General features: G+C 58.5%; 55 protein-coding genes, 1 other RNA gene, 1 pseudogene and 1 riboswitch (1 of these 58 cut by a window edge). Of the genes and pseudogenes, 32 read left to right on the top strand and 25 right to left on the bottom strand.

What is annotated here, in order from left to right:
* The 5 genes in view from queA to secF are tightly spaced (at most 60 nt apart) and all read left to right on the top strand, a layout consistent with a single transcriptional unit that may run on beyond the window.
* A protein-coding gene (queA, locus tag DT594_RS09165) for a tRNA preQ1(34) S-adenosylmethionine ribosyltransferase-isomerase QueA (protein ID WP_149332391.1) crosses the window boundary here: on the top strand, positions 1–168 show its 3' portion. 882 nt of this gene lie to the left of the window's left edge; only the last 168 of its 1,050 coding nucleotides appear in the window; the start codon falls outside the window, past its left edge; the stop codon is at positions 166–168.
* A gap of 5 nt (positions 169–173) precedes the next feature.
* Positions 174–1,292 (top strand): tRNA guanosine(34) transglycosylase Tgt, encoded by a 1,119-nt coding sequence (gene tgt / locus DT594_RS09160; RefSeq protein WP_096345288.1) that lies wholly within the window; start codon positions 174–176, stop codon positions 1,290–1,292.
* Between the two features lie 60 nt (positions 1,293–1,352).
* Positions 1,353–1,685, top strand: coding sequence for a preprotein translocase subunit YajC (gene yajC / locus DT594_RS09155; protein ID WP_096345224.1), 333 nt, complete (start codon positions 1,353–1,355; stop codon positions 1,683–1,685).
* Between the two features lie 60 nt (positions 1,686–1,745).
* Positions 1,746–3,614: a protein translocase subunit SecD gene (gene secD / locus DT594_RS09150; RefSeq protein WP_149332390.1), complete on the top strand. Its 1,869-nt coding sequence runs from the start codon at positions 1,746–1,748 to the stop codon at positions 3,612–3,614.
* A 10-nt stretch (positions 3,615–3,624) separates the two neighbouring features.
* Entirely contained in the window at positions 3,625–4,539 is a 915-nt protein-coding gene (gene secF, locus DT594_RS09145; protein WP_149332389.1) for a protein translocase subunit SecF, read from the top strand.
* A gap of 222 nt (positions 4,540–4,761) precedes the next feature.
* On the opposite strand, the gene DT594_RS09140 is transcribed toward secF, so the two are convergent.
* Positions 4,762–5,577 (bottom strand): inositol monophosphatase family protein, encoded by an 816-nt coding sequence (locus DT594_RS09140; RefSeq protein WP_149332388.1) that lies wholly within the window; start codon positions 5,575–5,577, stop codon positions 4,762–4,764.
* A 147-nt stretch (positions 5,578–5,724) separates the two neighbouring features.
* Here DT594_RS09140 and DT594_RS09135 point away from each other — a divergent pair, with 147 nt between their 5' ends.
* From DT594_RS09135 to der, 12 genes are all read left to right on the top strand, one after another.
* Complete coding sequence (locus DT594_RS09135) at positions 5,725–6,504, top strand: RNA methyltransferase (RefSeq protein WP_096345221.1); 780 nt, start codon at positions 5,725–5,727, stop codon at positions 6,502–6,504.
* 2 nt (positions 6,505–6,506) lie between these two features.
* Positions 6,507–7,334 (top strand): serine O-acetyltransferase, encoded by an 828-nt coding sequence (gene cysE, locus DT594_RS09130; protein WP_149332387.1) that lies wholly within the window; start codon positions 6,507–6,509, stop codon positions 7,332–7,334.
* Between the two features lie 10 nt (positions 7,335–7,344).
* On the top strand, positions 7,345–8,499 hold the full coding sequence (locus DT594_RS09125; protein WP_149332386.1) for an IscS subfamily cysteine desulfurase: 1,155 nt from the start codon (positions 7,345–7,347) through the stop codon (positions 8,497–8,499).
* A gap of 136 nt (positions 8,500–8,635) precedes the next feature.
* Positions 8,636–9,064: a nucleoside-diphosphate kinase gene (ndk, locus tag DT594_RS09120; RefSeq protein WP_096345218.1), complete on the top strand. Its 429-nt coding sequence runs from the start codon at positions 8,636–8,638 to the stop codon at positions 9,062–9,064.
* A 36-nt stretch (positions 9,065–9,100) separates the two neighbouring features.
* Entirely contained in the window at positions 9,101–10,252 is a 1,152-nt protein-coding gene (gene rlmN, locus DT594_RS09115; protein WP_149332385.1) for a dual-specificity RNA methyltransferase RlmN, read from the top strand.
* Between the two features lie 24 nt (positions 10,253–10,276).
* The gene (gene pilW, locus DT594_RS09110; RefSeq protein WP_149332384.1) at positions 10,277–11,032 is read left to right on the top strand and encodes a type IV pilus biogenesis/stability protein PilW; all 756 of its coding nucleotides are present in this window, start codon (positions 10,277–10,279) and stop codon (positions 11,030–11,032) included.
* A 2-nt stretch (positions 11,033–11,034) separates the two neighbouring features.
* Positions 11,035–12,009, top strand: a complete 975-nt coding sequence (locus tag DT594_RS09105) for a RodZ domain-containing protein (RefSeq protein WP_149332383.1) — start codon at positions 11,035–11,037, stop codon at positions 12,007–12,009.
* A gap of 7 nt (positions 12,010–12,016) precedes the next feature.
* Positions 12,017–13,135: a flavodoxin-dependent (E)-4-hydroxy-3-methylbut-2-enyl-diphosphate synthase gene (ispG, locus tag DT594_RS09100; protein WP_178091507.1), complete on the top strand. Its 1,119-nt coding sequence runs from the start codon at positions 12,017–12,019 to the stop codon at positions 13,133–13,135.
* Between the two features lie 15 nt (positions 13,136–13,150).
* On the top strand, positions 13,151–14,428 hold the full coding sequence (hisS, locus tag DT594_RS09095) for a histidine--tRNA ligase (protein ID WP_281290892.1): 1,278 nt from the start codon (positions 13,151–13,153) through the stop codon (positions 14,426–14,428).
* 38 nt (positions 14,429–14,466) lie between these two features.
* On the top strand, positions 14,467–15,108 hold the full coding sequence (locus DT594_RS09090) for a YfgM family protein (protein WP_096345213.1): 642 nt from the start codon (positions 14,467–14,469) through the stop codon (positions 15,106–15,108).
* Between the two features lie 5 nt (positions 15,109–15,113).
* A complete protein-coding gene (gene bamB, locus DT594_RS09085; RefSeq protein ID WP_149332658.1) occupies positions 15,114–16,253 on the top strand; it encodes an outer membrane protein assembly factor BamB in 1,140 nt (379 codons plus the stop codon).
* Positions 16,254–16,346: 93 nt separating this feature from the next.
* Entirely contained in the window at positions 16,347–17,798 is a 1,452-nt protein-coding gene (gene der, locus DT594_RS09080) for a ribosome biogenesis GTPase Der (RefSeq protein WP_149332381.1), read from the top strand.
* 67 nt (positions 17,799–17,865) lie between these two features.
* On the opposite strand, the gene DT594_RS09075 is transcribed toward der, so the two are convergent.
* The 4 genes from DT594_RS09075 to xseA form a co-directional block, all read right to left on the bottom strand.
* Positions 17,866–18,972: an alkene reductase gene (locus tag DT594_RS09075; protein ID WP_149332380.1), complete on the bottom strand. Its 1,107-nt coding sequence runs from the start codon at positions 18,970–18,972 to the stop codon at positions 17,866–17,868.
* A gap of 178 nt (positions 18,973–19,150) precedes the next feature.
* Positions 19,151–20,821, bottom strand: a complete 1,671-nt coding sequence (leuA, locus tag DT594_RS09070) for a 2-isopropylmalate synthase (RefSeq protein ID WP_149332379.1) — start codon at positions 20,819–20,821, stop codon at positions 19,151–19,153.
* A 410-nt stretch (positions 20,822–21,231) separates the two neighbouring features.
* On the bottom strand, positions 21,232–22,059 hold the full coding sequence (locus DT594_RS09065) for a M23 family metallopeptidase (RefSeq protein WP_149332378.1): 828 nt from the start codon (positions 22,057–22,059) through the stop codon (positions 21,232–21,234).
* A gap of 7 nt (positions 22,060–22,066) precedes the next feature.
* Positions 22,067–23,449: an exodeoxyribonuclease VII large subunit gene (xseA, locus tag DT594_RS09060; protein ID WP_149332377.1), complete on the bottom strand. Its 1,383-nt coding sequence runs from the start codon at positions 23,447–23,449 to the stop codon at positions 22,067–22,069.
* A gap of 125 nt (positions 23,450–23,574) precedes the next feature.
* Here xseA and guaB point away from each other — a divergent pair, with 125 nt between their 5' ends.
* Both guaB and guaA read left to right on the top strand, forming a co-directional pair.
* The gene (gene guaB, locus DT594_RS09055; RefSeq protein WP_149332376.1) at positions 23,575–25,044 is read left to right on the top strand and encodes an IMP dehydrogenase; all 1,470 of its coding nucleotides are present in this window, start codon (positions 23,575–23,577) and stop codon (positions 25,042–25,044) included.
* A 114-nt stretch (positions 25,045–25,158) separates the two neighbouring features.
* A complete protein-coding gene (guaA, locus tag DT594_RS09050; RefSeq protein WP_149332375.1) occupies positions 25,159–26,739 on the top strand; it encodes a glutamine-hydrolyzing GMP synthase in 1,581 nt (526 codons plus the stop codon).
* 303 nt (positions 26,740–27,042) lie between these two features.
* On the opposite strand, the gene DT594_RS09045 is transcribed toward guaA, so the two are convergent.
* The 3 genes and pseudogenes from DT594_RS09045 to DT594_RS18960 all read right to left on the bottom strand — a co-directional run.
* Positions 27,043–27,780 (bottom strand): SDR family NAD(P)-dependent oxidoreductase, encoded by a 738-nt coding sequence (locus DT594_RS09045; protein ID WP_149332374.1) that lies wholly within the window; start codon positions 27,778–27,780, stop codon positions 27,043–27,045.
* Between the two features lie 94 nt (positions 27,781–27,874).
* The gene (locus DT594_RS09040) at positions 27,875–28,828 is read right to left on the bottom strand and encodes a zinc-binding dehydrogenase (RefSeq protein WP_218574496.1); all 954 of its coding nucleotides are present in this window, start codon (positions 28,826–28,828) and stop codon (positions 27,875–27,877) included.
* 72 nt (positions 28,829–28,900) lie between these two features.
* Positions 28,901–28,990 (bottom strand): annotated as a pseudogene (locus tag DT594_RS18960) (NADP oxidoreductase); the annotation flags it as partial.
* Between the two features lie 254 nt (positions 28,991–29,244).
* Here DT594_RS18960 and DT594_RS09035 point away from each other — a divergent pair.
* Together DT594_RS09035 and DT594_RS09030 are read left to right on the top strand one after the other, a co-directional pair.
* Positions 29,245–30,174, top strand: a complete 930-nt coding sequence (locus DT594_RS09035) for a LysR family transcriptional regulator (RefSeq protein WP_149332373.1) — start codon at positions 29,245–29,247, stop codon at positions 30,172–30,174.
* Between the two features lie 176 nt (positions 30,175–30,350).
* A complete protein-coding gene (locus DT594_RS09030; RefSeq protein WP_178091506.1) occupies positions 30,351–30,653 on the top strand; it encodes an SDR family oxidoreductase in 303 nt (100 codons plus the stop codon).
* Positions 30,654–30,725: 72 nt separating this feature from the next.
* Here DT594_RS09030 and DT594_RS09025 read toward each other — a convergent pair whose 3' ends face one another.
* Genes DT594_RS09025 through DT594_RS09005 form a run of 5 tightly spaced genes read right to left on the bottom strand, consistent with a single transcriptional unit; the run spans position 30,726 to position 34,819 of the window.
* Complete coding sequence (locus DT594_RS09025; RefSeq protein ID WP_149332372.1) at positions 30,726–31,352, bottom strand: ABC-type transport auxiliary lipoprotein family protein; 627 nt, start codon at positions 31,350–31,352, stop codon at positions 30,726–30,728.
* Positions 31,349–32,287 carry an MlaD family protein gene (locus DT594_RS09020; RefSeq protein ID WP_149332371.1) on the bottom strand — a complete coding sequence of 313 codons (939 nt, stop codon included), beginning with the start codon at positions 32,285–32,287 and terminating at the stop codon, positions 31,349–31,351. The genes DT594_RS09025 and DT594_RS09020 overlap by 4 nt, the downstream gene beginning before the upstream one ends.
* Complete coding sequence (locus DT594_RS09015; protein ID WP_149332370.1) at positions 32,287–33,093, bottom strand: ABC transporter ATP-binding protein; 807 nt, start codon at positions 33,091–33,093, stop codon at positions 32,287–32,289. The genes DT594_RS09020 and DT594_RS09015 overlap by 1 nt, the downstream gene beginning before the upstream one ends.
* Positions 33,090–34,229: an MlaE family ABC transporter permease gene (locus DT594_RS09010; protein ID WP_149332369.1), complete on the bottom strand. Its 1,140-nt coding sequence runs from the start codon at positions 34,227–34,229 to the stop codon at positions 33,090–33,092. Before DT594_RS09010 ends, DT594_RS09015 begins: the two co-directional genes overlap by 4 nt.
* 53 nt (positions 34,230–34,282) lie before the next feature.
* Positions 34,283–34,819, bottom strand: a complete 537-nt coding sequence (locus DT594_RS09005) for a Z-ring associated ZapG family protein (protein WP_149332368.1) — start codon at positions 34,817–34,819, stop codon at positions 34,283–34,285.
* Positions 34,820–34,948: 129 nt separating this feature from the next.
* Between DT594_RS09005 and DT594_RS09000 the strand changes: the two genes are divergently transcribed.
* Positions 34,949–35,575, top strand: a complete 627-nt coding sequence (locus tag DT594_RS09000) for an alpha/beta hydrolase (protein ID WP_149332367.1) — start codon at positions 34,949–34,951, stop codon at positions 35,573–35,575.
* A gap of 66 nt (positions 35,576–35,641) precedes the next feature.
* Entirely contained in the window at positions 35,642–36,733 is a 1,092-nt protein-coding gene (gene zapE, locus DT594_RS08995) for a cell division protein ZapE (protein ID WP_149332366.1), read from the top strand.
* 38 nt (positions 36,734–36,771) lie between these two features.
* Here zapE and DT594_RS08990 read toward each other — a convergent pair whose 3' ends face one another.
* Positions 36,772–37,782, bottom strand: coding sequence for a GlxA family transcriptional regulator (locus DT594_RS08990; RefSeq protein WP_149332656.1), 1,011 nt, complete (start codon positions 37,780–37,782; stop codon positions 36,772–36,774).
* 158 nt (positions 37,783–37,940) lie between these two features.
* A complete protein-coding gene (locus DT594_RS08985; protein WP_096345199.1) occupies positions 37,941–38,981 on the bottom strand; it encodes an NADP(H)-dependent aldo-keto reductase in 1,041 nt (346 codons plus the stop codon).
* Positions 38,982–39,266: 285 nt separating this feature from the next.
* Here DT594_RS08985 and rplM point away from each other — a divergent pair, with 285 nt between their 5' ends.
* The 7 genes from rplM (at position 39,267) to DT594_RS08950 (ending at position 44,203) form a co-directional block, all read left to right on the top strand.
* Complete coding sequence (gene rplM / locus DT594_RS08980) at positions 39,267–39,695, top strand: 50S ribosomal protein L13 (protein WP_149332365.1); 429 nt, start codon at positions 39,267–39,269, stop codon at positions 39,693–39,695.
* A 10-nt stretch (positions 39,696–39,705) separates the two neighbouring features.
* On the top strand, positions 39,706–40,098 hold the full coding sequence (rpsI, locus tag DT594_RS08975) for a 30S ribosomal protein S9 (RefSeq protein WP_149332364.1): 393 nt from the start codon (positions 39,706–39,708) through the stop codon (positions 40,096–40,098).
* A gap of 265 nt (positions 40,099–40,363) precedes the next feature.
* On the top strand, positions 40,364–40,957 hold the full coding sequence (petA, locus tag DT594_RS08970; RefSeq protein ID WP_149332363.1) for a ubiquinol-cytochrome c reductase iron-sulfur subunit: 594 nt from the start codon (positions 40,364–40,366) through the stop codon (positions 40,955–40,957).
* A complete protein-coding gene (locus DT594_RS08965; RefSeq protein ID WP_149332362.1) occupies positions 40,957–42,180 on the top strand; it encodes a cytochrome b in 1,224 nt (407 codons plus the stop codon). The genes petA and DT594_RS08965 overlap by 1 nt, the downstream gene beginning before the upstream one ends.
* Positions 42,180–42,965 (top strand): cytochrome c1, encoded by a 786-nt coding sequence (locus DT594_RS08960; protein ID WP_149332361.1) that lies wholly within the window; start codon positions 42,180–42,182, stop codon positions 42,963–42,965. The genes DT594_RS08965 and DT594_RS08960 overlap by 1 nt, the downstream gene beginning before the upstream one ends.
* Before the next feature lie 162 nt (positions 42,966–43,127).
* Positions 43,128–43,757 (top strand): glutathione S-transferase N-terminal domain-containing protein, encoded by a 630-nt coding sequence (locus tag DT594_RS08955; protein WP_096345193.1) that lies wholly within the window; start codon positions 43,128–43,130, stop codon positions 43,755–43,757.
* A gap of 35 nt (positions 43,758–43,792) precedes the next feature.
* On the top strand, positions 43,793–44,203 hold the full coding sequence (locus DT594_RS08950) for a ClpXP protease specificity-enhancing factor (RefSeq protein ID WP_149332655.1): 411 nt from the start codon (positions 43,793–43,795) through the stop codon (positions 44,201–44,203).
* A gap of 101 nt (positions 44,204–44,304) precedes the next feature.
* Here the strand turns inward: DT594_RS08950 and DT594_RS08945 are convergent, their stop codons facing one another.
* Genes DT594_RS08945 through DT594_RS18950 form a run of 5 tightly spaced genes read right to left on the bottom strand, consistent with a single transcriptional unit; the run spans position 44,305 to position 47,814 of the window.
* Positions 44,305–44,874: a BON domain-containing protein gene (locus DT594_RS08945; protein WP_149332360.1), complete on the bottom strand. Its 570-nt coding sequence runs from the start codon at positions 44,872–44,874 to the stop codon at positions 44,305–44,307.
* Positions 44,871–45,464, bottom strand: a complete 594-nt coding sequence (locus DT594_RS08940; RefSeq protein WP_149332359.1) for a phosphoheptose isomerase — start codon at positions 45,462–45,464, stop codon at positions 44,871–44,873. The genes DT594_RS08945 and DT594_RS08940 overlap by 4 nt, the downstream gene beginning before the upstream one ends.
* A 15-nt stretch (positions 45,465–45,479) precedes the next feature.
* Positions 45,480–45,854 (bottom strand): YraN family protein, encoded by a 375-nt coding sequence (locus DT594_RS08935; protein WP_096345190.1) that lies wholly within the window; start codon positions 45,852–45,854, stop codon positions 45,480–45,482.
* A complete protein-coding gene (locus DT594_RS08930) occupies positions 45,851–47,671 on the bottom strand; it encodes a penicillin-binding protein activator (RefSeq protein WP_149332358.1) in 1,821 nt (606 codons plus the stop codon). Before DT594_RS08930 ends, DT594_RS08935 begins: the two co-directional genes overlap by 4 nt.
* Complete coding sequence (locus DT594_RS18950) at positions 47,635–47,814, bottom strand: hypothetical protein (RefSeq protein WP_178091472.1); 180 nt, start codon at positions 47,812–47,814, stop codon at positions 47,635–47,637. The genes DT594_RS08930 and DT594_RS18950 overlap by 37 nt, the downstream gene beginning before the upstream one ends.
* Between DT594_RS18950 and rsmI the strand changes: the two genes are divergently transcribed.
* Entirely contained in the window at positions 47,759–48,649 is an 891-nt protein-coding gene (rsmI, locus tag DT594_RS08925) for a 16S rRNA (cytidine(1402)-2'-O)-methyltransferase (RefSeq protein ID WP_425460529.1), read from the top strand. The genes DT594_RS18950 and rsmI overlap by 56 nt on opposite strands.
* A gap of 55 nt (positions 48,650–48,704) precedes the next feature.
* Here the strand turns inward: rsmI and uca are convergent, their stop codons facing one another.
* The 5 genes from uca to DT594_RS08900 form a co-directional block, all read right to left on the bottom strand.
* Positions 48,705–52,307 carry an urea carboxylase gene (gene uca, locus DT594_RS08920; protein ID WP_149332356.1) on the bottom strand — a complete coding sequence of 1,201 codons (3,603 nt, stop codon included), beginning with the start codon at positions 52,305–52,307 and terminating at the stop codon, positions 48,705–48,707.
* A 91-nt stretch (positions 52,308–52,398) separates the two neighbouring features.
* A complete protein-coding gene (locus tag DT594_RS08915) occupies positions 52,399–53,037 on the bottom strand; it encodes an urea amidolyase associated protein UAAP2 (RefSeq protein ID WP_149332355.1) in 639 nt (212 codons plus the stop codon).
* A gap of 10 nt (positions 53,038–53,047) precedes the next feature.
* Positions 53,048–53,776: an urea amidolyase associated protein UAAP1 gene (locus tag DT594_RS08910; RefSeq protein WP_149332354.1), complete on the bottom strand. Its 729-nt coding sequence runs from the start codon at positions 53,774–53,776 to the stop codon at positions 53,048–53,050.
* Positions 53,773–54,582: an ABC transporter ATP-binding protein gene (locus DT594_RS08905; RefSeq protein ID WP_149332353.1), complete on the bottom strand. Its 810-nt coding sequence runs from the start codon at positions 54,580–54,582 to the stop codon at positions 53,773–53,775. The genes DT594_RS08910 and DT594_RS08905 overlap by 4 nt, the downstream gene beginning before the upstream one ends.
* Before the next feature lies 1 nt (position 54,583).
* Entirely contained in the window at positions 54,584–55,402 is an 819-nt protein-coding gene (locus tag DT594_RS08900) for an ABC transporter permease (protein WP_149332352.1), read from the bottom strand.
* A gap of 114 nt (positions 55,403–55,516) precedes the next feature.
* A riboswitch (guanidine-I (ykkC/yxkD leader) is annotated at positions 55,517–55,617 on the bottom strand.
* Between the two features lie 277 nt (positions 55,618–55,894).
* On the opposite strand from DT594_RS08900, the gene rnpB reads away from it, so the two are divergent.
* Positions 55,895–56,249, top strand: an RNA gene (rnpB, locus tag DT594_RS08895) — RNase P RNA component class A.
* Positions 56,250–56,460: the final 211 nt, after the last annotated feature.

Genomic DNA, 56,460 nt, shown 5'->3' with positions numbered 1-56,460 from the left:
CTCCCGGAGTCCACGTTATTGATGCTGGTCTCTGCCTTTGCCGGTTATGCCGAAACCATGGCTGCCTACCGCGCCGCGGTCGACAATGAATACCGCTTTTTCAGTTACGGTGATGCGATGTTCATCACCCGCAATCCGGCTGCGGCCGGCCCCGAGGATGCAGCATGAGTCACATGAGTTTCGAACTGCTGGCCACTGACGGCAAGGCCCGTCGCGGTCGGCTGACCTTTCCGCGCGGCGTGGTGGAAACCCCGGCCTTTATGCCAGTGGGCACCTACGGCACGGTAAAGGGCATGTTGCCGCGGGATGTAGAAGCCATCGGCGCGCAGATCGTGCTGGGCAACACTTTTCACCTGTGGCTGCGGCCCGGCACGGAAGTGATCAAGGCTCACGGCGACCTGCATGACTTCATGCAATGGCAAGGGCCGATACTCACTGACTCCGGTGGTTTCCAGGTGTTCAGTCTGGGCGCGATGCGCAAGATCAAGGAGGAGGGCGTGTATTTCTCCTCGCCGGTGGATGGCGCCAAGGTATTCATGGGCCCGGAAGAATCGATGCAGGTGCAGCGGGATCTGGGCTCGGACATCGTGATGATCTTCGATGAATGTACGCCTTACCCGGCCGACGAAGATACCGCGCGCAAGTCTATGGAGCTGTCCCTGCGGTGGGCCAAGCGCTCCAAGGACGCGCATGGCGATAATCCCTCGGCGCTGTTCGGTATCGTGCAGGGCGGTATGCATGAAAACCTGCGACTGCGCTCGCTTGAAGGGCTGAATGAAATCGGCTTCGACGGGTTGGCGATTGGTGGGCTGTCGGTGGGCGAGCCGAAAGAAGAAATGATCAAGGTGCTGGATTATTTGCCCGGGCACATGCCCGCGGATAAGCCGCGCTACCTGATGGGCGTGGGCAAACCGCAGGATCTGGTGGAAGGGGTTCGTCGCGGTGTCGATATGTTCGATTGTGTTATGCCCACGCGCAATGCCCGCAACGGTTACCTGTTCGTCGATAGTGGCGTGATCAAGATCCGTAACGCCGTCCATCGGCATGACACCAGCACGCTGGATCCGACCTGTGATTGTTACACCTGTCTGAATTTTTCCCGGGCTTACCTGCATCATCTGGATAAATGCGACGAGATGCTCGGCAGTATGCTCAATACCATCCATAACCTTCGCTACTATCAGCGGGTTATGGCTGGTTTGCGCGGTGCCATTCAAACAGGTACATTGAGCGCCTTTGTGGATGACTTCTACGCCCGCATCGGCCTCCCTGTACCTGAACTGGAGGTTTGACGTGCGCTCGGAAAGCCCCATTTACCCGTCTTCGCCGTTTCTCATCATTAGGAGTATTACATGAGCTTTTTCATCCCTGCTGCCATGGCCCAGACTGCCGAAGGTGCTGCACCCATGGGTGGTGGTTTTGAGTGGATTTTCCTGGTCGGTTTCCTGGTTATCTTCTATCTGATGATCTGGCGTCCCCAGGCCAAACGCGCCAAAGAGCACAAAAACCTGCTCGGCGGCCTGACAGTTGGTGATGAAGTTGTGACCGGTGGCGGGATTCTCGGCAAGGTCAAGAAAGTCACTGACGAGTTCATCGTGCTGGAAGTGGGCGACGGTCAGGAACTGAAGTTCCAGAAAGGTTCCGTTGTGGCAGCATTGCCCAAGGGTACTTTGAAAGCCATTTGATCCTTACTTCTCACTTTATCCGGGCGCCTTCAGGCGCCCGGGTTGTTATCGGTCTTTGATATGCTCAACCGCTATCCCCTCTGGAAATACCTGCTGATTGTGGCCGTGCTGGTGCTGGGCCTGATCTATGCGATGCCTAATTTGTATCCGGATGATCCGGCCATCCAGATCTCCGGCGCCAGCTCTACTCAAACCATCGGTCAGCAGGATCTGGACCGTATCGAAGCGGCGCTAGCTGAGGCAGACATTGCCACCAAAGGCACGGATCTTGGCGACCAGGGTCGCTCCGGTCTGGTTCGGCTGATTAATCGTTCGGATCAGCTCGGCGCTCAGGACGTGGTTCGGGACGCACTGGGTCAGGAGTTTGTCGTCGCGCAGAACCTGGCGCCGACCACTCCTGAGTGGTTGATGAATATCGGTGCCGGTCCAATGAAGCTGGGTCTGGATCTTTCCGGTGGTGTGCACTTCCTGCTGGAAGTGGACATGGACAAAGCCGTCGAGGCGCGGGTCAATGTGTATGAAAGCGAACTGCGCAACTTACTGCGCGGCGAGCGGGTGCGCTATCGCAGCATGCCGAATCAGCGCAATGTACTGCAGTTCGGTTTTACCGATGCGGAACAGCTGGATGACGCTCAACGCTTGATTTCCGCTGAATATAATCAGTTCCAGATGAGCACCACCACGCGTGATGAACTGGAAGTGCTGCGTTTGACCCTGACCGATGCCGAGCTCGCAGAGATTCGCGAATACGCCATCAGCCAGAACCTGACGACAGTGCGTAACCGGGTAAACGAGTTGGGTGTGGCCGAGCCGCTGGTACAGCGTCAAGGCGCCAACCGGATTGTAGTTGAGCTGCCGGGCGTGCAAGACACCGCCGAGGCCAAGCGGATCCTGGGCAAGACGGCGAACCTTGAGTTCCGCCTGGCGGCCGAGCCGAATGCGCCCCGCGCGACAGTGGAATCATTCGAGTTCCGAGGCGGCGCGCGCCCACCTGCGGATGTCGAGCGCAGCATTATCCTCACTGGCGATCAGGTGACTGACGCCCAGTCGAATTTCGATGAAAACGGTCGCCCTCAGGTCAATATCGGTCTGGACGGGCACGGTGGTGACCTTATGACTCGGGCCACCCGCGATAACATCGGACGTGGCATGGCAGTGATCTTTATCGAGCAGCGTCAGATTGCCCGCGAGGTTATGCAGGAAGTTGATGGCGAAATGCAGAGGGTGGAAGTTCCGGCCTTCGTCGAAGAGAAAGCCATCATCAGCCTGGCGACCATTCAAAGCACGCTGGGTAACCAGTTCCGGATTACCGGCCTGGATTCGCCGGGTGAAGCTTCAGAATTGGCCTTGCTGCTGCGTGCCGGTGGTTTGGCCGCGCCAATGTATTTCGTTGAAGAGCGGACCATTGGGCCAAGCCTGGGCGCAGAGAACATCGCCAAGGGCATCACCGCTACTCAGGTAGGTTTCCTCCTGGTGCTGGTGTTCATGGTCGTGCTGTACAAGGGTTTCGGCGTCTATGCCGGCATCGCCCTGAGTTTCAACCTGGTATTGCTGCTGGCGCTGATGTCTCTGCTCGGCGCAACCCTGACCCTGCCGGGTATTGCCGGTATCGTCTTGACCCTGGGTATGGCGGTGGATGCCAACGTGCTGATCTTCTCCCGGATCAAGGAGGAAATGGCCTCTGGCGCCTCCGCACAACGGGCGATACACGAAGGCTATGACAAGGCGTTTTCGGCCATTGTGGACGGCAACCTGACCACGCTGCTGGTGGGTGTGATCCTGTTTGCCATGGGCACCGGCCCAATCAAAGGTTTTGCCGTGACCCTTTCACTGGGCATCATCACATCCATGTTCAGCGCGATCATGGTCACCCGCGCAATGGTCAACCTGACCACCGGCGGACGTGACATCAAGAAGCTGTGGCTGTGAGGAGCGCATCATGATTACCGATAAAACTATTAACTTCATGGCGCTGCGCAAGTTCTTCTTTGCCGTCGCTGTTGTACTGATGATTGGCTCAATCGCCAGTCTTGCCATCAAGCAGCTGAATCTGGGTCTGGATTTCACTGGCGGGGCGCTGGTCGAATTGAACTACACCAGCCCGGCCGATCTGGAAGCTATTCGCGCCACCCTTCGTGAAGAGGGCTGGGATGACGCCATCGTGCAGAACTTTGGTGCTTCGACTGATGTGCTGATTCGTCTGGCCAGTGATGATCCGGATCTGGGTAGTCAGATTGCACGGCTGATACAGAACGAAGACGGTAGCGACGTCAGCATCAAAAGGGTCGAGTTTATCGGCCCACAGGTAGGCGAAGAGCTGCGCGACAAGGGGGGGCTGGGCATGTTGCTGGCTATGGCCGGTATTCTGCTCTACGTTTCCCTGCGCTTTCAGATGAAGTTTGCGGTCGGCGCCATTGTTGCGCTGGTGCATGACGTGATCTTCACACTGGGCTTTTTCTCTATCCTGGGGCTGTCCTTCGATCTCACGGTGCTGGCCGCGTTGTTAGCGGTGATCGGTTATTCGTTGAACGACACCATCGTGGTATTCGACCGGGTGCGAGAGAATCTGCGGATGATGCGCAAGGCTGACCTGGAAGAGATCATCAACGTATCTACCACGCAGACACTGGCACGGACTCTGGCCACCTCCGCCTCTACACTGCTGGTACTGTTGGCGCTGTATTTCTTCGGCGGCGAGAACATTCAGGGCTTCGCGCTGGCGCTGATTGTTGGTGTCGGGGTGGGTACTTATTCTTCGATCTACGTCTCCAACGGTCTGTTGATGACCATGAACCTGACCCGCGAAGATCTGATTCCGCCGCAGATCGAAGAGGCGGTGGACGATCGGCCCTAGGGGTTAGCTACCGCTTCAAGCTTCAAGCCTCAAGCGGCAAGAGCGTTCAAAACCAATAGCCCGTACTGACTCCAGTGCGGGCTTTTTTGTGAGCAATAAAAAGGCCCGCATTGGCAAGCATGCGGGCCTGATCATAACTGCTTGTAGCTTGTAGCTTGTAGCTTGTAGCTTGTAGTTTGTAGCTTGTAGCTTGTAGCTTGTAGCTTGTAGCTCTGAAGCGCGTTAGCGCTTCATGACCGGTGTCAGGTGCGGCTGGATCGCGGTCAGTACGGCTTTGAAGCACTTGGGGTTGCCAGCGACCAGATGGCCCTTGTCGAGGAAGTGGTGGCCGCCGGTGAAGTCGCTGACCAGCCCGCCTGCTTCCTGAATCAACAGGCTACCTGCGGCCATATCCCATTCGGCCAGGCCGAATTCCCAGAATGCGTCGTAACGGCCAGCCGCCACGTAGGCCAGATCCAGACTGGCTGCACCACAACGGCGGATGCCCGCAGTCTGGCCGACCAGGCTCTTGAACATGCCCATGTAGTTGTCCAGCGACTCCACCTGGTCAGCCCGGAACGGAAACCCGGTACCCAGCAGCGCGCCATCCAGCGTTTTGCGCGAGCTGACGCGCAGGCGCTTGCCGTTCAGTGCGGCGCCGCGACCACGGCTGGCGGTAAATTCTTCCTGACGGACCGGGTCGAGCACCACGGCGTGCTCGATTTTGCCTTTAATGCGGCAGGCAATGCTGACGGCGTAGTGCGGCACGCCGCGCAGAAAGTTGGTGGTGCCATCCAGCGGGTCGATAATCCAGACAATGTCTGCACCTTCGCCCTGGCCAGGTTGAAAGCCTGATTCCTCGGCGTGGATGCCGTGATCAGGGAAGGCCTTGCGCAGCTGCGCAATGATGGTTTGCTCTGCAGCACGATCCACTTCGCTGACATAATCGTTGGCTTCCTTTTCGTTGACGGTCAGAACGTCAAGCCGCTCCACGGAGCGATAGATCAGTTCTCCAGCGGCGCGGGCGGCGCGCAGGGCGATGTTCAACATGGGCTGCATACGGGTGTCTCTGCTTGGGGGATTGTGAAAAGCCGGAAATTGTAGCAGATAAGCCGGCGAACATGAATGCATCATGGTCTTTGCTTCTTGGCTTTTGTAAGATGTTGGGTTCCTCGCCTCAGGGCAGCGCTGTTTTGGGAGTCTTCTGTGCTCGACAATGTACGTGTGGTTCTGGTCAATACCAGTCATCCCGGTAATATCGGTGGCGCAGCGCGGGCCATGAAAAATATGGGTGTCAGCCAGTTGGTACTGGTTGATCCGCGACGTTTCCCTGACCAGCAGGCCAGTGCCCGGGCTGCCGGCGCTGATGATATTTTGCAGAATGCTCGAGTGGTCGCCACGCTGGAAGAGGCGTTGGCTGACTGCGTGCTGGTATTGGGTACCAGCGCGCGAGACCGGCGCATACCCTGGCCGGTGGTCGATCCACGCGAAGCCGCCGACAAGGTGCTCGACCAGCTCGCTGAGTTGCCTGATTGCCAGGTGGCCCTGGTATTTGGTCGCGAAGACGCCGGCCTGACCAGCGAGGAGTTGCAGCGCTGCCAGTTTCACGTGCATATCCCGTCCAATCCGGATTTCAGTTCACTGAACCTTGGCGCGGCGGTGCAGGTGCTCAGCTATGAGCTGCGCATGCAGAGCTTGCAACGCCAGGGTCAGCCAACCAGCAAGCAAAAGGTCGAAACGGCCAATAGCCAGAACGAAATGCCTGTCACCGGCGATGAGATGGAACAGTATTTTGTACATTTGCAGCAGGTGCTGGTTGAAATCGACTTCCTTGACCCTCAACAACCAAGACACCTGATGCCGCGGTTGCGTCGCCTTTACGGGCGCATGGGCATCAACCGTATGGAAATGAATATCCTGCGCGGTATCCTGACCCAAACCCAGAAAGCCATCGGTATGAAATCAGCCGGTGAGCGGAGACGTTAAGCATGATCAAGCGCATGAAGGAAGATATCGCCAGCGTATTTCACCGGGACCCGGCTGCGCGCTCGACGCTGGAAGTGCTGTTCTGCTATCCGGGGCTGCACGCGATCTGGCTGCATCGTCTGGCACACTGGTTATGGCAGCGCAATGCCCGGCTGGTAGCGCGTATGGTGTCGAATTTCGCGCGCTGGGCTACGGGTATCGAAATTCACCCGGGAGCACGTCTGGGGCGGCGATTCTTTATCGATCACGGCATGGGCGTGGTCATCGGCGAAACGGCTGAGATAGGCGATGATGTGACGTTGTATCAGGGCGTGACCCTGGGTGGCACCAGTTGGGATAAGGGTAAGCGCCATCCGACTCTGGAAGATGGCGTCGTGGTGGGTGCTGGGGCCAAGGTGCTTGGGCCTTTTATCGTAGGCGCCGGGGCCAAGATTGGCTCCAACGCGGTGGTCACCAAGGCGGTGCCGCCTGGTGCTACTGCGGTGGGTATCCCGGGGCGCATTATTCTCAAGGAGGCCGATCGCTCTGCGGATGATCAATGTGCCAAGCGTCAGGCGATGGCCGAGAAGCTTGGCTTTGATGCATACGGTGTGACCCGGGATATGCCGGACCCGGTCGCCCGCGCGATTGGCCAGATGCTCGATCATCTGCATGCGGTGGATGGCCGGCTTGAGGGTATGTGCAGCGCGTTGAGTGAATTGGGCAGCGATTATTGCGCCAAGGATTTGCCAGCGCTGGATGCGGACGATTTCGAATTGCTCAAGACCGATGTGGCGGCCACCAAAACCCCGGCCGAATCCACGGACGCCGATCAGGGCGCCGGACGCTGAGGTATTTGCCATGATGCAGCCGATATATCTGGATTACGCCGCCACTACACCGGTCGACCCCAAGGTCGCGGAGAAGATGGTCGCCTGTCTGACGCTGGACGGTAATTTTGCCAACCCGGCGTCACGTTCCCACGTATACGGTTGGCGGGCAGAGGAAGCGGTTGAGAATGCCCGCCGCCAGGTAGCTGATCTGGTCGGCGCCGATCCGCGCGAGATCATCTGGACCTCCGGCGCGACCGAGTCGGACAACCTGGCGATCAAGGGTGTTGCCCATGCGCGGGCTGCCCGTGGCCGGCACATCATTACCTCGCAAATTGAACACAAAGCGGTACTCGATAGCTGCCATCAGCTGGAGCGCGAAGGCTTCGAGGTGACCTATCTGAAACCCGGTGCTGACGGTCTGATCACGCCTGAGCAACTGCGCGCTGCGCTGCGTGAAGACACCGTGCTGGTGTCGCTGATGCACGTCAACAATGAAGTTGGCACCATCAACGATATTGCTGCGCTGGGCGCGGTGGCACATGCCGGCGGCGCTCTGATGCATGTAGACGCAGCGCAATCGACCGGCAAGTTGCCGATCGACCTGCGCAACCTGCCGGTGGATCTGATGTCGTTCTGTGCGCACAAGACCTACGGCCCCAAGGGTATCGGGGCACTCTTTGTGCGTCGCGACCCGCAGCTCAAGCTAGAAGCGCTGATTCACGGCGGTGGGCATGAGCGCGGCATGCGTTCGGGTACGCTGGCGACGCACCAGATTGTCGGTATGGGTGAATCCTTTGCGCTGGCCGCGCAATTGATGGAGGCAGACAATCAGCGCATTGCGCAGTTGCGTGATCGGCTTCTGGCGGGGCTGGCGGAGCTGCCGGATGTCAGTCTCAACGGTAGCGCCGAGCAACGTGTCCCGCACAATCTTAATCTGGCGTTCGCCGGGGTGGATGGCGAGCTGCTACTGTTGGCGCTCAAGGATCTGGCGTTGTCTTCCGGTTCCGCCTGCAATTCTGCTTCGGTAGAGCCTTCCTTCGTATTGCGCGCGATGGGCGTCCCGGATCCGTTGGCGCACAGTTCGCTGAGGTTGTCGTTGGGTCGCTTCAGCACCCAGGACGACATTGATCAGGCAGCGACCATGCTGTGCCAGGTGGTTACCCGTCTGCGTCAGGCGGCCTGAACCCGGGCGCGGATGCCCTGGACCAGGCTTTTCCGTAGCCTGTTATGTATTTGCAACTAACCTGCGTATAATCCGCAGGTTAACAATTCCTTTTTAAACCCTGAATCCACCCCCTGATTTTTCTGGAGAGTTTTTTATGGCTGTAGAACGTACTCTGTCCATCATCAAGCCTGACGCCGTTGCCAAGAACGTTGTCGGCCAAATTATCGGCCGTTTCGAGAAAGCTGGTCTGAGCGTCATCGCTGCGAAAATGGTTCAGCTGTCCCAGTCCGACGCTGAAGGCTTCTACGCCGAGCACAGCGCACGTCCTTTCTTCAAGGATCTGGTCAGCTTCATGACTTCCGGTCCGGTTGTTGTGCAGGTGCTGGAAGGCGAAGGCGCTGTATTGAAAAACCGTGAGCTGATGGGCGCTACCAACCCCAAGGAAGCTGAAGCCGGTACTATCCGCGCCGATTTCGCTGAATCCATCGACGCCAACGCAGTACACGGTTCAGACTCCACCACTTCCGCTGCCCGCGAAGTGGCCTACTTCTTTGCTGAAACCGAGCTGTGCCCCCGCGCCTGATCTGTTTCTCGCCACCAACCAAGTGATGTGACCGCCATGACCAATGCAACCGGCAAGATCAATCTGCTGGGACTGACACAGCCGAAAATGGAAGCCTTCTTCGAAAGCCTTGGAGAAAAGCGCTTCCGTGCCGGACAGGTCATGAAATGGATCCATCACTTTGGTGTCGACCGCTTTGAAGATATGACCAATGTCGGCAAGGTGTTGCGCGAAAAGCTCGACGCCTGTGCCGAGATTCGGCCGCCGGAAGTGGTCAGTGAAGATATTTCCAAGGATGGCACCCGCAAGTGGGTGATACGTGTTGCCTCTGGCAGTTGTGTAGAAACGGTTTATATTCCGCAGAATGGCCGCGGTACGCTGTGCGTATCCTCTCAGGCTGGCTGCGCGCTGGATTGCAGTTTCTGCTCTACCGGCAAACAAGGTTTCAATAGCGATCTGACCGTAGCCGAAATCATTGGCCAGGTCTGGGTCGCCAACAAGTCTTTTGGCACTATCCCAGCCAAGTCCGACCGTGCCATTACCAACGTGGTAATGATGGGTATGGGTGAGCCGCTGTTGAATTTCGATAACGTCGTGGATTCCATGCTGTTGATGATGGACGACCTGGGCTATGGGATCTCCAAGCGCAAGGTCACGCTGTCGACCTCTGGCGTGGTGCCGATGATCGAAAAGCTCGGCGAAATCACCGACGTGGCTTTGGCCCTGTCGCTGCATGCGCCGAATAACGAGCTGCGCAATCAGTTGGTGCCGATCAACAAGAAGTACCCGCTGGAAGTCCTGCTGCCTGCCTGCAATCGCTATATCGCGCGTTTGGGTGACAAGCGGGTGTTGACGATCGAGTACACCATGCTCAAGGACGTCAATGATCAGCCTGAGCAGGCCAACGAGATGATCGAGCTACTGCGCAATACGCCGTGCAAGATCAACCTGATTCCGTTTAACCCCTTTCCGCATTCGGGCTACGAGCGGCCCAGTAACAACAGTATCCGCCGCTTCCAGGACATGCTGCACAAGGCGGGCTATCAGGTGACCGTGCGCACCACTCGCGGGGAAGACATCGATGCCGCTTGCGGCCAGTTGGTCGGCCAGGTCATGGACCGCACTCGCCGCAGCGAGCGTTATATCGCCCTACGAGAGCTGAGCGCTGACGAACCTGTCACAGTGCAGCCATCTGTTTCAGAACGATAAGTATCCAAACGGGGATCGATTGTGATGAGAAGAACCAATCTGGCAGTGACACTTTTGCTCGGCCTGGTGCTGAGTGGCTGTGTTACTACATCGGACCAGCCGCAGCGCGCTAAGGATCCGGACGCCGCCAGAGACGCTTATATCCAGTTGGGTTTGGGTTACCTGCAGCAAGGTGAAACCGAGAGCGCCAAGGCGCCGTTAAGCGAAGCATTAAAGATTGATCCGGGTTCTGCGTCGGCCAACATTGCCCTGGCAATGGTATTTCAGCGCGAAGGCGAATATGAATCGGCCGACAAGCACTTTCGAGCTGCGCAAGCCAGCGATCCGAACAACCCGCGGATTCTGAACAACTATGGTGTGTTTTTGCTCAATCAGGAACGCTACCCGGAAGCGCTGGAGGCATTCCAGAAAGCGGCGCAGGATAACTTCTACGGCGAACGCTCACGGGTGTTTGAAAACTTGGGCCTTACCTATGCTCGTATGGGGCAGGTAGAGGAGGCCAAGAGCAGCTTTGAGCGCGCGCTCCGGCTGAACAGTCGTCAGCCGCTGGCCTTGCTGGAAATGGCCAAGATCGAATTTACCGCGCAGAACTATGTGCCGGCCTGGGAGTATTATCGGAACTTTACCGAATATTCCGGGCAGGATGCCGAAAGCCTGTGGCTGGGCGTGCGCTTGGCTCGGCGCTTTGAAGATCACAATCGTGCAGCCAGTTATGCCCTGCAATTACGTCGACTTTACCCGGCCAGTGCGCAAGCGCAGGCTCTCGAGGCTTCAGAATAGTTATGACTATAGAAGAGCGTGACACCTTGGTGGAACTGCTCCCCGAGCAGAGCAAACAGAATCCCGGCGCCACACTGCGTGACCAGCGTGAGAAACAAGGTCTGAGCACTGCGGCGGCGGCGGCCACTCTGCGTTTGCCGGAAAAGATCCTGCTGCATCTGGAGGCAGGTCGGTTTGATCAGTTGCCGGGCGATACCTTTGCCCGCGGCTACGTGCGCAGCTATGCGAGCATGCTGGGCCTGGACCCCAATCGTCTGGTGCTTGAGTACGACAGCTACGTGGGTGTAGTGGTGCGTGAGCGGAGCGTCAGTGGTATCGACAAGCTGACCCCGCCGGGCAAAACCGGGCACATGCTGGTCACCTGGTCATCGGTGATTATCGCGTTGATCATTCTCGCCTCGGTGCTGGTGTGGTGGTATGACAGCCGGCCGGTGCAGACTCCAGCAGAAGAAGTGACCGGCGCCGAGCCGTTGATTGACGAGGTAGAAGTTGATGCGCTGGCTCTGCCGGTCAGCATGGAAGAAGACATGCAATTGCAGGCTGAAGCGACTGCGAATAATGACCAAGCACCACTAGATGCGCCGTTGGAAGATGAACTGAGTGGCGCTGAAACGCCGGCCGAGCAGGTGCCTCAGGGCACCGAGGGCGAACAGCCCGTGGCGCCGGCTTCCGAGCCGGCTGTTACGGAGGCCAGCGAGCCAGTCGCGGCATCCGCGGCTGATACTGAAACAGCCACAGGCGCTTTGCAGATGCGCTTTACCGGTAACTGCTGGTTGCAGGTAACGGCGGTGGGTGGTCAGGTGTTGCACAGCAGCCTGATGCAGGCGGGGCAGGCGTTGAATATCGATCATGATGGTCCGGTAGATGTGGTCATCGGCGCCGTGGAAACGGTCGCGCAAATTGTTTTCCGGGGTGAACCGGTGAATATGCAGTCCTACAGCCAGTCGGGCGTGGTCCGGCTGCGTCTGGGCCAGTAAGGGGTAAATCAGCATGCATCAGGAATCTCCCATCAAGCGGCGTATTTCCCGGCAGATTCGCGTCGGCTCGGTGCTGGTAGGCGGCGATGCGCCGATCTCCGTGCAGAGCATGACCAATACCGAAACCTGCGACGTGGCTGCCACTGTCGGACAGATCAACCAGCTGCAGGCGGTAGGCGCGGACATCGTACGGGTGTCGGTACCCAGCATGGAGGCTGCCGAGGCTTTCGGCGAGATCCGCAAGCTCGTGACCCTGCCGCTGGTGGCGGACATCCATTTTGACTACAAGATTGCCCTGCGGGTGGCTGATCTGGGGGTTGATTGCCTGCGCATCAACCCCGGCAATATTGGCCGTGAAGACCGTGTGCGCGCGGTAGTGGATGCCGCGCGGCATAATGGCATCCCGATCCGTATTGGTGTGAACGCCGGGTCGCTGGAAAAAGATCTGCAGAAAAAATACGGAGAGCCCACCCCCCAGGCGCTGGTAGATTCGGCGCTACGGCATGTGGATTATCTGGATAAACTGGACTTCCAGGACTTCAAGGTCAGCGTCAAAGCCTCCGACGTGTTCATGGCCGTAGGGGCTTACCGGCTGCTGGCGGCGCAGATCGAGCAGCCGCTGCATCTGGGTATTACCGAAGCCGGTGCGCTGCGTTCGGGTACGGTCAAGTCCGCAGTTGGTCTGGGCATGTTGCTGGCTGAAGGCATTGGCGACACCATTCGCATTTCACTGGCGGCAGACCCGGTGGAAGAGATCAAGGTGGGTTTCGATCTGCTCAAGTCGCTGCACTTGCGTTCGCGGGGCATCAATTTCATTGCTTGCCCCAGTTGCTCACGGCAGAACTTCGACGTGATCAAGACCATGAACGAACTCGAGGCGCGCCTGGAAGATGTGGTCGTGCCCCTGGATGTAGCGGTCATCGGCTGTGTGGTCAACGGCCCCGGCGAAGCCAAAGAGGCCGATATCGGCCTGACCGGCGGTTCGCCAAATAATTTGCTCTATGTCGGTGGCGTCCCGGACCAGAAAGTGGACAATGCCCACTTGGTCGATACGCTGGAAAAAATGATTCGTGACAAGATTGCTGCCAAGCAGGCGCTGGAAGCCAATACCATCGCCCGTGGTTGATAAAGGAAAGACGCTTTGAAGAACTTGCAAGCCGTGCGCGGCATGAATGACATACTGCCCGCCGACACCGCCCTTTGGCAGTATTTCGAGCGCAGCGTAGCGCAGTTACTGGGCAGCTACGGTTATCAGCAAATCCGCTTGCCGATTGTCGAGTCGACTGAGCTGTTCAAACGCACCATCGGTGAAGTGACGGATATCGTCGAAAAAGAGATGTACACCTTTGACGACCGCAACGGCGACTCCCTGACACTGCGGCCTGAAGGCACCGCTGGCTGTGTGCGAGCGATGCTCGAGCACGGTCTGCTGGGCGGTGGCGTGAGCCACAAGGTCTGGTACAACGGCCCGATGTTCCGTCACGAGCGGCCGCAGAAAGGGCGTTATCGCCAGTTCAACCAGATCGGCGTTGAAACCTTCAATCTGAGTGGGCCGGATATAGACGCCGAGTTGATTTTACTCAGTTGGCGGCTGTGGAAACTGCTGGGCCTGCAAGATGTTGTCAGTCTTCAGCTCAACAGCCTGGGTAGTAGTGCCGACCGTGCTCGCTATCGGGAGGCGCTGGTCAGCTATCTGCGCGAGCGCTATGACCAGTTGGACGAGGATAGCCAGCGCCGGTTGGAAACCAACCCGCTGCGCGTGCTCGACAGCAAGAATCAGACTACCCAGGCGCTGTTGAGCGACGCGCCAAAGCTGGCCGACTATCTGAATGATGAGGCCCGCGAGCATTTTGCGGGCCTGTGCGCGTTGCTGGATGCGGCCGGCTTACCCTATGAGATCAATCCGCGGCTGGTGCGCGGGCTGGACTACTACGGCCTGACAGTGTTCGAATGGGTGACTGATCAGTTGGGGTCGCAGGGCACGGTATGTGCTGGCGGGCGTTATGACGGTCTGGTTGAGCAATTGGGCGGCAAGCCGGCCCCGGCAGTCGGGTTCGCGATGGGCATCGAGCGCTTGCTGTTGTTGATCCAGACGCTGGATAAAGTGCCCGCTGAACTGGCCAGACAGGTTGATGTCTATCTCGTGACCCTGGGCGCCGGGGCTGACAAGGCCGGCTTCCGCTTGGCGGAACAACTGCGTGATGCGTTACCCGGCATGCGGCTGGTGGTGCACTGCGGTGGTGGTAGCTTCAAGAGCCAGTTCAAGAAAGCCGATAAGTCAGGCGCGTTGTTCGCGTTGATCCTCGGCGAAGATGAAATTGCCGCTCAGCGGGTGGGTATAAAGCCGTTGCGCGTGGAAGGTGAGCAGGAAAATATAGCCTGGCAAGATGTGCCGGCACGTCTAAAACAATTGTTGTAAGCGGTCCAGTACCGTTTTGCGCAGGTAAGGAGACAAGGGTGAGTTACCAGACAGAAGAAGAACAGGTAGAGAAGATCAAGGAGCTCTGGAACCGCCACGGTATCCCGCTGCTTACCGGTGTGGTTATCGCTCTGGCCGGGGTATTCGGCTGGCAGGGTTGGACCAATTATCAAGATACCAAGGCTGCCAATGCCTCGGCCTTGTATCAGAACATGCTGGAAACGGTTATGGCGGGCGAAGGCGAAGAGGCGCGAGCCCGCAGTGCCGAACTGGCCGAGCAGATTCGCAGCGAGTATGCCGGTACCCGCTACGCCCAGTTTGCCGGGCTGATGCAGGCCAAGATGGCAGTGGAAGCTGGCGACATGAGCGGTGCCGAGGAGGTTCTGCGCGAGGTGGCCGATGAAGCCGGCGACGAGACGCTGCAGGAAGTGGCCCGTCAGCGCCTGGCCCGTGTGTTGGCCGACCAGGAGCGAGCTGAAGAAGGTTTGGAGCTTTTTTCCGGTGAAGTGAACGGTGCCTTGCTGGCTGGGCGTGAAGAAGTTCGCGGTGATCTGTTGTTGGGCCTGGGACGTGTTGATGAAGCGCGTGCGGCTTATACAGCAGCCATGGAGGCGATCGAAGATCCACGTGATCGTCCGCAATTACAGTTGAAGCTCGATGATCTGGCGGAGGAAGCCTAGTGAACCTGAAGTTCCGATATCTTGCCATAGGCCTTGCCGCAGCACTGGCAGTTGGCTGCAGTAGCTCCGGCAAGAAAGAGTTGCCCCCCGCTGAGTTGGAAGACTTTACCGCCGAGCAGGAGCTGGAACGCAGCTGGGAGCGTAATATTGGCGTGGGCCAGGGCAAGCTCTTTACCCACCTCAGCCCGGTTATCGACGGGTTGACGCTGTATGCCGCAGACGCCAAAGGCCGTGTGGTCTCGATGGACCGCGACACCGGTGAAGTGAACTGGCAGGTCAAGCTGGACGAACGGCTCTCGGGCGCAGTCGGCGCGGGTGGTGGCCGGGTCATGCTCGGGACTCTGGATGGCGAAGTGATCGTGCTCGCCGAAGCCGATGGTGAAGAACTCTGGCGCGCCCAGGTGTCCAGTGAAGTACTGGCGCCGCCGCAAACCAATGGCGACGTGGTGGTTGTACAAACCCAGGACGACAAGCTGACTGCGCTGGACATCAGTTCCGGCGAGCAACGCTGGATCTACGAATCCAGCTTGCCGGTACTGACCGTGCGCGGGCATAGCACCCCTGTTGTCAATTTGCGCCGGGTGTATGCCGGCTTGGCCAGTGGCCGTGTGGTCGCTCTGGCTGCCGATACCGGCTTGCCCCTCTGGGAAGAGCTTGTGGCGCAGCCTCAGGGCCGCTCCGAACTTGAGCGCATGGTGGATATCGATGGCGACTTGCTGCTTCAGGATGATGTGCTCTATGTCGTGAGCTTCCAGGGCGTCATGGCTGCGCTGAATGCCGAAACCGGCAGTCAGTTATGGCAGTACCCGGCATCCAGTCATGCCGGCATTGCCGAAGGTTTTGGCAGCCTGTATGTGACCCATGCCGATGGCAAGATTGAAGCCGTCGACCGCAACCGCGCTGAGCCCTTGTGGACCAACGAAGATTTGCTGCGGCGTAATCTGACGGCGCCAGTCGCTTTCAGCAGCTTCGTCGCGGTGGCTGACTTCGAAGGCTATGTGCACCTGCTCGCACAAACCGATGGCAGGCTGGTCGCACGCAAGCGAGTAGACAGCAAGGGTGTCCGGGCGGCACCGATTGTTATTGGCGATACGCTCTATGTATACGGCAACAGCGGCGATCTGGTAGCCCTGAAGCTGGAATAAAGTAAAAACGCTATACTGTTTCGGCCGCTGCCCGACTTATCTGGCGCAGCGGCCTTTTTGTTTATTGCGCGGTGATCCGTGCGCGGAGTGATCATGGTTCCTGTTATTGCCCTGGTGGGTCGGCCGAACGTCGGCAAATCCACTCTTTTCAATCGTCTGACCAAAAGTCGTGACGCGATTGTGGCCGACGTGGCCGGCCTGACCCGTGACCGGCAATACGGTGAGGCGAGATGGCAGGGCAAGCCCTATATTCTGGTCGACACCGGCGGTATCACCGGTGAAGAAAGCGGCATCGACATGGAAATGGCCGGACAGTCATTACAGGCGATCGAAGAAGCCGATGCGGTGCTGTTTCTGGTCGATTCGCAAGCGGGCAGAACCGGCGGCGATGAACTGATTGCCGAGCATCTGCGCAAGCGCAACAAGCATACCTATCTGATCGCCAACAAGATTGACGGCTCGGATCCGGATTCGATACTCGGTGAGTTCTCCGCGCTGGGTTTGGGAGCGCCTATTGGTATTGCTGCTTCTCACGGCCGCAACATCAATCCGATGCTTGAGCAGGTCATGGGTGAGCACGGTATTGCCGCGCTGATGGCCGAGCGGGCAGTCGAGGGCGAGGATACCCAGGGTCGCCGCATCGTTGAAGCCATCGGCACCAAGATTGCGGTCATCGGTCGTCCCAATGTGGGCAAGTCGACGCTGGTCAATCGCATGCTGGGTGAAGACCGCGTCATCGTCTTCGATCAGGCCGGTACCACGCGTGACAGTATCTATATTCCCTACGAGCGTCATGAGAAGCCCTACACCTTGATCGATACCGCCGGTGTTCGGCGTCGGGGCAAGGTGTTCGAGGCGGTTGAAAAGTTTTCGGTGGTCAAGACCCTGCAAGCAATCCAGGATGCCAACGTGGTGATCTTCGTGGTCGATGCCCGCGACGGGATTGTCGATCAGGATCTGCACCTGCTGGGCTTCGCGCTGGAAGCTGGACGGGCGCTGGTGATCGCGGTTAACAAGTGGGACGGGATGGACGAGCGCGAGAAGGACTACGTCAAGATCGAGCTCAAGCGTCGCCTGTTCTTTGCTGATTTCGCCGATCTGCATTTTATTTCTGCATTGCATGGCAGCGGTGTTGGGCTGCTTTACAAGTCGGTCGACAAGGCGTTCGCCAGCGCCATGACCAAGGTGCCGACCAACCGCATGACGCAGATTCTCGAAGATGCCGTCAGCGAGCACCAGCCACCTATGGTCAACGGCCGTCGGATCAAGATGCGCTATGCGCACCTGGGTGGTTCAAACCCGCCGATCATCATCGTGCACGGCAATCAGCTGGAAAAGGTTCCTGGCTCCTATACGCGGTACCTGGAAAATACCTTCCGCAAGGTGCTGAAGTTGTCAGGCACGCCGATCCGGGTCGAGTACAAGTCAGGTGAGAATCCCTATGAGGATCGCAAGAACACGCTGACCGATCGACAGGTCAACAAGAAGCGTCGGTTGATGAGCCACCACAAGACCGCCGAGAAGAAGCGCCGCGACAAGCGCTGATTATGAGGTGTTACGCCGCAAAAAAAGGCTGTCGTGTCATTCACGGCAGCCTTTTTCTTTAGCGGTATCAGCCGTTCAAGGTCGGATAGTCGGTATAGCCGATTTCAGCTCCGCCGTAGAGGGTGGCTGGGTTGATATTGTTCCACTCGGCCCCGGCTTGGATACGTGCCACCAGATCCGGGTTGGCAATGTAGGGCCGGCCGAAGGCGACCACATCAGCCAGACCGGAATCAATCGCTTCGGCTCCACTGCTGGCATCCATTCCGCCGCAAAGAATCAATTGTCCGGTGTATTGCTCACGCAGGGCCTGAAGCAGCTCGTCGAATCCCTCGTAAGTGCCGCCAACCCAGTCAGGCTTGTTGACGTGCAGATATGCCAACTGACGGCTGTTCAGCTCCTTGATCAGGTGGCTGAAAGTCTCTAGCGGGTTCGCGTCATCCACACCGTTGAATGTACCCATCGGCGAGATGCGGATGCCCACCCGGCCGCTGTCGCCTACTGTGCTTACAGCAGCGTCAACTACTTCCAGTACCAGTCGCACGCGATTCTCGACGCTGCCGCCATAGTTATCTGTGCGCTGATTGCTGTCTGAACAGAGAAACTGGTCCAGAAGATAGCCATTGGCAGCATGCACTTCGACGCCGTCAAATCCCGCTTCCATGGCGTTGCGAGTGCCTTGGGCATAAGCCTCGACGATGCCAGGCAGCTCTTCTGTTGGCAGTGCGCGGGGCATTGACGTGGGTGCTTTATGGTGGCTGCCATCGGCTTCCTGCACATAGCACTCGGCTTTGGCCTGGATCGCCGAGGGCGCTACCGGGGCCGCGCCGTTTGGCTGCAGCAAGGTATGGGAGATGCGTCCCACGTGCCATAGCTGCATGAAAATGCGCCCACCCGCCTTGTGCACCGCATCGGTGGTCAGCTTCCAGCCGGCGATCTGCTCGGCACTGTGTACGCCCGGTGTCCAGGCATAGCCCTGGCCTTCGGCGCAGATCTGCGTGGCTTCGCTGATAATCAGGCCGGCGTTGGCGCGTTGAGCGTAGTAGGTGGCGTTCAGTTGGTGCGGAATGTTACCTGGCTGCTGCGCGCGCTGGCGGGTGAGCGGGGCCATGATGACGCGGTTGGGAAGATCCAGAGTGCCCAGGCGTATGGGCTTCAACAATGTGTTGTCAGACATCGACAAATTCCTTAAATGGACGGGCCAGTTTTAAAAAAATCCTGGATTCTGCGCCATTATGGGTGCGACGTGCATTTTCGCAACTCGGTTATGTATCGGATTGTCGCGGGAGCAGGGGCATGGCAGTAGGGACTAGCGCAGGAAGGACGGAGTGTCTTTCCTGCGCTTATGCGGTGGATCAAGCGGCTTGTTGGTCGGCTTGACGTAGAGCTCGGTTCAAGGCGCTGAACAGCGCGCGGAAGCTGGCGGTGGTCAGGTTCTCGTCAATGCCGATGCCGTGCAAGGGTCGGCCATTGTCCAGGCGGATTTCGATATAAGCCGCAGCCTTGGCATTGCTACCTGAGCCGATGGCGTGTTCGTGGTAATCCATGATCTCCACCTTGACCGGCAAACCGGCGACCAAGGCTTCCAGCGGACCTTTGCCAAGACCGCGCCAATGCTGAGTTTCGCCCTCATTCAGCACCTCAACATCCACCGCACTGGTGCCATTCTCTTCCTGCAGCCGATGACGAATCAGCGTATAGGGATCGCTGGCTTGCAGATATTCACGCTCAAGCAGATCGTGGATCTGTTTTGCGCTCATCTCCAGACCCAGCCGGTCGGTTTCGCCCTGAACTACCTGGCTGAACTCGATCTGCATGCGCCGCGGCAGGCTGATGCCGTATTCCTGCTCCAACAGGTAGGCGATGCCGCCCTTGCCAGACTGACTATTGACCCGAATCACCGCCTCGTAGCTGCGGCCGATATCCGCGGGGTCAATCGGCAGGTAAGGCACCTCCCAGAGGGTGTCGCTTTTCTGCTGGGTGAAGCCCTTGCGAATCGCGTCCTGGTGAGAGCCGGAGAAGGCGGTGTGGACCAGATCCCCGACATAGGGGTGACGTGGGTGTACCGGCAGCTGGTTACACTCTTCGACCACCTTGCGCACGGCATCGATATCGGAAAAGTCCAGTTGCGGGTTGATGCCCTGGGTGTACAGATTCAAGGCCAGAGTCACCAGGTCCACGTTACCGGTGCGTTCGCCGTTTCCGAACAGGCAACCTTCGACCCGATCCGCTCCGGCGAGCAGTCCCAGCTCGGTGGCTGCTACGCCGGTGCCGCGATCGTTATGCGTGTGCAAGCTGATCAATACATTGTCGCGACGGCTGATGTGGCGGCCGAACCATTCGATCTGATCGGCGTAATGATTAGGGGTAGCTACTTCTACCGTGGCTGGCAGGTTGAGAATGACCTTGTTGTCTGGCGTTGGTTGCCACACATCCAGTACCGCGTCGCAGACTTCGACGGCAAAATCCAGTTCGGTAGAGGTGAAAATCTCTGGCGAGTACTGGAAGGTCCACTGCGTTTCTGGCTGCTGGGCGGCATGTTCCTTGATCAGCTTGGCGGCATTCACGGCAATATCCACCACGCCTTTCTTGTCCTGGTTGAAGACGATGCGCCGGAAGCTCGGGGCGGTAGCGTTATAAACGTGGACGATGGCTTTCTTGGCGCCGCGTACCGATTCAAAAGTACGGGCGATCAGGTCGGCGCGGGCCTGGGTCAGCACCTGAATGGTGACATCGTCAGGGATGTGGCCTTTTTCGATCAGCGTGCGAACAAAGTCGAAGTCGGTTTGCGATGCCGATGGGAAGGCAACTTCGATCTGTTTGACGCCGATTTTGACCAGAGTCTGGAAAAAGCGCAGTTTGCGTGCGGGATCCATGGGTTCGATCAGCGACTGGTTGCCATCGCGCAGGTCGGAGCTGCACCACACCGGAACCTCGGTAAGGGTCTTTGATGGCCAGGTGCGGTCGGGGATGTCGACCGGCTGAAAGGCTCTGTATTTGCTGGATGGGTCTTTGAGCATGCTCATGCTGAATATCCTGTACTGATCGGCGCCTTGTGAGCGCGTCGGTGCTATAAATAGGGTGTTGTTGCAGCAAAGTTAGTTGTTTGGGTTTTTTATTGCAAGGCTAATTAGAAATTCGCTATTTAGTCGCGAATTATTGAGTTCTTTGGCATGTATGTCGACCGAATTGGGCCGATTTGAGGGTTTTTTGCGCGGATTGCTGTTAGCCGATTGGCGGTGTTATTGCCGCACTCAGCCTGGCAGGGTTCCGAAAGACGCCGTAAATCCATCCCTGGAGGCTTGGAGATAACGTCTCTGTTATCAACACTTTCTCCACCCTGACAGGCTGCATGCTATTTCGGGCTTTGGGGTGAGGCTGGGTTGGCTGTCCCAAACCCTAACCGGACTTAGCCTAGCCGGCCTTAGATAAAACCTTAATGCATGTATGCGCCGATAAAGATGGCCGGGTCGACCCTGGCGTTGTTCAGGCTGACGTTCCAGTGCAGGTGGGGGCCGGTGGCGCGACCGGTGGCGCCGACCTTGCCCAACACTTCGCCCCGGTCCAGTTCATCACCTACCTTCACGCCGATCGATGACAGGTGGCAGAACATGCTGATCAGCCCCTGGCCATGATCGACGAACACGGTTTTACCGTTGAAGAAGTAATCTCCCGTCAGTATCACTTTGCCTTCGGCGGGCGATTTGATCGGAGTGCCGCTGGGCGCGGCGAAATCCAGACCCGAGTGCGGGTTGCGCTCCTCGCCGTTAAAAATCCGCCGCAGGCCAAAGGCGCTGGACAGACGGCCGTCAACCGGGCGGTCGAGCATCAGGTTGCTCGGCTGTCTGGGGCTGAAAGTTTTATAGGCGGCGATTTGCTCGTCCAGTTCGCGCTGAATCCGCTTGAGGTGTGCGGGGTCAGGTGTGACGTGCTGCTGATTCTTCAGGGTGATGCGCTGGGCCGGGTACTCGCGGCTGCCGACCTGGAAGTCGAGCTTCTGGCCATTGTCCAACTCCAGCTGTTCGGTCCCTGGCTTTACCGTTAGCGGGATGCCGGTTATCGCGATCCAGCGCTGGCCATCCTCGCGAATGACCAGTACCGACTGGTCCTGGTAACGCACGCGGGGTGCGCTGTCCTGTTCTGGTAGCTTGACCACAGCTACGCCGCCGGGCACGGGTTTGTTCAACAAGCGAGTAATAAAGCCTTCAGCATGCGCGGGCAGGCTCAGGCAGGCCATTATCAGCAAGGCAAGAAAGGATTTCATCTAAAGGTCAATCCAGCAGCGGAAGGGTGTGGGGTTGGTCGAGGTCATCCTCGACCCTGAGTGCAAGGCGGCCGTCGGCCAGGCGTGCTTCGACGCGTTGCCCGGGTTTTGCGTCGGCGTGGCTGCGCAGTGCGCGGCCCTGTTGATCAAGTAGAATACTGTAGCCGCGGCCCAGCGTCGCCAAAGGGCTAACCAGGTGCAGGGTCTGCCCCAGGTTATCCAGCCGTTGGCGCCGTTGCTGCATGCTCAGCGTCATGGCCCGAGGTAATCGCTGGTCGAACTGGTCCAGCCGTTGACGCAACAGCGCGAGGTGCTTGCCCGGGTGCTGCGCTTGGAGGCGAGCCAACAGGCGCTCATGGCGTTGACCCAGCAGCGTCAGCTGTTGGCGCAGCGCTCGCTTGAGTCGCAACTCGAAATCGTCCAGCCGCTGGGCTTGTTGCGCCAGACGTTCACCTGGATGGCGCAGGCGTCGGCGCAGGCTATCCAGACGCAGTTGTTCGCGAGCCAGACGTTCGCGCATGCGTTGATGCAGATGGCGGTGGGCGCGCTCCACCTGCTGCAGCATCGCCTGCTGGTCAGGGCTGAGCAGCTCAGCCGCTGCGGAGGGTGTGGGTGCGCGCACGTCGGCGACGAAATCGCTGATCGAAACGTCGGTCTCGTGCCCGACCGCGCTGATGGTGGGGGTCTGACACGCAGCCAAGGCCCGGGCGACCATCTCCTCGTTGAACGGCCACAGATCCTCCAGTGAGCCGCCGCCGCGCGCCACTATCAGTGCGTCAAAGCCGGCCCGGTCAGCCTGTTGCAGCGCTTTGACGATCAGCGGTGCTGCCTCACGGCCTTGCACGGGCGTGGGTACGATGACCAGTTCGATAAAGGGCGCGCGGCGACCAAACACGCTGATTATGTCGCGCACCGCCGCGCCGCTGGGTGAGGTGATCACGCCTATGCGCTTGGGATGGGCTGGTAGCGGGCGCTTGCGTTGGGTGGCGAACAGACCCTCATCGGCCAGCTTGGCTTTCAGCGCGTCGAAGGCCTGGCGCAGCGCGCCATCGCCGGCGCTTTCCATGCTGTCGACAATCAGTTGGTAGTCACCACGCCCTTCATACAGGCTGACGCGGCCGCGCACCCGAACCTGCAGGCCGTCACGCATGTCCATGCGCACGCGGCTGGCGTGCTGGCGGAAAAACGCGCAGCGGATCTGCGCTTTACTGTCCTTAAGGCTGAAATACAGGTGCCCGGAGGAAGGCTTGGCCAGATTGGAGAGCTCACCTTCAACCCATATTTGTGGAAAGACATCTTCCAGCAAGCTGCGGGCGCGGGCGTTGAGCTGGCTAACGCTGAGCACGTCGCGCTCGGCTGTCAGGCGTTTAAATAGGGTGTCATCAGTCATGCGCCCATCTTAGCCTGCCTGGCTCTCTCAGAGAATAATTCCGTTGCAGGGTTGATAGCGATTGAGGCTGATGCCGGTGATAGGTATAATGCCCTGCTTCCATTTTCCCGCTCGGGAGCCCTGCTATGCTACGTGTAAGCCAAGAAGCCCTTACCTTTGACGATGTTCTGCTCGTGCCCGGATATTCCGAGGTCATGCCCAAGGACGTCAGCCTCAAGTCCCGGCTCACCCGGCGCATCGAACTTAATATCCCCCTGTTGTCCGCCGCCATGGACACCGTTACCGAAGCCCGCCTGGCCATTGCCATGGCGCAGGAAGGTGGCATGGGGATCATTCACAAGAATATGACCGTCGAGCAGCAGGCTGCCGAAGTTCGCAAGGTGAAGAAGTTTGAATCCGGTGTGGTCAAGGATCCGATCACTATCGATGCCGATGCGACTGTCGGCGAGTTGGTCGAGCTGACCCGCGTCAACAATATTTCCGGCGTGCCGGTTCTTTCCGGTGGCGAACTGGTCGGTATCGTGACCGCGCGTGATGTGCGTTTTGAAATCCGCATGAATGCCAAGGTGCGTGAAGTCATGACCAGCAAAGAGAAGCTGGTTACCGTCAAGGAAGGCGTCAGTGCGGGTGCGGTGCGCGAGTTGCTGCATCGCCACCGGATCGAGAAAGTGCTGATCGTTGATGACAACTTCGGCCTCAAGGGCATGATGACCGTCAAGGATATCGAAAAAGCCCGTGCTTACCCGAATGCCACCAAGGATGACCAGGGTCGCCTGTTAGTCGGTGCTGCGGTAGGTACAGGTGCCGATACACCCGAGCGGATTGCTGCGTTGGCCGCTGCCGGTGTCGATGTGGTGGTAGTCGATACCGCGCATGGTCATTCGCGCGGTGTGATTGAGCGGGTGCGCTGGGTCAAGGAAAACTATCCGGGTATTCAGGTGGTCGGCGGCAATATCGCGACCGCTGAGGCGGCATTGGCACTGGCTGAAGCCGGCGCTGACGCGGTCAAGGTCGGTATTGGTCCCGGCTCCATCTGTACTACCCGTATTGTGGCGGGTGTTGGCGTGCCGCAGATATCGGCGATTGCCGATGTGGCAACGGCGCTCAAGGGTATGGACATGCCCGTGATTGCCGACGGTGGTATTCGCTTCTCCGGTGATCTGGCCAAGGCGATCGCTGCGGGCGCGTCGGTAGTAATGATGGGTTCCATGTTCGCCGGTACCGAAGAGGCGCCGGGTGAAGTTGAGCTGTTCCAGGGCCGTTCCTACAAAGCTTACCGCGGTATGGGCTCTATGGGAGCCATGGCGCAAACCCAGGGTTCATCTGATCGCTACTTCCAGGACTCCAGTGCCGGTGCCGAGAAGCTGGTACCTGAAGGTATCGAAGGGCGTGTGCCTTACAAGGGTTCGCTGGCTGCGATTATCCACCAGTTGATGGGTGGCCTGCGGGCGTCCATGGGCTATACCGGCAGCAGCGATATACTGGAAATGCGTACCAAGCCTCAGTTCGTACGTATCACCAGCGCTGGCATGAGCGAGTCCCATGTGCACGATGTGCAGATCACCAAGGAATCGCCGAACTACCGCGTCGGTTGATACCAGAATGTCTCAGGCGCTGGAGGCCTGACGCTGAAGCCGGACGTCATTGCGCCGGCTTCAGATTTTCTGCTTCCAGCTTTCAGCTTCAAGCTCTTTCCGAAGGAAAGCCCCATGCTCCATCAAGACATCCATGCTCACCGCATCCTGATTCTGGATTTCGGCTCCCAGTACACCCAGCTGATTGCCCGCCGAGTGCGCGAAATCGGCGTTTACTGTGAGATTCGTGCCTGGGATATGGACGAGGCCGAGATCAGCGCCTTTGCCCCCAAGGGCATCATTCTGGCGGGTGGCCCTGAGTCGGTACCGCAGGCAGGCTCGCCCCGGGCGCCGGGAATTGTCTATGAGCTGGGTGTGCCGGTACTGGGCATTTGCTACGGCATGCAGACCATGGCCGAGCAGTTGGGCGGTCAGGTGCAGGGTTCGGAAAAGCACGAGTTTGGTTATGCGCGGGTAGATATCGTCGGCAAGAGCAGCTTTCTCTCCGGGATCGAAGATCATATCGACGACGACGGCTTGTTCAGCCTGGATGTCTGGATGAGCCACGGCGACAAGGTCATCGAGCTGCCAGAGGGCTTTCATATTCTGGCCAGCACCCCCAGCTGCGCGATCGCCGCAATGGGTGATGAAAGCCGTCACTTCTATGGTGTGCAGTTCCATCCGGAAGTAACGCACACCCGCCAGGGCCAACGCATCCTGTCGCGTTTTATCCTCGATCTGTGCGGTTGTGAAGCGCTGTGGACGGCCTCCAATATTGTGGAAGATGCGGTGGCCAATGTGCGTGCCCAGGTGGGTGAGGCCAATGTTCTGCTGGGCCTGTCTGGCGGCGTGGATTCTTCCGTGGTTGCGGCGCTGTTGCACGAGGCAATTGGCGAGCAACTGACCTGTGTGTTTGTCGATAACGGCCTGCTGCGATTGCACGAGGGCGAGCAGGTGATGGCCATGTTCGCCGAGAACATGGGCGTCAAGGTGATTCGCGTCAACGCCGAAGACAAGTTCCTGTCGCGCCTGCTCGGCGTGACTGACCCGGAAGAGAAGCGCAAGATTATCGGCCGCACCTTTATCGAGGTCTTCGACGAAGAAGCGACCAAGCTCAAGGGCGTGAAGTACCTGGCTCAGGGCACTATCTACCCGGATGTGATCGAGTCGGCCGGTTCCAAGAATGGCAAAGCGCATGTGATCAAGTCGCACCACAATGTCGGTGGCTTGCCGGACGATATGGCCTTCGAGCTGGTCGAGCCGTTGCGTGAATTGTTCAAGGATGAAGTGCGCAAGATCGGTCTGGAGCTGGGCCTGCCCTACGACATGGTCTACCGTCATCCTTTCCCCGGCCCGGGTCTGGGCGTGCGCATTCTGGCGGAGGTCCGCAAGGAATATGCCGATATTCTGCGCCGCGCGGATTACATCTTTATCGAAGAGCTGCGCAAGGCCGACCTGTACCAGAAGGTCAGCCAGGCCTTTGCCGTGTTCCTCCCGGTCAAATCTGTGGGTGTGGTCGGCGACGGCCGCCGCTACGAATGGGTAATTGCCCTGCGTGCAGTGGAGACCATCGATTTCATGACCGCGCGCTGGGCGCACTTGCCCTACGAGTTTCTTGAGACGGTGTCCAACCGCATCATCAATGAGATTACCGGTGTATCGCGGGTGACTTACGATATTTCCAGCAAGCCGCCTGCGACCATTGAATGGGAATGATCGCGTTAGACGCTGGCCGGTATTAGCTAGCACAAAAAACACACTTAAGCCCATGTTTTAATGGGCTTTTTGTCTGGCATGCGCTGATCGCGCAGAAGGACGCTAGCGCCTCTCAACGATACTAAACTAGAGGTGTGTGTTGAGAATTACGCTTCCCTTCTGGCGCTAGCTCTGCATATTCAATCGGGGAATAGGTCGTTCCTAACAACGTGACCTGCAACAGCGCTGACCTGGTCCGGTAAGGTTAAGCGGACATCGACTAGCAAAGTAGCTGTCCGCCTCTCACTATGTCTTAGTCGGCGCTCAGGTCAGCGTGCCTCCATCAACGGTCAAGATGGTTCCGGTGATTTGCCTAGCCGCACCAGAAGCGAGGAATGCTACTGCAGCGGCGATATCCTCCGGCTCACCGTAGCGGCCGAGCGGTATTAGAGCTCGCTGGAAATCGCCGAACTCGCCCTCGGCCGGGTTCATCTCCGTGTTGGTCGATCCTGGCTGGATGAGGTTGACGGTGATGTCGCGGGGTCCAAGCTCTCGCGCCAGACCGCGGGTGAAGGATTGAAGTGCCGATTTGGTCATAGAATAGACCGTCGACGGTCCCACGATCCGTTCAGCGCCTGCGGAACCAATTGTGACAATCCGGCCGCCCTGGCTGAGGTAGGGCATGGCGGCTTGAGATGCCAGGATCGGTGAGCGCGCATTGACAGCGAAAAGTGCGTCGATCTCGGCGACGGTGAAGTCCGCCACGTCCTTGTAAATCGCGATCGCCGCGTTGTTCACCAGGATGTCGAGACCGCCCAAGGCCTGGGCGGCTTCATCGACCGACCGCTTAACCGCCTTGGGGTCCATGCTGTCGGCCTGGATCGCCAACGCCTTGCGCCCTTTGCCCTCGATTGTCGCTACGACTTGCGCTGCTCGATCGGCGGCGCGTTCGTATGTAATCGCCACATCCGCTCCCTTCTCAGCCAGCGCGATCGCGATAGCCGCTCCGATGCCGCGCGACGCGCCGGTCACCAGAGCGCGTTTACCTGTTAGTTCACTCATCAATCATTCCTCTTTGTGTCGGCAGGGGACATGTTTCGCCCCGCCGCGACGCGGCGGGCGTCCGTGCGGCCTGCCGCCGCACGATTGTTCCGGGTCAGGCGATCAGGACGGGCAGACCGCTCAGGCGGCGGTTGTCCATGTCGTCATGTGCGCGGGCTATCTCGTCGAACGGATAGCGGGCCGTTTCGAGATCGCTGAAAACGCCGGAGCGCATCGCATCCCATAGCTGCGAGGTCGCGATTTCGACAGCCGGTCCGCGGACATATTGCGGTGAACCGCCGCTGCAGACATCCACGCCGCGTCGTGCGAGATCGTAGGACGGCGCGGGCTGGCCCGACGCGGCTCCGATCGCAGCAATCACGCCACCGTCGCGGATGCTGGCCGCGCCCAGCGCGAAAGTTGCCTGCCCCACCAGGTCATAAACCACATCGACACCGTCTGGTGCGATCGCACGGATCCTGGCGGCGATGTCCGGCTCTCCAGTGTGGAAGGCATGGGTAGTACCTGCCGCGACCTTGTCGAACTTGTCAGGCGATCCGGCCACACCGATGACCGTTGCGCCTAGTGACTTCGCCCAGCGAGACAGGATGGCCCCCACGCTTCCCGATGCGCCCAGTACCAGCACCGTGTCGTTGGATTTGAGATGGTGGAGCCCGCGCAGGCCCATCCATGCCGTTCCACCCTTTGCCAGAAACGTCGCCGCTGTCTCGTTCGAGATATCGGCAGGCAGGCGAATGAGCGGTGCGGTCGAGATGATCCTCTCGGTGGCATATGCGCCTTCAGAAAAGAAATAAGCAACGCGGTCACCGACCGACAGCCCCTCCACGTCGGGTCCGACCTCGGTGACCGTTCCAGCCGCTTCGAAACCGGGGGCCGCCGGCAACGCCATCGGATATTCGCCCCTTCGTATCATCGTATCGACGAAGTTGAGGCCTATCGCGTCTTGCGCGAGCCTCACCTCGCCGGCGCGCGGCGCGCTGAGGTCCCTCTCGATGATCTGCAGTACGGAGGGAGCGCCGATCGACCGCATCTGAATGATTTTTGTCACGATATTGTCTCCGGCCTCGGACGCCGCGCGGCGCGGCGCGTCCGATGAACTAAGAGGTGGGCGCAGCGATGCTCAGTTGAACTTGACGAGGTTGAGAGCAGGCAACGGACCGCCGGGGTACTGAATCAGTTGGCCGCCGCCCGAGAGGGAGCCGAGATCGATCACGGCTTCGTTGCCTGCCTTTCCAAGCGCCATGGCAAACGCACCTCCGATATTGCCGGCTCCGATGGTTCCAACGATCATGATCCAGTCCTCCCAGGCCAGTTAGCGGTCCTTCTGCTCCATCCTTGGCCTGATGCCGCTGGCGTCGCAGAAATCCGGTGTTGCTGTTGAACCGAGTATTGCTGGAAAATAAACTCAGCATAAGTCATAAATGGGTTGTTTTAGTTTCAACCAATGCTTGAAGGCTGGTGTTTATGGAAACCCTTGCAAACCTTGAGGCGTTCGTCCGGAGCGCAGAAGCAAGCAGCTTTTCCGGGGCTGCGCGGCGTCTCTCGATCACTCCGGCTGCCGTTAGCCGCAATGTTGCGATGCTGGAACGGAACCTCGGCATTCGGCTGTTTCACCGCTCGACGCGGAAGTTAACATTGACCGAAGCGGGGGAGTCTTTTCTGGCAAGCATCGGAGAAAGCCTGAACCACCTTCAGGGGGCTATTGATGGGGCATCACAAACGAAGGGTGAGGCTGTCGGCGTTCTGAAGGTCAGCATGAGTTTGTCGTTCGGCATGGGATACGTTCTTCCCGCATTGCCCGATTTTCTGGCGCGCTATCCGGGCGTCAGGCCTGACTGGCATTTCGATAGCCGCAGGGTCGACCTGATTGCGGAAGGCTTCGACGTCGCGATCGGTGGTGGCTTCGACCTCAATCCAGGCATCGTTGCGACGACGCTGGCACCGGTGCACGTTATCGCGGTCGCATCGCCCAGCTATTTTGACGAGCGTCGGCGACCCACAAGTCCTGCCGATCTGGTCGATCATGCGGGGATACTGATGCGGTCCTCGAATACGGGTCGGATCAGGCAATGGATGATGCGTGACGCCCAGGGGCGCGAAGAGCACGCGCTGCTCAAAGAGACGGTCGTGATGAGTGACGCCGTCCCCATGGCGCAAGCGGCGATCGCGGGGCTCGGCATTGCGTTGCTGGCTGTGCCCGATGTGTTGCCGGATCTGGAAAGCGGTGCGCTCGAACGTGTTCTCCCGAACTGGTATGCCGATGCCGGATCAATCTCGCTCTACTATTCAGGCCGCGCGCTCCAACCGTTAAAGACACGCGCCTTCATTGATTTTTATACTGAATACTTCCGCTGCGAGCGTCTCAGCGCCCGGTTCGCAGGCAACCTCATATAGTGACAACGCGTCCTTCTAAGCTCTGCAAGCTTCGATCGCTTCTGCCGTCATGCGGTGCAAGCACAATTGCAGACTTCTGCAAAACCGCGGGACCCCCAGGTCGCCTACACCTATCGCGGATCGCATGAGAGGGTCTAGGAAGTCACTGTCGCAATCGAACAGCCAGGGGGCGCGCGCTGGCCGTCGCGGCTGATGCTGCAGATCCGGATGCCATACGCTCCGCTGTCGCGGAGACGATCAATAAGTTCGGCGGCCTCGATATTCTGGTCAACAATGCCGGTATCGCCTTTGCTGGGCCGATCGGAAAAATCGCATTCGATGGCTATCGGGCGCTCGCGGTTAACGTAACGGGCGTTTTTGTTGCCACGCAGGAAGCCGTACGGCACGTGAAGGACGAGGCACTGACCAAAGCTTTCGTGGCATCTCTTATGCAGTGGTCTAAAGTTTTTGAAAAATACAGGAATTACAGTTATTTATAATCGAATGAGGGTAGTTCTTAGGCCAGCAATAAAAAGCCGCCATCCGGCGGCTTTTTATTGTGCAGAATTTGTTTACTCCGCTTCGTAACCCTCAAGGCTTTCAGCAGTCCAGGCGATCACCTGTTCGGCCAGTTCATCCGAGGCCAGTTTAAGCGCCTCTACGACGCCGGGTGGCTGTGGGTTGTCCAGCGGCTGCTCGACCAGAAAGCGCCTGGCAGCGAGGACTTCGCGCGAGTTGGGGTTGACCAACCTGGCATCCAGCTCAATGACCGCGACAGGCTGCAAGCCATCATAGCGTACCTGGAACTGCTGCAGGTCGCTGCCCAGGTGTACGTCAGCGTGTAGCGCATGTTCGTCAGTGCTGACACGTGCCGGTGAGCCTTGCTGGGTAAAAGCTTTGGCCAGGTGTTCGCGCAGTACCACCGGCACCGGATCAGTCCAGCGCGCTCCCTTGTAGCTACTCACCTGATTGCCGTCGGGCTTGACCAGCATCCGCGGCGTACTCAGCGCGAAGCCGGTTCTCGGCGTGTTGATGCGCAAGGTGGGTAAGCTCTGGCCGGCGGCTGAAGGCTGCATCTGCGGCGCGGGCAGTTGGTAGACCGACAGCGGCTCCGACTCAGGCAGGATGGTGCAGGCGGATAGCCAGAGCGCAGCAAAGGCTAACATCGTCGTGCGGGTCATGGTGTGTCGCTTGATCACGGCTCAAATTCCTCGATGCTGTCGCGACCCAGTAGAAAGCGGGTCGGGTTGTCTTCCAGACGACGGGTGAGACTGCGCAGTGCGCCTAGGCTGCCGCGTAACTCGTTGATAGCCGGTTCCAATTGGCCGAGCCCCTGCATGCCGCTGGCAAAGGCCTCGCTATTGTCGGTGAGCATCTCTTCAAGCACTGCGCTGGTCCGAGCGATAGAGGCCAGTGCTTGTTCGGCGCCATCAAGGGTGCGAGTGCCCTGATCATTGAGCAGACTGTCGGCGCTGGCCATCAATTGGTTGGTTTGTTCCAATGTTTCGCCAGCCTGGCGGCTGACTATCGTCAGTTCGTCGATCAGCAGGGCCAGATCATCGCCCTGATCGGCCATGGTGGTGGTGGCTCGGTCGATGGACTCCATGGTGCGAGTGAAGCTATTGACGTTTTCCTTGGAGAGGATGCTACGGGCGCTGGACATGAGCTGATTGATATTGGTCATCAAGTCCTCGCCATCAGCCAGTAAGGCCGAGATGGGCGAAGGTGATGCAACAATGATCGGGTCCTCCCCATCTTCGCCCACCAGCGGCGGGCTGGTGGGGTGACCGTGGCTCAGTTCGATCACCGAGTTGCCGGTGATACCGGTGAAGGAGAGCTTGGCGCGGGTGTCTTCCTTGATGGGGATATCCGCTTCCACACGAATGCGCGCCAGTACGCGTCTAGGATCTTCCGGGTCCAGACTCAGCGAGCTGATATCGCCGATCTTGATCCCGCTGTACTGCACGGCGCTACCGCGGGAAAGCCCGGTCACTGCCTGATTAAATACCACCGTATAGTTCTTGTATTCTCTGCTGGTGCTGGTATTGCTCAGCCAAATCGCAAAAAACATCGCTGCGGCGGCAGCGATCAGGGTGAACAGGCCGATCAAAACGTGATGGGCTCGGGTTTCCATTAGCGGCTGGACTCCAACTGGTGTTGACGATTGACGGCTTCAGCCGCAGCGCGGCCGCGGGGGCCATGAAAGTACTCCTGGATCCACTGGTTCTCGGTGGCAGCGACCTTCTCCAGCGTGTCCGCTACCAGCACCCGGCGATCTGACAGTACGGCTATGCGATCGCAGATAGCATACAAGGTATCCAGATCATGGGTGACCAGGAACACCGTCAGGCCCATGGCGTCGCGCAAGGTCTTGATCAGATCGTCGAAGGCCGCCGCGCCGATCGGGTCCAGGCCGGCAGTGGGTTCATCCAGAAACAGGATATCTGGATCCAGCGCCAGGGCGCGGGCTAGCGCGGCGCGCTTGACCATGCCGCCTGACAGCTCGGATGGGTATTTATCGCCGGCCAGGGCGGGGAGGCCGGCCAATGCCAGTTTCATTTTAGCCAGGTGCTCGGCGTCTTCTCGGCTGAGGCCGGTGTGTTCGATCAATGGTAGGGCGATGTTCTCCGCCACCGTCAGTGACGAGAACAAAGCGCCGCGTTGAAAAAGTACCCCGAAGCGTCGTTCGTACTTTGTGCGTTCTTCCTGGCTGAGTGCCTGCAGGTCTTCACCAAACAGGCGGACGCTGCCTGCGTCCGGACGATGAAGGCCGACTATGGAGCGCAGCAGTACCGACTTGCCGGTGCCTGAGCCGCCTACCACGCCGAGTATCTCGCCTTTATAGATATCCAGATCGAGGTTCTCATGAACCGTTTGTGTGCCGAAACGATTCAGCAATCCGCTGACCTGAACCAGAGGTGCTTGGTTCGTGGTATTCACCAGCCCATCTCCATATAGAACATCGCTGCCATCGCATCGACCAGAATCACCACGAATATCGATTGCACCACACTGGACGTGGTGTGCTCGCCCACCGATTCGGCGCTGCCGCTGACCTTCAGGCCTTCCAGGCAGCCAATTATGGCGATTAACAGGGCAAACACCGGCGCCTTGGCAATGCCAAGGATGAAGTGCCGAGCGTCGACATTCTGTTGCAGCATGCTGAGAAACATTGTCGGCGATATATCCAGCGCCAGGGCGCAAACCAATGCGCCGCCGAACAAACCGGACAGCATTGCCACCAATGTCAGAATCGGCAAGGCAATCAGCATCGCCAGGACTCTGGGCAGCACCAGAATGTCCATTGGGTTCAGGCCCAGCGCGCGTATCGCATCGATTTCTTCATTGGCCTTCATCGAGCCAATCTGCGCGGTAAAGGCGCTGGCAGTTCTCCCGGCCATCAAGATGGCGGTGAGCAGCACGGCGAATTCACGCAGAAAGGAAAAGGCGACCAGGTCGACGGTATAGATGCTGGCTCCGAAACTGCTCAGTACCGTTGCCCCAAGGAAGGCAATCACCGCGCCGACCATAAAGGTTAGCAGGGCTACAATAGGCACGGCGTTCAATGCGGTCTGTTCTATCTGGGCGACCACCGCGGTCATGCGCCAGGTACGCGGGCGCAATACATTGGCTGCGAGGCTGGCCAGTGTCAGACCGGTAAAGCCGAGCAACTCTACCAGATGCCCCCAGAAAACAGCGGTAGCCTTGCCGGTGCGCTCAAGCAGCTCGATCAATAGCGAGCTGCCGCGCAGGCGTTGCGGCTCTTCATTATCCAGGCTCTGCGCCACACGGCGCAGCAATACGCGACGTTCTTCGGGCAGTTGACCGGGCTGTTCGGTCAACTTTTCCAGTTGCGCCGGCCCCAGCAGCTCCGCGAGCAATTGGGCTCCGGCGGTATCCAGCTTGTTCAGCTGATCCATTTGTACATCGGTGACCGCCCCGGCGTGCTCTTCAGCTGCCGCGGTCAAGCGCCGCAGATGACTGTAATGCGCAAGTAACCAGTCACCAGAAATGACCAGCACACCGGGTTTATCGTTGGGGAAGGAAAAGAATGGGTTTTGGTCAGTGACCGGCATGCTGGATGTTATCCGGACGAGTTACCCGCGACGAGGTCGCGGGTGGGGTTGAATCAAGGCTTGCGCTTGATGCCATAATTTTCCGACAGTGTGCCCGGCATATCCTGCATTTTTGGCGCGTAGTCACGCGGCGGCTCCAGGCTGTCAAATACTGGCTCTGAACTGGTGCGCGTACTCATGGAGGGGCCACTTTGCTCCTCCAGCGCGGCCAGCAGGCGTTGACGGGTCATGTCGTCAGGCGACAGATCCATTGCGCCCTGCGTCAGGTGCTCCTGAATATCCTGATAGCTGCGGTTCAGACGCGATACCAGATTGGCGGTGGTTTTGAAGTGGCTGGATACATCCTGCTGATACTCTTCAAAGCGCAGTTGCAGGCTCTCAAGCTGGGCCTGAGTGCCAGTCGCGCTGCCGCCGCTGACCCGACGGGCCAACTGGGTAAGAATGATGCCAATGACGATGCCCAGTGCCAGGGCAATCGCTACTGCAATCCAGAGATTTTCGCTTGCTTGCACCTTGGGTCCCTCAATGATGTCTGCGTGATCGGATACTTTGATATAGACGTTGTGCTTTAGTTCTAACGGTAACGGCATTTCATTGCCAAGGCTAGTGCTGCGCGTGTTGCTTTGGTCAAATTGACTTGCTGGCTGCCTGCCTTGACGCTGTATCTGCTACCCTTTTGCGACGACAGTTGTCGCTTGGCAGTCACGGGAGAAGCAGTAATGAGCAGCAATAGCGAAGAGCGTCTGACCATCGAGGGTCCTGCAGGCTCGTTGGAAATGTTGGTAACGCGGGTCGAGAACCCGACTGCGGTGACTGTGATCTGCCATCCCAACCCGGTGCAGGGTGGGACCATGACTAACAAGGTCGTGCATACATTGATGCGCGCGGCCCGAGATCAGCACTTCTGCGTCGTGCGCTTCAACTTCCGGGGAGTGGGTAAAAGTGCCGGCGAGCATGCCAACGGTGAGGGCGAAGTGGATGATTGCCTGGCGGTAATCGACTGGGCATTGAAAGAGTTCGAACTACCGCTTTGGGTTATGGGCTTTTCTTTCGGTGGTTATGTCGCTGCCGCAGCGGCAGCGCGCATGGATCCGGCTCCAACACGCCTGTTGCTGGTCGCGCCTTCTGTTGAACGTCTGCCCTTTGCCGACCTGATCCCTTTGGCCTGTCCTGCGGTGGTCATGATGGGTGAAGACGACGATGTAGTAGCGCCTTCGGCGGTATTTGAGCTGCTTGACGGGCAGCCGGGAGTGGAGGTCCAACGCTTCGCCGAGACCGGCCATTTCTTCCACGGCAGACTCGTGGAATTGAAAGAGTCTGTGGAAAACGTCCTTACCTTAGGTTAATTGCCAAGCCTCATGCTGGGCGGTAAAGTACCGCCCCCAATCGACCTGGCCCAGGGTTACCCGCCTATGACACCCCTTGAACGCTATAAGGCTGATCTTCAGCGTCCGGATTTTGTCCGGGATCCCGCTCAGGAGCAGGCTGTACGCCATTTGCAGCGCCTGTTCGACGACCTAGTGGCGGCAGAGTCTAGCAAGTCCGGCTTGTTGGGAAAGCTGTTTGGAAGAAAGCCCGAGCCGGTGAAGGGCTTGTACTTCTGGGGCGGGGTAGGGCGGGGCAAAACCTATCTGGTGGACACCTTTTACGACGCGCTACCGTTCGAGCGCAAGATGCGCACCCATTTCCACCGCTTTATGCAGCGCGTTCATCATGAACTGAAGGGGCTCAAGGGCGAGAAGAATCCGTTGACCCTGATAGCCACTCAGTTCGCCGAGGAAGCACGGGTTATCTGCTTCGACGAATTCTTTGTTTCGGATATCACCGACGCGATGATTCTTGGCACTCTGATGGAGGAGCTGTTCAAGAATGGCGTCACGCTGGTGGCGACGTCCAATATCGTGCCGGATGGTTTGTATAAGGACGGCCTGCAGCGGGCGCGCTTCCTGCCGGCCATCGCACTGCTGAATAGCCATACCGATGTAGTCAATGTCGACAACGGTGTAGATTATCGGTTGCGTGCGCTGGAGCAGGCCGAGCTATACCACTGGCCGTTGGATGACGATGCGGATGCCAGTTTGCAGCGCAGTTTCGCCAGTCTGGTACCCGATATGAACGAGTCCGTGGAAGGTGAATTGCTGACAGTCGAGAATCGGCCGGTGCAGTCGGTGCGTGTATGCGAGGATGTTGGCTGGTTTGAGTTTCGCGAACTCTGTGACGGCCCGCGCAGCCAGAATGATTACATTGAATTGGCCAAGATATTCCACGCGGTACTGATCGCGAATGTGGAGCAGATGGATACCAGCAAGGACGATATGGCCCGGCGGTTTATCAATCTGGTCGACGAGTTCTATGATCGTAACGTCAAGCTGATTCTGTCTGCCGAGGTTGAATTGAAAGACCTCTACACCGGCGGCAGGTTGAGCTTCGAATTCCAGCGTACCCTCAGCCGCCTGCTGGAAATGCAGTCCCACGAATTCCTCTCCCGGGCGCACAAGCCCTGAGAGGGTGTTGCCCGGAGGAATTGGGGTACGGTGGCCAGTTACTGGCTGGAATGTTGAAACTGTCGGCGGTACTGGTTGGGTGACAAGTCCGTATGCTGGCGGAACAGCCGCGCAAAGAAGCTGGCGTCGTCATAACCTACATCGTAGCTGATGGTCTTGATGCTCCGCCTTGTGGTGCTCAGCAGGTTTTTCGCCGTTTCGATGCGCAGGCGCTGCAGGTAGTGCAAAGGCTTGTCGCCGGTGGCCGCCTGAAAACGACGCATGAAGTTACGAATGCTCATGCCGTGCTGACTGGCGACGTCCTCAAAGCGGAATTTTTCGGCAAAGTGCTCCTCCAGCCACTGCTGGATTTGCAGTATCGCCACGTCCTGATGCAGTTTCTGCCCGCCAAAACCGATGATGCCGGGGGTATAGTTGCGCTGCACCTCGTATAGAGTGTCGCGCGCGACTGCTTGCGCCACCTCGCTGCCACAGAGCCTTTCGATCAGATGGATGGCCAGGTCGCAACCTGAGGTGATCCCGGCCGCGCAATAGATGTTGTCCGCATCGGTGATGTGTTTGTCCTTGCATAGAATTACATCGGGAAAGCGCTCGCTGAACTCTTCGAAAAAACGCCAATAGGTGGTGGCTTCCCGCCCGTTCAGCAGCCCGGCTGCGGCGATCCAGAATACCCCGGTGGCTTCAGCACTGATCAGTGTGCCTCTGGCATGCTCTGCTTGCAGCCACGGGATCACATCCGGATAGCGTTCAAGCATCTGATCAAAGTCACCCCAGAATGCCGGCAGCATGATCAATTGTGGCCTTAGCGCGCTCAAGGTGGCATCGGTGGCGATGCGGTCCTGGCTGAAGCTGGTAATCGGCAGCGTGTCTGGCGCAACGATGGAAGTGCGAAAGCCTGGCGTGAGACCCTGGCCGCGGCGTCTACCGTCGCGCAGGCTGGCCATATGGAAAAAATCCTTGGCCTGCATCAGGGTAGAGGCGATCACTCCGTCAGTGGCCAGTATGGCGACTTGGCGAAGGGGGATTAGGGATGGATGGATCGGTGACATCATCTAGCTCTTATTATAGGTTGTATCGGCCAGTATATGACTAAAGCATCTTAAGGAATGGCGCAAGTGTCCTGTTGCGCCGTATAAATAGCAGTAATGATGCTGGCAAACTTGCGCCGCTGGCCTGAGTCAGGCGCAGCGGCAGCTATGCGTCTGAATCAGGGGGCCGGGTTGGGCTGGCTCTGATGGATATCGGCAATGGCTTCAAGTATCGCGTCGGTCAGTCCCATGTTCACGCTGCTCAGGTTGCGATTGAGCTGGTCCATGTTGGTCGCGCCAATAATATTGCTGGTCACGAAGGGTTGCCGGGTGACGAAGGCCAGCGCCATTTGTGCAGGATCCATCCCATGCTCACGGGCCAGTTGAACATAGCGAGCGCAGGCCTTTTGAGCCTGAGGATTGGTATAGCGGCTGAACCGGCTGAACAGGGTCAGGCGGCCTTTCTCCGGCTGCAGGCCATTCAGGTATTTGCCGGTCAGGGTTCCGAAAGCCAGTGGCGAGTACGCCAGCAGCCCGGTCTGCTCGCGCAGGGACATTTCCGCCAGACCAATCTCATAGCTGCGATTTAGCAGATTGTAGGGGTTCTGGATGGAAGCGATGCGCGGCCATCCGCGGCTTTCGGCCAGATGCAGGAAGCGGCTGACGCCCCAGGGTGTTTCGTTGGACAGGCCAATGTGTCTGATCTTGCCGGCCTTGACCATGTCGTCGAGGACTTCCAGGGTATCTTCGACCGGCGTGATCAATTCGTCCGGGTCGTGGCGATAGCCGAGTTTGCCAAAGAAATTGGTGCTGCGATCTGGCCAGTGCAGTTGATATAAATCGATATAGTCGGTTTGCAGGCGCTTCAGGCTGGCGTCAAGCGCGGCGGTCAGATGCTCGCGGGTGAAGCGGGTCTTGCCGTCGCGGATATGCGGCAGCCAGTCACCGGGGCCGGCCACCTTGCTGGCCAGGATCCAATCCTCACGGGTGCCCCGCTCAGCGAAGAAGTTACCGATGATGCGTTCGGTTTCGCCATAGGTGGCAGCTACCGGCGGTACCGGGTACATCTCGGCAGCGTCAATAAAGTTGACCCCTGCATCCTTGGCCCGATCAATCTGGGCAAAGGCTTCCTTCTGGGTGTTCTGTTCACCCCAGGTCATGCTGCCGAGGCAGAGGGCGCTGACCTTGAGTTTGCTGCGGCCGAGTGGGCGGTATTGCATGTGCGTGCTCCAGTGGAACGATGGTGGTCTCATTATTGACCATAGGCTGGGCTAAAGTTGCGGTAAATGTAAATAAGGGTTGTAATTTTTAGCTCCCTTGGCATAATGCCCGCCACTTTCGACAGGATGCCTAGCCTGTCGTTGTTGTTTACAGCGCAGATGCCACCCAGACCCACGCAGCCCCCACTGAGTGTCTGTTCTAGGCTTTGTTGTCTTGTAAAAACACATTTCATTCTGTAAGATTCGCCCTCTTCTAAACAAGAGTGGCCTCTGAGGCTAGGATTAATGAAAACCTTCAGCGCCAAACCTGAAACCGTAAAACGCGATTGGTACATTGTAGATGCTACCGGTCTGACCCTGGGTCGCCTTGCTACCGAAGTGGCTTCACGCCTGCGCGGTAAGCACAAGCCCGAATACACGCCTCACGTGGATACTGGCGATTATATCGTCATCATCAACGCGGAAAAGATTCATGTGACTGGCAACAAGGCTCAGGACAAGATCTACTACAGCCACTCCGGTTTCCCGGGCGGCATCAAGTCGATCAACTTCGAAAAGCTAGTTGTACGTGCTCCAGAGCGCATCATCGAGTCAGCCGTCAAAGGCATGTTGCCGAAGAACCCCTTGGGTCGTGCAATGTACCGCAAGATGAAAGTGTACAAAGGTGCAGTTCATCCGCATGCGGCTCAGCAACCCCAAGAACTCAAGGTCTAAGGAGCATACTATGTCGGCGACACAAAACTACGGTACTGGCCGTCGTAAAACTGCCACCGCTCGGGTGTTCCTACGTCCGGGTAATGGCAACATCCAGATCAACAACCGCACTATCGAGAACTTCTTCGGCCGTGAAACAGCTCGCATGGTTGTTCGCCAGCCGCTGGAACTGACCGAAAGCGTCTCCAAGTTCGACGTCTACGTTACCGTCAAGGGCGGTGGTACTACCGGCCAAGCCGGCGCCATCCGTCACGGCATCACTCGTGCCCTGATGGAATATGACGAGACTCTGCGCGGCGTATTGCGCAAAGCGGGCTTTGTTACACGTGACGCTCGTGAAGTTGAACGTAAGAAAGTGGGTCTGCGTAAAGCGCGTAAGCGTCCTCAGTACTCCAAGCGTTAAGTCGCAAGACTTTTCCGCAGAACGCCCGGCATCCTATTGGACTCCGGGCGTTTTTGTATCTGCGGCAAAATGCCGCTTGCGCTCTAGGGCGCTGGAAAGGCCCGTATTTCAATGTGTTCCGCCGCGTCTCTATGGTTGATGATGAATACTTCACCTTGTCAAAAAAGGGGTTTTTCATTACCATCGGATTCATTTTGTGCATGCGGATTAAAACTCTTAAAAAGCCTTATAAAAAGGCCTGAATTAGCAGATGGGAGACGACTGGATGAGTAATGACGGCGTAAATAATGGCCGGCGTCGCTTCCTGGTAGCAGCCACAGGTGTTGTGGGTGCGGCCGGAGCCGTAGGGGTAGCAGTTCCCTTTGTGGGGTCTTGGTTCCCGAGCGCCAGAGCCAAGGCGGCAGGTGCGCCGGTCCGGGTGAATGTCAGTAAGCTCGAACCGGGACAGCAGATCGTAGCTGAGTGGCGCGGTCAGCCCGTGTTCATTTCACGCCGCACTCCTGAGGCGTTGGCGATTCTCGAACAGAATGTCGACATTCTTGCCGACCCTGAATCCGAATCATCAACGCAGCCCGACTATGTAGACCTGCACACGCGAGCCATCAAGCCTGATGTGCTGGTCGTGATGGGCATCTGCACGCACTTGGGTTGCTCGCCGTTGTTTCGCCCTGAGGTGGCTTCTGCCGAGATGGGGAATGAGTGGAAGGGTGGCTATTTCTGCCCATGCCATAGCTCCCGATATGACATGGCCGGGCGCGTCCACCGCGGGCAGCCTGCCCCGTTGAACCTGCCGGTTCCCCCCCATTCCTATGAGTCCGATGAGATTATTATCGTCGGCCTGGATCAGGAGTCTGCCTGATGAGCAAGCTGAATAACTGGATTAACGAGCGGATGTCAGTCAATCGGGTGGTCGAAGACCACCTGACCAAATACTACGCTCCCAAGAACTTCAACTTTTTCTACTTCTTTGGCTCCTTGGCCATGTTGGTACTGGTCAACCAGATCATCACCGGCATCTGGCTGACCATGAGCTACGAGCCGTCGGGTGAGGGCGCATTCGCTTCCATCGAATACATCATGCGTGATGTGGAATATGGCTGGCTGTTGCGTTACCTGCACTCCACAGGCGCGTCTGCCTTCTTTGTCGTCGTCTACATGCACATGCTTCGCGGCATCATGTACGGCTCCTATCAGAAACCCCGTGAGCTGATCTGGCTGTTCGGCATGACCATTTATCTGGTGCTGATGGCTGAGGCTTTCATGGGCTATTTGCTGCCCTGGGGGCAGATGTCCTACTGGGGTGCGCAGGTGATCATCTCGCTGTTCGGGGCCATACCCTTTATCGGGCCTGACCTGCAGCAGTGGGTGCGCGGTGACTATCTGATTTCCGGGATTACCCTCAACCGCTTCTTCGCGCTGCATGTGGTTGCGCTGCCGATCGTTCTGCTCGGTCTGGTAGTGCTGCACATCATTGCCCTGCACGAAGTGGGTTCGAACAACCCTGACGGCGTAGACATCAAGAAGCACAAGGACGAGAACGGCAAGCCGCTGGATGGTATTGCCTTCCACCCCTATTACACGGTCAAGGATATTGTCGGTGTTGTGGTCTTCCTGTTCGTGTTCTGCATCGTGGTGTTCTTCTTCCCGGAGATGGGGGGTTATTTCCTTGAGAAGCCCAACTTCGAAATTGCGAACCAGTTGAAGACGCCTGATCATATTGCGCCAGTTTGGTACTTCACACCTTTCTACGCCATTTTGCGCGCCATTCCGGCTATCGGCGGGTCTGCTTTCCCCGGTGTGTTGGCGATGGGTGCTGCGATTGCGGTGCTGTTTGTATTGCCATGGCTGGATCGGAGTCCTGTTCGTTCGATTCGCTACAAGGGCTGGATGAGCAAGGTATGGCTGGTGATCTTCTGCGTATCATTCGTGATACTCGGCATCCTGGGTGCTATCCCAGGTAATGATTTCCGCACCCTGGTCTCGCAGATCTGCACCTTCCTGTATTTCGCCTTCTTCATACTCATGCCGTTCTATACCCGCATGGAGAAGACTAAACCCGTTCCGGAGAGGGTTACTGGCTAATGAAAAAGCAATTGATTGCTCTGATATTTGCACTTGTTCCTGGTGTTGCCCTGGCTGCGCCGAGTGGTGCGCACCTGGAATCTGCCAATATCGACCTGACCGACAAAGCGTCGCTGCAGGACGGCGCCAGGACCTTTGCCAACTACTGCATGGGCTGCCATTCGGCTCAGTACCAGCGCTATGAGCGCGTGGCTACTGATCTGGATATCCCGCCGGAGATTATGTTGGAAAACCTGGTGTTTCCCGAGGGTGTACTGATTGGTGAGCATATGGAAATCGGCATGCGTCAGGCTGATTCCAAAGTATGGTTCGGCGCTGCGCCGCCGGATCTGACCAACGTCGCTCGCGTGCGTGGCGAAGACTGGTTGTACACCTACCTGAAGACTTTCTATGAAGATCCTTCGCGTCCTTACGGTGTCAACAACGAGGTTTTCCCGAACGTCGGCATGCCAAACGTGTTGGAAGAGCTGCAAGGGCGTCAGGTCATCGGCTGTAAGGGTATGCCGGTGACTGACGAGGATGGCAACATCCAGCGTGACACGCTGACCGGTGAAACCGTCAAGGATGAGAAGTGCGATGTGCTGACCATTGTTGAAGGTACTGGTAGCCAGTCTGAGGAAGAGTTTGATACCACCGTGCGTAACCTGGTCAACTTCCTGGCTTACTCGGCTGACCCGATCAAGCTGGAGCGCCACCGCATCGGTACTTATGTGCTGCTGTATCTGGCCTTCTTCTTCGTGTTTGCCTACCTCCTGAAGCGTGAGTATTGGAAAGACGTTCACTAACGAACGCTTTTTCAGGATCAATTGCGCGCCCTTTGGGGCGCGCTCTTGTTTCTAGGGTATAATCCCGAATTACCAGACAAGACCAGTCCGCTGGTCTTCCGTACGCGCGCAATTGCGCGATCAGTTGTTTACCGCAATCCGTTAATGGATGAGGGTTGATTTATGGGCGTTACCGCCAACAAGCGTTCTTCGATGGCTTTTTTCTCCGATCCACGTGACCACTACTGTCATCGTGTCCGTATTGTTCTGGCGGAGAAAGGCGTTACCGTTGACGTCATCAACGTTGAGCCCGATAACCATCCTGAAGAGCTGGCCGAGAACAACCCCTACAATAGCGTCCCAACGTTGCTGGATCGTGACCTGGTGCTTTATGAGCCCAACATCATGATGGAGTATCTGGACGAGCGTTTTCCGCATCCGCCCCTGCTGCCCGTTTACCCGGTGGCCCGAGCCAATACCCGTTTGCTGATGTTTCGTGTGCAGCGTGACTGGTGTGGGCTGGTCGATGCTATCACCAACCCCAAGACGCCTGCTGCAGCCGTTACCAAGGCGCGCAAGGAGCTGCGAGAGAGCTTGATTGGTGTAGCGCCGGTTTTTGTGGAGATGCCCTTCTTCATGAGCGAGGAGTTCAGCCTGGTCGATTGCTGTATTGCTCCGATCCTCTGGCGCTTGCCGATGCTCGGTGTTGAGTTGCCGAAACAGGCCAAGCCGCTACAGGATTATATGGACCGAATTTTTCAGCGTGAGGGCTTTCTTGGCAGCTTGTCTGCCGCTGAAAAGGAAATGCAGTAAGAATTCACCACAACATAGGAGGCCGCATGGCTCAAATGAGCTCAAGCCGACCCTACCTGATACGTTCGCTTTACGAATGGATACTCGATAACCAGTGCACGCCCTATGTACTGGTCAACGCCCATTATCCAGATACAGTGGTTCCAGAGTCCTTTGTAGAAGCAGGTCAGATCGTTCTCAATCTGTCGCCGAACGCGATACGTCACCTGGAAATGGATAATGACAAAATCTGCTTCGATGGCCGCTTTGGCGGCGTTGCTCAGCAGGTTTGGTTGCCCGCCCAGGCAGTGATGGCGATCTATGCTCGTGAAAACGGTCAGGGCATGGTGTTTGAGGTAGATCCGGCGCCTGTCCCACCTTCCTCTGAAGAGGGCGTGGCGAGCAGCAGGAGCCCCGCTGGCGGTAAGCCAAAGCCAGCCAGGCCGGCGCTGAAAGTCGTCAAGTAAAGTTAACTAGTCACGATCGGTTAGCACAAAAAAAGCCCGGCCCCGGAGTAATCCGGGGCCGGGCTTTTTGCTGCCGCTTCAGGCTGTGTGAGAAAGTCGCTTCAGTCGATATATTCGAACAGTTTCACGATACGTTGCACGCCGCCTACCTGCTGCACTGCGTTCACCGCCAGATCAGCTTCACTGCGACGCACCAGGCCCTGCAAGTAGACTATGCCAGCCTCGGTGGTGACCTTGATGCGGCGCCCAGGAATGGCGCTGTCACCGAGCATACGCGCCTTGACGCTCGTGGTGATCAAGGCATCGTTATTACGCGCAAGTAAAGCCAGGTTTTCACCTACGGTAAGCTCGTTGTGGACGACCTTGACGCGTTGCACCTGCTTGGCGACATTCCCGGCCAGGTCCTTGAGTTCCTGTCGCGGTACCTGTCCGGCAAGCAATACCACACCGTTATAACTGGTCACTGAAACGCGAGACGACTGTTCGAGGTCCAGATGGGCTTTGGCGATATTGACGCTGGCACGAGTTTCAATCAATTGATCGTCAATCGTGCTGCCAATGGTTCTGGTGCCCTGGTTGCCTTCCATAGGCGTGTCACGTGTGGCGGTCAACACCGAGCTGCAGCCAGCGAGTACCAGGCTGGTTAGCAAAAGGATTCCCAGACGCTTCATTCTTCGCTCCCGAACAGTTGGCGGTCAATTAGATCACAGAGGCAATGGATAGCCAGCAGGTGCACTTCTTGAATACGTGCTGTAGAGCGCGCCGGTACGCGAATCTCGGCGTCTTCTGGCAGCAGCAGCGAGGTCATGGCACCGCCGTCACGGCCGTTCAAGGCAACGACCAGCATATCCCGGTCATGTGCCGCCTGAATCGCCTGCAGCACATTGCCTGAGTTGCCGCTGGTGGAGATCGCCAGCAACACGTCGCCGGGTTGACCCAGTGCGCGAATCTGCTTGGAGAAAATCTCGTCGTAACTGTAATCGTTGGCGATCGAAGTGATGGTCGAGCTGTCAGTGGTCAACGCCAGCGCCGGCAGGCTGGGGCGCTCGCGTTCGAATCGATTGAGCAGCTCGGATGAAAAGTGCTGGGCATCGCCAGCTGAGCCGCCATTGCCGCAGGTCAGGATTTTGCCTTCATTCAGCAGGCAGTTGACCATTAACTGGCTGGCTTGCTCGATGCTTGGCCCTAACACATCCATGGCGCGGGTCTTGGTTTCGATGCTGTCGGTAAACAGCTGCCTGATTCGGTGTTGCATATCCATAGGGATCATGACTCGCTAGCAGGTGAATGCTTCTCGGATCCATTGATAAGAGGCGGGATCCGCTGGGTTGCCTTGCGCGGCGATAACATCGAATCGGCAAGGCTGATTGGCCAGATGGGGGTGGGTAAGCAGGTAATGCTGGGCTGCGGCGATAACGCGTTTCTGCTTGCGCCAGTCAATCGTTTCCGCAGCATTGCCCCATCGGGTACTTCGTCGGTAACGTACTTCAACAAATACTACTGTATCAGCATCGCGCATGACCAGATCAAGCTCGCCTTGCTTGCAACGATAGTTTCGCGCCAGCAGGCGCATACCAGAGCGCAATAGCAGTTGCTCGGATTGGCGCTCGGCCTGGTTGCCGAGCACCTGCTTGTCGGTCAGCGATGTCACGGAGCGGGGAGTAGGGCCGGTGCCTGAGTCAACCGACCATCCTCAATCACACCCCAACTGAGCTCACGACTGACACGCCCGTCTGGGGATAGAGACAGGATGCCGGTGGCGCCGTTCACTGTGGTTTCCGGATACTGTTGCATCTGCGGTAGCCGGGTAAATATGCGTTGGGCGTCTATTCCCATGGCGTACAGCCGGCCCAAAGCGCCGCCGGCTTGCGGCCAGTTCTGGGTGACCGACTCGTAGAGACTATCCGAGCGACTCACCAGCCAGGGGGTTTCCGCGACGAGAATGCCATCCAGATCGTTGTTCTGATCACCGCCTACCTGATAGACGTGTGAGGTGGCATACACAGGCAAGTCGCCCGCATATTGAAACGCCAGCGTCGGCATGATCTGTCGGGCCTGCAACGGGCCAGCGGTGATGAAGAGTGCGTCCAGATCCTGACGCGGGGTAGGTTGCACCACTACGCTGTTGCCCAGCGCTCGTTGAATCTGCTGGCCCCGCTGTTCGCTCTGACGAATACGCAGCAGCTCACCGATCTGGCCCGACATAGCCGCGGGCTCATCGACCACTTCGCGCCCAATCAGCACGCCACCCATTTCTTGCCAGGATTGCTGGAAAGCCTGGTAGGCACGTTCGCCCCAACCGGTGCTGGCAGTCAGTGCTGCCATCCGGCGATGGCCCTGGGCCCACGCCTGCGCGGCCGCGGAGCGCGCTTCATCTTCGGGAGCCAGGCCAAACTGGAACAGCGCTTTGCCCTCTGTTACGGGGCTGTCGGTGTAGTTCAATGCCAGTGTCGGCAGCGGTAATTCAGGCATGGCGGCGATGCGGCTGACCTGCTCGCGCTCCAATGGTCCGATGACCCATTCCACGCCGTCCGCGATCGCCTGGCGATAGAAGGCGTCAAGATCGGTGTAGGCAGTGGAGTCGTAGAGGCTGACCTCGGGTTGATCCAGCCCTTCACTGTAAGCCTGGTATTGAGCAGCAAGAAAGCCGTCACGCAGTGCCTGGGCAGCGGCGGCCAGTTCACCCTGAAAGGGCAGCAGCAAGGCGATATGCTGTGGCCGGCTGCTGTGTAGTTCGATCAGTTGCGACAAGGATGCCGGTAGCTGTTGCGCCGCAGGGTGATCAGGATTTTCTTGCTGCCATTGCTTCAGCGCACGGACCTGCAAATCCAGGTTGTTCAGCGTCTGATCAATCAGAGCCAGTTCCACCCAGGCTGCCAGCTCGCCAGTACTGGTGGCTGCGGCTGCCTGCAGCTCCTCGGGCGACATCTGGCTGATGCCTTTCCAGATCGCCTCCTGGTTAGCGGGCTGTGCGTTAGCCGGAAGCAGGCCATGCATAAAGATGCGCTGCTCTGCGGCTTTCAGGTGGTCTCCAACCTGATCATTGGCTTCGGCCTGCAGCCGCTGGATGTGCAATTGTTCGTCCAGTGGCAGGGTGTCGATCGAGCTGATCGAAGGATGCTGCAATGCGCGCAGGGCAATTTTTGGCTCATTCAGCGCCATGGCGCTGATGGCCTGCAACTGGCTGAAACGGATCTGCTGGTCGAGCGGCAGGTCGCTCTGCGGGATACGCTGAAGAATGCTCATGGTTTTTTCGTGGGCGCCAGCGTCACTGGCCGCCTGAGCCGCATACAAACGCAGCAGATTGGCTTCTGCGCCGGAATACCGGTCCGCATCTTCGAGGATCTTGTCCGCAGAGGCCTGCGGTGTACGTGGTAAATCACCCAGCTCTTGCGGGGCGGAGGCACAGCCGGCAATCAGCACAGCCAGGGTCAGAGGTAAAAACGGCAGGCGATGGCTGCGTAGCATGCGGCGGTATCCTTGCGCTGGGGACGCAGACGTGCGTGGCCCGTGGGATTTAAGCCGCCATTGTAACCAAGGGGGCCGGCAATCGCCATGCGCTGCATCACGTCCTGTACAATGGTCGTAACGTCCAGCCCAGGAAAAGTCATGTCCGGTACTCTTTATGTCGTCGCCACGCCTATTGGCAATCTGCAGGATATGTCGCCCAGGGCACTGGAGGTATTGCGTACGGTGGCGCTGATCGCCGCTGAAGATACGCGTCACAGTGCGCGCTTACTGCAGCACTTTGGTGTTTCGACGCCCACCACAGCCTGCCATGACCACAACGAGCGGGACAAAAGCGTCCGCCTGGTCGAACGCATGCTCGCGGGCGAAGACATGGCGCTGATTTCCGATGCGGGCACGCCGTTGATTTCCGACCCTGGCTATCACCTGGTGCGCCAGGCCCGTGAGGCGGGCGTGCGGGTATGCCCGATCCCTGGTGCCTGCGCGCTGATCGCCGCGCTGAGTGCGGCGGGGTTGCCGTCGGACCGCTTTGCCTTTGAAGGCTTTCTGCCGGCCAAAGCCCACGGCCGGCGTCAGCGACTGCAGGCGTTGGCGGTAGAGCCGCGCACCTGGATGCTCTATGAAGCGCCGCATCGGTTGCTGGAATGCCTGGAAGACATGCTGGATATTTTTGGCCCCGAACGGCAGGTGGTATTGGCGCGCGAGTTGACCAAGACCTTTGAAACCATCAAGGGCGCGCCGATTGCCGAACTGGTTGAATGGGTGCGCGCGGACTCTGATCAGCAGCGCGGCGAGTGTGTGTTGATTGTCGAGGCGATGCCTGCGCCTGAAGAGAGCGAAGGCTTGAATCCGGAAGCGCAGCGGGTACTGGATATTCTGCTCAGCGAGCTGCCGGTCAAGCAGGCCGCTGCACTGGCAGCGCAGATCACGGGCGAAAAGAAGAATCGGCTTTACCAGGTAGCCTTGGGTAAGGGTTGAGGTAAAACGACAGGACGGTGCAGCACTCCCTTGCTACACCGCCCGCGTCTGATGCTCAAGCCTGTTGCAGTACCAGCACCCGCTGGCCCGCACGTACCGCGGAGCCGGGCTGAACGTGGATTGAACTGACTACCCCGTCGCAGGGCGCGACCACGGGTATTTCCATCTTCATTGATTCCAGAATCACCAGCACATCTCCGGCCTTGACCTGAGCGCCTTGCTCAACCTGAACCTGCCACAGGTTGCCGGCGATATGGCTCTCGACCCCCTGTTGATCAGCCAGCAGCGGGGCTTCTTCAGTGGCTTCGGGGGTGGCTTCTTCACTTTCGTAATTGGCCTGCCCGTTGGCGATCCAGCGCTCCCGCTCGGCCTTGAACGCGGCCTGCTGTTGTTGGCGAAATGCCTGAATACCGTCTGCCTCCTGATCGAGAAAAGCCTGGTAATCATTCAGGCGCAGTTCGGTTTCTTCGATGCGCAGCGGGTAGCGCCCCAAGGGGAACTCGCGGCGAATCACCTGCAATTCATCGGCGCTGACGGGGTAAAAGCGGATCTGGTCGAAAAACCGCAGCAGCCAGGGCATCCCGCCAAAGGCTTCGACTTCACGGTAGCGATTCCACATCTGCAGCGTGCGGCCGACGAACTGGTAGCCGCCAGGCCCTTCCATGCCGTACACACACATATAAGCGCCACCGATACCTACCGAGTTCTCCGCAGTCCAGGTGCGGGCCGGGTTGTATTTGGTGGTGACCAGACGGTGCCGCGGGTCCAACGGTGTGGCGACTGGTGCGCCCAGATAGACGTCGCCCAGGCCCATGACCAGATAGCTGGCCTCGAACACGGTCCGGTAGACCTCATCCAGATTCGGCAAGTCATTGATGCGGCGGATGAACTCCAGATTGCTCGGGCACCAGGGAGCATCCTTTCGCACCGTAGTCATGTACTTGTCGATGGCCAGTTGGCAGGCCGGATCGTCCCAGGAGAGCGGCAGGTGCACAATGCGCGAGGGCACCTTGAGATCTCGTGCAGCACAGACCGCTTCCCAGGCATCCTCGACGATGCGCAGCAACTGATCTATCGGGAGCGTCTCCGGCTGATAGTGCACCTGCAGCGAGCGTATGCCTGGCGTCAGATCGTTCACGCCCGGTAATTGCATTGCCTCCAGCGATTGCATCAGCGCATGCCCGCGAAAGCGCAGCACCAGGTCGAGCTCTGGCTGGCCAATTTCCAGCAGCAAGTGGGTGTCGCCGGACAGGCGCGCGACCAGACGCGTATCGTCCTCGCCGATATCCAGCACAATCGGTGACTCCGGCGCGACCGCAGTGCTGCTGGCGGGGCATAGCGGCTGCAGCTGGTGGATGGCCTGGTCACGCAGTAGCGCCAGTTCGCGTGCGGTTTCCAGCGCTACCGGGATAAAGCGTACCCGGTCGCCAGCCTTGAGCTGGCCCATCTGCCACAGATCGGCTTCGATGATGCTGACCGGGCAAACAAAGCCGCCCAAGCTCGGCCCATCCGGACCGAGGATCACCGGCATGTCGCCGGTAAAGTCCACGGCGCCGATGGCGTACGGGTTGTCATGAATATTCGAGGGGTGCAGCCCGGCCTCGCCGCCGTCCTCGCGCACCCACTCGGGTTTGGGGCCGATCAGTCGTACGCCGGTACGGCTTGAGTTGAAGTGCACTTCCCATTCGGTATCCAGAAACCGCTGCATATACGCCTGGGTAAAATATTCTGGCGCCGCGTGCGGGCCGTAGATCACGCGCAGTTCTCTGACGGCCGGCAAGGTGGTGCGCATGTCCTCGGCCAGACTCTCGCCTGCGTGGGCATCAGTCAGTGCCGGTAGATGCAACACATCGCCCGCGCGCAGCGCGCGACCGGCATGCCCACCAAACTGGCCCAGGGTGAAGGTGCTTTTGCTGCCCAGATAATTCGGCACCTGCACGCCGCCACGCAGTGCAAGATAGCTGCGCGCCCCCGTGCCAAGAATGGTGCCCAGGGCCAATTGGCTGCCAGCCTTGATCAGCAGGCTGGTATGCATCGGCTGCGGCTCGCCATCAACGTGCAGCGGGATCTCGGCACCGGTTACCGCGATCACCGCATCGGTATTGAACTTCAGAGTCGGGCCGGTCATGGTGATTTCCAGGCCGGCGGCGTCGCTCGGATTTTTCAGTAGACGGTTGCCCAGTCTTAACGCGAGATTGTCCATCGGCCCGGAAGGCGGTACGCCGACAGCCCAGTAGCCGAGACGACCGGGTACATCCTGCACGGTGGTTTGCGTACCACCACTGACCACTTCGAAGGTATTGGCCTGGTAACTGAGCTCCTCCAGACAGCGGGTCCAGGGTTCGCCACTGGCAAAGGGCGTATCCAGCAGAATCTGGCGAATATATTCGATATTGGTTTCCACGCCATACAGCTGCGTGGCGCCGAGGGTGCTGTGCAGGGCGGCGCGGGCTGCTTCTCGGGTAGGTTCCCAGCAGATGATCTTGGCAATCATCGGATCAAAGTAGGGCGGGATCTCGCAGCCGGCTTCTACCCAGGTATCGACGCGCAGCGCTTGCCCGTCGGCGCCCGGAAAGTTAACCGCTGTCAGCAAGCCGGGGCAGGGCTGGAAATCGCGGCCAGGATCCTCGGCATACACCCGTGCCTGGATGGCATGGCCCTGGGCTTTCAGGTCCTTGCCTAGCTCGGCCAGCGGCGGCAGGTCGCCGGCAGCCAGCTCGATCATCCAGCGCACCAGGTCCACACCCCAGACCTGCTCGGTAACGCCGTGCTCCACCTGCAGACGGGTGTTGACCTCGAGGAAATAGAATTGTGCGGCTTCGCTGTCGTAGACAAACTCCACAGTACCGGCGCTGCGGTATTGCACGGCGCTGGCGAGCTGGATCGCGGCCTCGCACAATGCCTCAGCCATGCCACTCGGCAGATTCGGTGCGGGGGTTTCCTCTACCACTTTCTGGTTGCGGCGCTGCACCGAGCAGTCGCGCACGCCCAGAGCCAGCACGCCGCCCTGGCCATCGCCGAATACCTGCACCTCCAGGTGCCGAGCACGCTGAATATATTTCTCGATAAACACGCCAGCGTCGCTGAAATTGTTCTGACCCAGACGTTTGACCGTTTCAAAGGCATCACTCAACTCGGTGGCGTTCCAGCACACACGCATGCCGATGCCGCCGCCACCTGCGGTACTTTTAAGCATGATTGGGTAGCCGACCTGCTCGGCAGCGGTGAGCGCTGCAGCCACGCTGTCCAGTAGCTCAGTACCTTCGAGCATGGGAACACCATGCTGTTTGGCCAGCGCGCGGGCGGTGTGCTTGAGGCCGAACACTCGCAGCTGTTCCGGGGTCGGGCCAACAAAAGCGATACCCGCGGCCTCACAGGCCTCGGCGAAAGCGGCGTTCTCCGAGAGGAAGCCGTAGCCTGGGTGAATTGCCTGGGCGCCGCTTTGCCGGGCGGCATCGAGGATTTTTTGAACATCCAGATAAGTCCCGGTTGCGGCGCCATCGCCGAGGGAGATCGCCTCTTCGGCCTGCTGAAGGTGCAGGCTCGCTGCATCGGCTTCGGAATACACGGCCACGCCGCGAACGTCGAGGCTTTTCAAGGTGCGCAGGATGCGGCAGGCAATGGCGCCGCGGTTGGCAATCAACAAGGTATCGAACATGGTTGTTCCTCGGCCAGGTCGTCCTGGTTCACTACTTAATGCTCCCTGGGTCGTCCCGGAGCTATACCGTTGTTAGCTGGAGGCGCGCGACTTACTGGTCCCAGACCAGTATTTCCGCCGGCGTCGGGTTATAGCCGTTGCACGGATTATTCAGCTGCGGGCAGTTGGAAATCAGGATAATGATGTCCATGTGCGCGACCAGCTCGACGTATTTGCCCGCGCCGGAGATGCCATCTTCAAAGGTAAGGCCGCCTTCGGGGGTGACCGGCACGTTCATGAAAAAGTTGATATTGGCGCTGATGTCGGCCTTGGTCAGGCGCCCGTCATGCAGGCTGGCGCGCAGAAAGTTGTCGCGGCAGCTGTGCATATAGCGGGTGTTCAGCGCATAGCGCACGGTGTTGCTTTCCTGGGCGCAGGCGCCGCCGAGGGTGTCGTGGCGGCCACAGGTGTCGGCGCTGATGGTCAGCATCGGGTTGCCCATGTTGCTGTAGAGCACGCTACCCGTGGTCAGGTAGACGCTGTTCTGGCGGCGCAGGGTGCGTTGCACGTCATAGCGCTCGCGCGGGTTTTTGGCGCTGTAGAACAGGGTATCTACTGCCTGATTGCCTTCCAGGTCCAGCAAGCGCACGGTCTGGCCGGCCTTGATGTCGAGCATGAAGGGTTCGCCAGCGGCAATGTGGCTGCGCAAGCTGGCCTTGTCTGGCTGTTTGTCGCTGTGGGTCAGTGTCATGGTGTGGCCCTCAGAGGTGAATGCGATCGGTGTTGTACAGACCGCGCACATTTTCTGCGCGGGTGTTGCGGCAGAGCACGGTGATGCCGTCATCGGCTACCTGATGCCAGCTCAGCTGTACTGGTTTAGGGGCGTACTGCGGGTTCGGGTCCATGGGGTGTTGGAGTGCGGTCAGTACCACGAGAGTATCCATCGGTGCGTAGAGCTCTATCAGATCGCCGGCAGCGGAATTATCCGCGTGGAATTGAAAGCGACCTTCCGCATCGATGGTGACCTTGCTGAACAGGTTCAGCGTCATCAGCAGATCCGCGAGGTTCATGTTCCACTTACCCATCTCCACCAGCAGATTATCTACACCGTTGCGGAAGAAACCGTTGCGCAGTTCCTGATAGCGGCCTTCGCCATAGTGGGCTTTGACCTCCTCGGCATTCAGTACACCGCCGAAACTGTCACTCCAGCCACAGGTATCGGTGACGATGGCGGCCAGCACCCGGCCCATGTCGGAATACAGGCAGTGGCCAGCAGTGAGTTTGGCGGTGTGCTGGCACTTGAGGCTGTCCGGCAGGTTCAGGCGCTCACTTTTTTCATGGGCGTTGAACAGCATCATGCTGATGTTGGCGCCGCCTTCTATATCGGTCAGGCGTAGCAGTTGGCCGCGCTTTAGCACGAACGAGGTGTGGCCACCACCGGGCAGTGTTTCTTCAAATAGTGTGGTGCGCAGAGGCGCTGGGATAGTCATGCAGAAGCTCCTTGCAGATCAGGTGTCGCCGCTTTGCCAGTAATGCGCTCCGGCAGCGCATCCAGTGCGGCGCGGGCTGCCAGTCGATCACTGTTCAGGGGAATGTCGTAGGTGATGCGCGCGCCATAGGCACCGGGGGCCTGCGGGTCGATACGGGTCTTGTCGAACACCATCAGGCGGGTACCCAGGGTGAAGCCTTCGGTCAGGTCATGGGTGACCATGAATACCGTGAGGCCGGATTTCTTCCACAGGGACAGCAAGAGCTCATGCATGTCCTTGCGAATGCCGGGATCCAGTGCGCCGAAGGGTTCATCCAGCAACAATATGCGCGGCGTTTTGACCAGCGCCTGGGCGATCGCCAGACGCTGTTGCATACCGCCGGACAGGGCATGCGGATACTGATTTAGCGCATGACCAAGGCCGACCGACTCGAGTATGGCCACGCTGCGATCACGGGCCTCCTTGCGCTGGCTGCCGAACAGGCGTCCAAGCAGCGGCGAGCTCTGTAGTTCCAGCCCGAGCATCACGTTGCCCAGTACCGTCAGGTGCGGGAAGACCGAGTAGCGCTGAAATACCACGCCACGCTCCGGGCCGGGTTCGGCAGCCAGCGGCTCGCCGTCCAGCAGGATTTGACCCTTGCTGGGTTTTTCCTGACCCAGCAGCAAACGCAGGAAGGTCGATTTGCCGCAGCCGGAGGCGCCAACCATGGTGATGAACTCGCCACTGGCGACGTCCAGGTTAAGGTTTTCCAGCACGACGTTATCATCGTACTGCTGCCAAACGTTCTGAATGGAGATGGCGCTCATATCAATGCGCTCCCTTGGGTTCGAACCAGGGAAAGAGCGCCCGGCAAATGCCTTTCAGCGCGCGATCCATGATGAAGGCCAGCAGTGTGATCCAGGCGACATAGGGCAGAATCACGTCCATGGCCAAGTAACGGCGGACCAGAAAGATGCGGTAGCCCAGGCCGTCGGTGGAGGCAATGGCTTCCGCGGCGATCAGAAACAGCCAGGCCGGCCCCAGTGCCAGGCACAAGCCCTGCAGAAGCCGGGGCAGCAGTTGCGGCAGCACGACGCGGATCAGTACCTGCCAGGTATTGGCGCCCAGGGTCTGCGCCTTGACCAGCAGCTCGGTGGGTATCTCGCTGACCCGTTGTTGCATATCGCGGATCAGCACCGGAGTTATGCCGATGACGATCAGCATGACCTTGGACAGTTCGCCCAAGCCCAGGACGATAAACAGGATCGGTAGAATCGACAGCGGCGGAATCATCGAGATTACCGTTACCAGCGGCGACAGCGGATTGCGCAGCAGTGGAATCAACATGGCCATGCCGAGCACCAGACTGGCTACTGCCGCGATGCCCAGACCGGTGCCCAGACGTTTCAGGCTGGCGCTGGTGTCGTCCCACCAGAGATAGGCGCCAGTGCGTTTGTCCGGGGTAAAGGCCATGCGATCGACCGCGTCGGCCATCTGGGTAAAGCTCGGTAACAGCTTATCGTTGGGATTATCTGCCAGGCGTGCCTGCGAGCTTGCGAGGTATAGCAATAACAGCAGGGCGAAGGGTAGCAGCACCAGACCCAGATGCAGTACGCGGCCAGGTTTGCGGTTCATCAGACGTGACATACACGGCTCCCTGCCAGAGGGAAAGTGCGCAGCGGCGAGACAAGCTGAGATAAAGGTACGGCAGGCATGGCAGTCTCCACGGGTTACAGGTAACGAGATCTCAGCTGTCTGAGGCTCTCCCGGGCTTTTATCCCGCCGTGTAACCCCCTCGCGGAGGTCGACAACTCTCGGACCAGTCATCTGCCAGGCAGATCGGAACCCTAGTTGTCCATTGGTGCCAATTTGTATTTAACCTGGGGGCGAGGCCCGGCCAGGCTAGGCTACGTTGTTGGGGTCAGACAGACCCGGATCTCGTATGCGGGGTTAAACAATGCAGAGGTTGTGCCAACGCTAACAATTGCGGGGTTCGCGGGGGCTGCACTGCAATGGAGCACGAGGCGCCGAGGCGAACCGGGGATTTTCTGCATCGAAGTGGTGCGCTGTAAGCACTGTTGTGGTGCGCTTTCATACTCCGCTTGCCGCTGACGCCGAACCCGGCTAACCTTGCTCCCAAGAGTTGGCTGGACAGTCGCCGTATCGCTTTGCGGTAGGGAGGAAAGTCCGGGCTCCATAGGGCAGAGTGCCAGGTAATCCCTGGGGGGCGTGAGCCTACGGAAAGTGCAGCAGAGAGTAGACCGCCGATGGCCTCGCAAGAGGATCAGGTAAGGGTGAAAGGGTGCGGTAAGAGCGCACCGCGCGACTGGTAACAGTTCGTGGCATGGTAAACCCCACTCGGAGCAAGACCAAATAGGAACCCTTGGGTGTGGCCCGCACTGGGTTCGGGTAGGTTGCTAGAGGCAGTCAGTGATGGCTGTCGTAGAGGAATGACTGTTCACGACAGAACCCGGCTTACAGGCCAACTCTTATTTTTATTTCTCGTCGTCAAAACCCTCCTGTTAGATCAAAAAAATCTTAATCGTGATAATTCACTTTAACTATGGATGGCATCCGTCTGTAGGTTATGAAGTTGATCCCCGACAGTTAAGGTCATATCTCTTCAATACCCCTGTTTTTGCTACTAAACCCCTGCCACATAACACTTTTTTCGTGAACTCCTTACTTGACGGTGCCTGCGTCGG

Origin of the sequence: Halopseudomonas laoshanensis (genome assembly GCF_008365385.1) — a bacterium.
GTDB lineage: Bacteria > Pseudomonadota > Gammaproteobacteria > Pseudomonadales > Pseudomonadaceae > Halopseudomonas > Halopseudomonas laoshanensis.
Note: the sequence above shows the minus strand (reverse complement) of the source record. Positions and strands in the feature narration are given on the sequence as shown.

Coding starts and splice junctions, on each gene's coding strand:
- leuA (WP_149332379.1), bottom strand. CDS start 20,821: ATGAGCATGCTCAAAGACCCATCCAGCAAATACAGAGCCTTTCAGCCG.
- DT594_RS08910 (WP_149332354.1), bottom strand. CDS start 53,776: ATGACTATCCCAGCGCCTCTGCGCACCACACTATTTGAAGAAACACTG.
- pilW (WP_149332384.1), top strand. CDS start 10,277: ATGAGAAGAACCAATCTGGCAGTGACACTTTTGCTCGGCCTGGTGCTG.
- DT594_RS09020 (WP_149332371.1), bottom strand. CDS start 32,287: ATGGAAACCCGAGCCCATCACGTTTTGATCGGCCTGTTCACCCTGATC.
- DT594_RS09000 (WP_149332367.1), top strand. CDS start 34,949: ATGAGCAGCAATAGCGAAGAGCGTCTGACCATCGAGGGTCCTGCAGGC.
- guaB (WP_149332376.1), top strand. CDS start 23,575: ATGCTACGTGTAAGCCAAGAAGCCCTTACCTTTGACGATGTTCTGCTC.
- DT594_RS08990 (WP_149332656.1), bottom strand. CDS start 37,782: ATGTCACCGATCCATCCATCCCTAATCCCCCTTCGCCAAGTCGCCATA.
- petA (WP_149332363.1), top strand. CDS start 40,364: ATGAGTAATGACGGCGTAAATAATGGCCGGCGTCGCTTCCTGGTAGCA.
- yajC (WP_096345224.1), top strand. CDS start 1,353: ATGAGCTTTTTCATCCCTGCTGCCATGGCCCAGACTGCCGAAGGTGCT.
- secF (WP_149332389.1), top strand. CDS start 3,625: ATGATTACCGATAAAACTATTAACTTCATGGCGCTGCGCAAGTTCTTC.
- DT594_RS09010 (WP_149332369.1), bottom strand. CDS start 34,229: ATGCCGGTCACTGACCAAAACCCATTCTTTTCCTTCCCCAACGATAAA.
- DT594_RS09125 (WP_149332386.1), top strand. CDS start 7,345: ATGATGCAGCCGATATATCTGGATTACGCCGCCACTACACCGGTCGAC.
- uca (WP_149332356.1), bottom strand. CDS start 52,307: ATGTTCGATACCTTGTTGATTGCCAACCGCGGCGCCATTGCCTGCCGC.
- DT594_RS09045 (WP_149332374.1), bottom strand. CDS start 27,780: ATGAGTGAACTAACAGGTAAACGCGCTCTGGTGACCGGCGCGTCGCGC.
- rpsI (WP_149332364.1), top strand. CDS start 39,706: ATGTCGGCGACACAAAACTACGGTACTGGCCGTCGTAAAACTGCCACC.
- xseA (WP_149332377.1), bottom strand. CDS start 23,449: ATGACTGATGACACCCTATTTAAACGCCTGACAGCCGAGCGCGACGTG.
- secD (WP_149332390.1), top strand. CDS start 1,746: ATGCTCAACCGCTATCCCCTCTGGAAATACCTGCTGATTGTGGCCGTG.
- tgt (WP_096345288.1), top strand. CDS start 174: ATGAGTTTCGAACTGCTGGCCACTGACGGCAAGGCCCGTCGCGGTCGG.
- DT594_RS08965 (WP_149332362.1), top strand. CDS start 40,957: ATGAGCAAGCTGAATAACTGGATTAACGAGCGGATGTCAGTCAATCGG.
- rsmI (WP_425460529.1), top strand. CDS start 47,759: ATGCGCTGCATCACGTCCTGTACAATGGTCGTAACGTCCAGCCCAGGA.
- DT594_RS09140 (WP_149332388.1), bottom strand. CDS start 5,577: ATGCAGCCCATGTTGAACATCGCCCTGCGCGCCGCCCGCGCCGCTGGA.
- DT594_RS08900 (WP_149332352.1), bottom strand. CDS start 55,402: ATGTCACGTCTGATGAACCGCAAACCTGGCCGCGTACTGCATCTGGGT.
- ndk (WP_096345218.1), top strand. CDS start 8,636: ATGGCTGTAGAACGTACTCTGTCCATCATCAAGCCTGACGCCGTTGCC.
- der (WP_149332381.1), top strand. CDS start 16,347: ATGGTTCCTGTTATTGCCCTGGTGGGTCGGCCGAACGTCGGCAAATCC.
- DT594_RS09105 (WP_149332383.1), top strand. CDS start 11,035: ATGACTATAGAAGAGCGTGACACCTTGGTGGAACTGCTCCCCGAGCAG.
- DT594_RS09065 (WP_149332378.1), bottom strand. CDS start 22,059: ATGAAATCCTTTCTTGCCTTGCTGATAATGGCCTGCCTGAGCCTGCCC.
- DT594_RS08940 (WP_149332359.1), bottom strand. CDS start 45,464: ATGGATATGCAACACCGAATCAGGCAGCTGTTTACCGACAGCATCGAA.
- DT594_RS18950 (WP_178091472.1), bottom strand. CDS start 47,814: ATGACTTTTCCTGGGCTGGACGTTACGACCATTGTACAGGACGTGATG.
- rplM (WP_149332365.1), top strand. CDS start 39,267: ATGAAAACCTTCAGCGCCAAACCTGAAACCGTAAAACGCGATTGGTAC.
- DT594_RS08960 (WP_149332361.1), top strand. CDS start 42,180: ATGAAAAAGCAATTGATTGCTCTGATATTTGCACTTGTTCCTGGTGTT.
- DT594_RS09075 (WP_149332380.1), bottom strand. CDS start 18,972: ATGTCTGACAACACATTGTTGAAGCCCATACGCCTGGGCACTCTGGAT.
- zapE (WP_149332366.1), top strand. CDS start 35,642: ATGACACCCCTTGAACGCTATAAGGCTGATCTTCAGCGTCCGGATTTT.
- DT594_RS08915 (WP_149332355.1), bottom strand. CDS start 53,037: ATGACACTGACCCACAGCGACAAACAGCCAGACAAGGCCAGCTTGCGC.
- DT594_RS08950 (WP_149332655.1), top strand. CDS start 43,793: ATGAGCTCAAGCCGACCCTACCTGATACGTTCGCTTTACGAATGGATA.
- DT594_RS08930 (WP_149332358.1), bottom strand. CDS start 47,671: ATGCTACGCAGCCATCGCCTGCCGTTTTTACCTCTGACCCTGGCTGTG.
- DT594_RS09005 (WP_149332368.1), bottom strand. CDS start 34,819: ATGCCGTTACCGTTAGAACTAAAGCACAACGTCTATATCAAAGTATCC.
- DT594_RS08955 (WP_096345193.1), top strand. CDS start 43,128: ATGGGCGTTACCGCCAACAAGCGTTCTTCGATGGCTTTTTTCTCCGAT.
- DT594_RS08905 (WP_149332353.1), bottom strand. CDS start 54,582: ATGAGCGCCATCTCCATTCAGAACGTTTGGCAGCAGTACGATGATAAC.
- DT594_RS08985 (WP_096345199.1), bottom strand. CDS start 38,981: ATGCAATACCGCCCACTCGGCCGCAGCAAACTCAAGGTCAGCGCCCTC.
- DT594_RS09035 (WP_149332373.1), top strand. CDS start 29,245: ATGGAAACCCTTGCAAACCTTGAGGCGTTCGTCCGGAGCGCAGAAGCA.
- guaA (WP_149332375.1), top strand. CDS start 25,159: ATGCTCCATCAAGACATCCATGCTCACCGCATCCTGATTCTGGATTTC.
- DT594_RS08945 (WP_149332360.1), bottom strand. CDS start 44,874: ATGAAGCGTCTGGGAATCCTTTTGCTAACCAGCCTGGTACTCGCTGGC.
- rlmN (WP_149332385.1), top strand. CDS start 9,101: ATGACCAATGCAACCGGCAAGATCAATCTGCTGGGACTGACACAGCCG.
- cysE (WP_149332387.1), top strand. CDS start 6,507: ATGATCAAGCGCATGAAGGAAGATATCGCCAGCGTATTTCACCGGGAC.